This window comes from Frankia sp. CeCAU1 (assembly GCF_977971845.1).
Window position 1 is genome coordinate 11664 of record NZ_CDWWXA010000012.1, and the last position, 49695, is coordinate 61358.

General features: G+C 69.9%; 42 protein-coding genes and 3 pseudogenes. 29 read left to right on the forward strand and 16 right to left on the reverse strand.

Features of this window, described 5'->3' with window-relative positions; genetic code table 11:
* Positions 1–342 (reverse strand): annotated as a pseudogene (locus tag AC08OO_RS04160) (hypothetical protein); the annotation flags it as partial.
* Between the two features lie 260 nt (positions 343–602).
* On the opposite strand from AC08OO_RS04160, the gene AC08OO_RS04165 reads away from it, so the two are divergent.
* Positions 603–830 carry a hypothetical protein gene (locus AC08OO_RS04165; protein WP_476609825.1) on the forward strand — a complete coding sequence of 76 codons (228 nt, stop codon included), beginning with the start codon at positions 603–605 and terminating at the stop codon, positions 828–830.
* Positions 831–958: 128 nt separating this feature from the next.
* Here the strand turns inward: AC08OO_RS04165 and AC08OO_RS04170 are convergent, their stop codons facing one another.
* The gene (locus tag AC08OO_RS04170; RefSeq protein ID WP_476593150.1) at positions 959–1396 is read right to left on the reverse strand and encodes a hypothetical protein; all 438 of its coding nucleotides are present in this window, start codon (positions 1394–1396) and stop codon (positions 959–961) included.
* 745 nt (positions 1397–2141) lie between these two features.
* Between AC08OO_RS04170 and nifV the strand changes: the two genes are divergently transcribed.
* The 17 genes from nifV to AC08OO_RS04255 all read left to right on the forward strand — a co-directional run bounded on the left by nifV (position 2142) and on the right by AC08OO_RS04255 (position 20330).
* Positions 2142–3344, forward strand: coding sequence for a homocitrate synthase (gene nifV / locus AC08OO_RS04175; RefSeq protein WP_476609838.1), 1203 nt, complete (start codon positions 2142–2144; stop codon positions 3342–3344).
* Between the two features lie 201 nt (positions 3345–3545).
* The gene (gene nifH / locus AC08OO_RS04180) at positions 3546–4409 is read left to right on the forward strand and encodes a nitrogenase iron protein (protein WP_011438842.1); all 864 of its coding nucleotides are present in this window, start codon (positions 3546–3548) and stop codon (positions 4407–4409) included.
* Between the two features lie 43 nt (positions 4410–4452).
* On the forward strand, positions 4453–5913 hold the full coding sequence (gene nifD, locus AC08OO_RS04185) for a nitrogenase molybdenum-iron protein alpha chain (protein WP_476607086.1): 1461 nt from the start codon (positions 4453–4455) through the stop codon (positions 5911–5913).
* Between the two features lie 67 nt (positions 5914–5980).
* Positions 5981–7537: a nitrogenase molybdenum-iron protein subunit beta gene (gene nifK / locus AC08OO_RS04190; protein WP_476607087.1), complete on the forward strand. Its 1557-nt coding sequence runs from the start codon at positions 5981–5983 to the stop codon at positions 7535–7537.
* Between the two features lie 208 nt (positions 7538–7745).
* Positions 7746–9116: a nitrogenase iron-molybdenum cofactor biosynthesis protein NifE gene (nifE, locus tag AC08OO_RS04195; RefSeq protein WP_476609824.1), complete on the forward strand. Its 1371-nt coding sequence runs from the start codon at positions 7746–7748 to the stop codon at positions 9114–9116.
* Entirely contained in the window at positions 9116–10780 is a 1665-nt protein-coding gene (locus AC08OO_RS04200) for a nitrogenase component 1 (RefSeq protein ID WP_476609823.1), read from the forward strand. Before nifE ends, AC08OO_RS04200 begins: the two co-directional genes overlap by 1 nt.
* Positions 10774–11208, forward strand: a complete 435-nt coding sequence (gene nifX / locus AC08OO_RS04205; RefSeq protein ID WP_011438837.1) for a nitrogen fixation protein NifX — start codon at positions 10774–10776, stop codon at positions 11206–11208. The genes AC08OO_RS04200 and nifX overlap by 7 nt, the downstream gene beginning before the upstream one ends.
* On the forward strand, positions 11205–11648 hold the full coding sequence (locus tag AC08OO_RS04210; RefSeq protein WP_476609822.1) for a NifX-associated nitrogen fixation protein: 444 nt from the start codon (positions 11205–11207) through the stop codon (positions 11646–11648). The genes nifX and AC08OO_RS04210 overlap by 4 nt, the downstream gene beginning before the upstream one ends.
* A complete protein-coding gene (locus AC08OO_RS04215) occupies positions 11638–11889 on the forward strand; it encodes a CCE_0567 family metalloprotein (protein ID WP_476607090.1) in 252 nt (83 codons plus the stop codon). Before AC08OO_RS04210 ends, AC08OO_RS04215 begins: the two co-directional genes overlap by 11 nt.
* Positions 11886–12341, forward strand: coding sequence for a nitrogenase-stabilizing/protective protein NifW (gene nifW / locus AC08OO_RS04220; RefSeq protein WP_011438834.1), 456 nt, complete (start codon positions 11886–11888; stop codon positions 12339–12341). The genes AC08OO_RS04215 and nifW overlap by 4 nt, the downstream gene beginning before the upstream one ends.
* Positions 12338–12694 (forward strand): nitrogen fixation protein NifZ, encoded by a 357-nt coding sequence (locus tag AC08OO_RS04225; RefSeq protein WP_476609821.1) that lies wholly within the window; start codon positions 12338–12340, stop codon positions 12692–12694. Before nifW ends, AC08OO_RS04225 begins: the two co-directional genes overlap by 4 nt.
* A complete protein-coding gene (gene nifB, locus AC08OO_RS04230; RefSeq protein WP_476609820.1) occupies positions 12691–14274 on the forward strand; it encodes a nitrogenase cofactor biosynthesis protein NifB in 1584 nt (527 codons plus the stop codon). The genes AC08OO_RS04225 and nifB overlap by 4 nt, the downstream gene beginning before the upstream one ends.
* Positions 14271–14891, forward strand: coding sequence for an iron-sulfur cluster assembly accessory protein (locus tag AC08OO_RS04235; protein WP_476607093.1), 621 nt, complete (start codon positions 14271–14273; stop codon positions 14889–14891). The genes nifB and AC08OO_RS04235 overlap by 4 nt, the downstream gene beginning before the upstream one ends.
* Before the next feature lie 47 nt (positions 14892–14938).
* On the forward strand, positions 14939–15775 hold the full coding sequence (locus AC08OO_RS04240) for a HesA/MoeB/ThiF family protein (RefSeq protein WP_476609819.1): 837 nt from the start codon (positions 14939–14941) through the stop codon (positions 15773–15775).
* Complete coding sequence (locus AC08OO_RS04245) at positions 15772–17142, forward strand: cysteine desulfurase family protein (RefSeq protein ID WP_476607095.1); 1371 nt, start codon at positions 15772–15774, stop codon at positions 17140–17142. Before AC08OO_RS04240 ends, AC08OO_RS04245 begins: the two co-directional genes overlap by 4 nt.
* A gap of 114 nt (positions 17143–17256) precedes the next feature.
* The gene (locus tag AC08OO_RS04250; protein ID WP_476609817.1) at positions 17257–19260 is read left to right on the forward strand and encodes a 2-oxoacid:acceptor oxidoreductase subunit alpha; all 2004 of its coding nucleotides are present in this window, start codon (positions 17257–17259) and stop codon (positions 19258–19260) included.
* Positions 19257–20330, forward strand: a complete 1074-nt coding sequence (locus AC08OO_RS04255; protein ID WP_476609816.1) for a 2-oxoacid:ferredoxin oxidoreductase subunit beta — start codon at positions 19257–19259, stop codon at positions 20328–20330. Before AC08OO_RS04250 ends, AC08OO_RS04255 begins: the two co-directional genes overlap by 4 nt.
* Positions 20331–20841: 511 nt before the next feature.
* On the opposite strand, the gene fdxA is transcribed toward AC08OO_RS04255, so the two are convergent.
* Together fdxA and AC08OO_RS04265 are read right to left on the reverse strand one after the other, a co-directional pair.
* On the reverse strand, positions 20842–21177 hold the full coding sequence (gene fdxA, locus AC08OO_RS04260; protein WP_476609815.1) for a ferredoxin: 336 nt from the start codon (positions 21175–21177) through the stop codon (positions 20842–20844).
* A gap of 320 nt (positions 21178–21497) precedes the next feature.
* Positions 21498–21947: a carboxymuconolactone decarboxylase family protein gene (locus tag AC08OO_RS04265; RefSeq protein ID WP_011438825.1), complete on the reverse strand. Its 450-nt coding sequence runs from the start codon at positions 21945–21947 to the stop codon at positions 21498–21500.
* 456 nt (positions 21948–22403) lie between these two features.
* Between AC08OO_RS04265 and AC08OO_RS04270 the strand changes: the two genes are divergently transcribed.
* Positions 22404–22850: a response regulator gene (locus AC08OO_RS04270; protein WP_011438824.1), complete on the forward strand. Its 447-nt coding sequence runs from the start codon at positions 22404–22406 to the stop codon at positions 22848–22850.
* A gap of 175 nt (positions 22851–23025) precedes the next feature.
* Here AC08OO_RS04270 and AC08OO_RS04275 read toward each other — a convergent pair whose 3' ends face one another.
* Complete coding sequence (locus AC08OO_RS04275) at positions 23026–23229, reverse strand: cold-shock protein (RefSeq protein ID WP_011438823.1); 204 nt, start codon at positions 23227–23229, stop codon at positions 23026–23028.
* Positions 23230–23778: 549 nt separating this feature from the next.
* Here AC08OO_RS04275 and AC08OO_RS04280 point away from each other — a divergent pair.
* Both AC08OO_RS04280 and AC08OO_RS04285 read left to right on the forward strand, forming a co-directional pair.
* Positions 23779–24518 (forward strand): annotated as a pseudogene (locus AC08OO_RS04280) (transposase family protein).
* Between the two features lie 378 nt (positions 24519–24896).
* Positions 24897–25613 carry an OsmC family protein gene (locus AC08OO_RS04285; protein WP_476609814.1) on the forward strand — a complete coding sequence of 239 codons (717 nt, stop codon included), beginning with the start codon at positions 24897–24899 and terminating at the stop codon, positions 25611–25613.
* A 9-nt stretch (positions 25614–25622) separates the two neighbouring features.
* On the opposite strand, the gene AC08OO_RS04290 is transcribed toward AC08OO_RS04285, so the two are convergent.
* The 5 genes and pseudogenes from AC08OO_RS04290 to AC08OO_RS04310 form a co-directional block, all read right to left on the reverse strand.
* Entirely contained in the window at positions 25623–27107 is a 1485-nt protein-coding gene (locus AC08OO_RS04290; RefSeq protein ID WP_476609813.1) for a cytochrome P450, read from the reverse strand.
* Between the two features lie 93 nt (positions 27108–27200).
* Complete coding sequence (locus tag AC08OO_RS04295; protein WP_023840008.1) at positions 27201–27749, reverse strand: hypothetical protein; 549 nt, start codon at positions 27747–27749, stop codon at positions 27201–27203.
* 36 nt (positions 27750–27785) lie between these two features.
* Positions 27786–28358 carry a hypothetical protein gene (locus AC08OO_RS04300; RefSeq protein ID WP_023840009.1) on the reverse strand — a complete coding sequence of 191 codons (573 nt, stop codon included), beginning with the start codon at positions 28356–28358 and terminating at the stop codon, positions 27786–27788.
* Positions 28359–28624: 266 nt separating this feature from the next.
* A complete protein-coding gene (locus AC08OO_RS04305) occupies positions 28625–28771 on the reverse strand; it encodes an ATP-binding protein (RefSeq protein ID WP_023840010.1) in 147 nt (48 codons plus the stop codon).
* 77 nt (positions 28772–28848) lie between these two features.
* A pseudogene (locus tag AC08OO_RS04310) lies at positions 28849–29133 on the reverse strand (HAMP domain-containing protein); the annotation flags it as partial.
* Positions 29134–29439: 306 nt separating this feature from the next.
* On the opposite strand from AC08OO_RS04310, the gene AC08OO_RS04315 reads away from it, so the two are divergent.
* From AC08OO_RS04315 to AC08OO_RS04330, 4 genes are all read left to right on the forward strand, one after another.
* Positions 29440–30408, forward strand: coding sequence for an extracellular catalytic domain type 1 short-chain-length polyhydroxyalkanoate depolymerase (locus AC08OO_RS04315; protein WP_476609812.1), 969 nt, complete (start codon positions 29440–29442; stop codon positions 30406–30408).
* A gap of 260 nt (positions 30409–30668) precedes the next feature.
* Positions 30669–31505, forward strand: coding sequence for an undecaprenyl-diphosphate phosphatase (locus AC08OO_RS04320; protein WP_476609811.1), 837 nt, complete (start codon positions 30669–30671; stop codon positions 31503–31505).
* 148 nt (positions 31506–31653) lie between these two features.
* On the forward strand, positions 31654–32655 hold the full coding sequence (add, locus tag AC08OO_RS04325; protein ID WP_476609810.1) for an adenosine deaminase: 1002 nt from the start codon (positions 31654–31656) through the stop codon (positions 32653–32655).
* A gap of 61 nt (positions 32656–32716) precedes the next feature.
* Entirely contained in the window at positions 32717–33844 is a 1128-nt protein-coding gene (locus AC08OO_RS04330; protein ID WP_476609809.1) for a glycerate kinase, read from the forward strand.
* A gap of 64 nt (positions 33845–33908) precedes the next feature.
* Here the strand turns inward: AC08OO_RS04330 and AC08OO_RS04335 are convergent, their stop codons facing one another.
* Entirely contained in the window at positions 33909–34709 is an 801-nt protein-coding gene (locus tag AC08OO_RS04335; protein WP_011438810.1) for a peptidoglycan recognition protein family protein, read from the reverse strand.
* A 669-nt stretch (positions 34710–35378) separates the two neighbouring features.
* Between AC08OO_RS04335 and AC08OO_RS04340 the strand changes: the two genes are divergently transcribed.
* The gene (locus AC08OO_RS04340; RefSeq protein ID WP_476609808.1) at positions 35379–35816 is read left to right on the forward strand and encodes a hypothetical protein; all 438 of its coding nucleotides are present in this window, start codon (positions 35379–35381) and stop codon (positions 35814–35816) included.
* Between the two features lie 100 nt (positions 35817–35916).
* Here the strand turns inward: AC08OO_RS04340 and ahcY are convergent, their stop codons facing one another.
* The 4 genes from ahcY to AC08OO_RS04360 all read right to left on the reverse strand — a co-directional run bounded on the left by ahcY (position 35917) and on the right by AC08OO_RS04360 (position 41885).
* Complete coding sequence (ahcY, locus tag AC08OO_RS04345; RefSeq protein ID WP_476609807.1) at positions 35917–37353, reverse strand: adenosylhomocysteinase; 1437 nt, start codon at positions 37351–37353, stop codon at positions 35917–35919.
* A gap of 34 nt (positions 37354–37387) precedes the next feature.
* A complete protein-coding gene (locus AC08OO_RS04350; RefSeq protein ID WP_476609806.1) occupies positions 37388–40057 on the reverse strand; it encodes an efflux RND transporter permease subunit in 2670 nt (889 codons plus the stop codon).
* A gap of 256 nt (positions 40058–40313) precedes the next feature.
* Entirely contained in the window at positions 40314–40520 is a 207-nt protein-coding gene (locus AC08OO_RS04355; RefSeq protein ID WP_035729341.1) for a DUF1918 domain-containing protein, read from the reverse strand.
* Positions 40521–40664: 144 nt separating this feature from the next.
* On the reverse strand, positions 40665–41885 hold the full coding sequence (locus tag AC08OO_RS04360) for an acetyl-CoA C-acetyltransferase (RefSeq protein WP_476608397.1): 1221 nt from the start codon (positions 41883–41885) through the stop codon (positions 40665–40667).
* Between the two features lie 196 nt (positions 41886–42081).
* On the opposite strand from AC08OO_RS04360, the gene AC08OO_RS04365 reads away from it, so the two are divergent.
* On the forward strand, positions 42082–44046 hold the full coding sequence (locus AC08OO_RS04365) for a C2 family cysteine protease (RefSeq protein WP_476609805.1): 1965 nt from the start codon (positions 42082–42084) through the stop codon (positions 44044–44046).
* Positions 44047–44067: 21 nt separating this feature from the next.
* Here AC08OO_RS04365 and AC08OO_RS04370 read toward each other — a convergent pair whose 3' ends face one another.
* Positions 44068–44976 (reverse strand): universal stress protein, encoded by a 909-nt coding sequence (locus AC08OO_RS04370; RefSeq protein WP_476609804.1) that lies wholly within the window; start codon positions 44974–44976, stop codon positions 44068–44070.
* Between the two features lie 1143 nt (positions 44977–46119).
* On the opposite strand from AC08OO_RS04370, the gene AC08OO_RS04375 reads away from it, so the two are divergent.
* On the forward strand, positions 46120–47571 hold the full coding sequence (locus AC08OO_RS04375; protein WP_476609803.1) for a hypothetical protein: 1452 nt from the start codon (positions 46120–46122) through the stop codon (positions 47569–47571).
* 142 nt (positions 47572–47713) lie between these two features.
* Positions 47714–49465, forward strand: coding sequence for an FAD-dependent oxidoreductase (locus AC08OO_RS04380; protein WP_476618254.1), 1752 nt, complete (start codon positions 47714–47716; stop codon positions 49463–49465).
* Positions 49466–49695: the final 230 nt, after the last annotated feature.

Genomic DNA, 49695 nt, shown 5'->3' on the forward strand with positions numbered 1-49695 from the left:
GGGGCCCGCGTCGAAGCCTGTGACGCGGTCTGGGCCGAATCCTGCGGCTCCTAGCGGGTGCTCGGATACGCCCGACGCGGTTCGGGGGGCGACGCGGTTCGGGGGGGCGGCGTCGGCGGCGAACCACTCAAGCTGCTCGCGCTGCCAGTCCACCGGCAGTGAGTCGACGCCGATACCGGTGAGCTGCTGGCCGTACAGTTCGGTGAACCGCTGGATCTTGTCGAATACCTGCTCAGGACTGCCGACGAGTGCCGAGCCGTGCTCCATGAACTCCTCGATCTCCCAGAAGTCGAATCCCGCCCTCCTGCCTCCGTCGACGGGGCCGGCCGGAACAGCCGGCACCGCGGCCTGACTCCACCCCTGACGCCACGGATACGGGACGCCGGACCGGGCGGGCCACCGAGGGCATCCACGTCTGTTCCGGGCGCTCAATGCAAGTGCAGCGGCGTCCGGCGAATGCGGGTGCCCAACAACAATGCGGGGCGCCGGGTAAATACGGGGGCAGGCCGACAGCGCAGATGCGTTCCGGCAAATGCAAGTGCGCTCCGCGAATGCGGGGGCCGTCCCGGCGATGCGGGATTCGATCGACGGTGCATTGTCTCATGGCGTTCAATGCCGAGCTCAACGGCGAGTTCAATGCCGAAGACGGCGGGCGGCGTTGGAAAACGCCGCCCGCCGTCCCGGTCCGTGCCGCCAGCCACGACGGTCCGCCACGATATGGCCACTTCCACTGGGCGATGGCGTGGGCGGAGCGGGACAGCGCCGTCGCCACGATGACGCTTTGTCGCCGTCGTTCCCACGCCGTGATTCGCAGCCATGATCAAACATAGGCGTGACGAACACGAAGCCGCCGGATTTCCCCCGGTTGACCTGGCGGTCCACCGCCTCCGGCAGCCACGACCAGACATCTCCGTCGCCGACTGTCAGGCCGGCGACGGAGATGACGGCCGCTGGTCGCTTAGTGCAGCGGGCGCATGCAGTCCCGGCAGCGGTCGTTCAGAATCGAGAGGAGCTCGACAGCTTTGAGTGAGGCGTCGCGCACCTTCGCGATGTCCTGCGAGGAGTTCAGCCTGATCAGCGCGGATTCAGCTCCGTCGGAGGCGCCCTCCCGGACCGCCTCGACGATCTCTGCCGCCGGTGTGCCGAACTGGAAGAGCAGAACCTCTTTGTCCTGGTAGGACGGTAGTTCCGTGGGCAGGTGCCCGAGACCGATGCCGGCGAGGTTCCGGCTCAGGATCTGCCGCACGTTGGTACCCAATCGGCCATAGCCGCCGATCTCCCGCAGTGTCCCCATGTTGATCCGGAAGACACCGTTGTTGCCTACTACGGTCGCACGCAGGTCCTCCCACGTTCCCGGCGGGTCGGACGGCACGCCGACCATCTGCGTGTCCGTCATCTCTACCATCCCGACTGGCAACCCAAGTACTCCACGTATGCGCGAACCGACACGCCCAGCTCCTTCCGCTCTCCATAGGAAAGCACTGCGTGCTGCCAGGTCGGCGTCGCCCGGCGTCGCCCGGCGGAAAATAACTGTTATCCATAAGATAACCGACTCCTCGGGCGAGGTCCACTCACGACGGACCTTGTCGGTTTCGGAAAAGTTAATCCTGGTGGTCGGGATCGCGCGGCGGTCGGGAAGCTGCCAACATGAATGTGAGTCATCTTGTTCATCCGCCGTGACCAGCATCGATAGCGCCGACATCTCTACGTAACACGGCAGGTACCTCGCTGAAACTCTTGTTCGAATGTTCCGATAACATCTCATCTGCACGGGGCGTTTGCTACTGTCATCTACACCGCTCCGACGGAGCTGGGGGATCCCCGTAATCGGGCGATCTTCCTGGCGTACCGTGTGCTCCGGACCACTTCGGTGGCGCGCCCGGGGCTATGTGGGCGGCGCCACGAGGGAAAGTTTCCAGGAAAATTTTAATTAAAGATTTTTCCTTGCGAATATCCTTCGAGGTATCTTTCGGGAGAAGCTTCCAGTCATCCCGACGGAATACCTGTTAACGCCGAAGTTACCGGGGCTTGCAGGGCTGAAATAAACGGCTCCTAGTGTTCTTCGTGTCGCCACCGGACAAACGAAGAACCACTGTTCGGGGGCGATCCCATGGCCTTCTGTTCTCGATCGACGGCTGGTGATGACAGTGCCCGGTCCCCGTTTTCCCAGCTCATCCGCGCCTACGGTCGAGCCGGCCGCGCCGGTCAGGTTTTGCGACACCACCCTGCGCGACGGCGAGCAGGCGCCTGGAGTGGCATTCACCGCAGCCGAGAAACTTGCCATCGCCGCTGCTCTGGACGCCATCGGCGTACACCAGATCGAGGCCGGAATACCTGCCATGGGACCCGCCGAACGGGATGTCCTGCGGGAGATCCTCGCGACGCAACCTCAGGCCGGCGTGGTGGCGTGGTGCCGGGCCGACCGCCGCGACATCGATGCCGCGGTGTCCTGCGGAATTGTCACCGCGCACCTCACCATTCCCGTCTCCGACCTGCATCTGAAGAGCAAGCTGGGCCGGGACCGGGGATGGGCGCGGCGCCGCATCCGCGACTGCGTCTTCGACGCGGCCGACCGCGGGCTGCGATTCAGCGTCGGCCTGGAGGACGCCTCCCGCGCGGACGACAACTTCGTCATCGAGCTGGCCGGCGAGCTGCGCGAGTGGGGCGCCACCCGGATCCGCTGGGCCGACACGGTCGGTCTGCTGGACCCGGTCAGCGCCTACACCCGGCTCGGCCGGCTGGTCCAGGCGGTCCCGGGGGAGTGGGAGATCCACGCCCACGACGACTTCGGTCTGGCGACCGCAAACACCCTCGCCGCGGTTCAGGCCGGATTCACCTGGGTTAGCACCACGGTGCTGGGTCTGGGGGAGCGGGCCGGCAACGCCCCGCTCGAGGAGGTGGCGATGGCCCTGCGGCACCTGTTGAAGGTGCCGGTGGACCTGGACACCACCTCGTTCCGCAGGCTCGCGCGGATGGTGGCCCGGGCCGCCTGCCGCCCGCTGCCGGTAGGCAAGGCGGTGGTCGGTGAGTCGGTGTTCGCGCACGAGTCGGGGATCCACGTCCACGGCGTGCTGCGACACCCGTCGACCTACGAGCCGTTCGACCCCGCCGAAGTCGGCGGGCAACGGCGGCTCGCGTTCGGGAAGCACAGTGGCCGGGCCTCGGTGCGTTACGTGCTGGCCCAGTACGGCATCACCGCCGACGACAGCGAGATCGAGCCGCTGCTTGAGCGGGTCCGGACCACGGCGACCCAGACGAAGCGCGGCCTGCACGGCCGTGACTTCCAGGAGCTTCTCGGGCGGGCCGAAGTGCCGGCCCCCCGAGTGGAGGCCCCGCCGTCCTAGGCCGGGCCCGGCAGGGACCGGACCCGGCTGACAGACGCAACGGGTTAGATCAACAACTAACGGTTGTGCCGATGTCCCGGCCAAACCCGGCCGGCGGCACGACTCCAGCCCAGGGGCTCTCGCGGCCCGACCTGCCCGATCGGCGTGGTCGTGGCACCGGTGCCCCCTGCGCTGGGCAACCGTTCCGAGGAGGAACACCGCATGCGCCAGATCGCATTCTATGGCAAGGGTGGTATCGGCAAGTCCACCACCCAGCAGAACACCATGGCGGCGATGGCCGAGATGGGCAAGAAGGTCATGATCGTCGGCTGCGACCCCAAGGCCGACTCGACCCGGCTCATCCTGCATTCCAAGGCCCAGACCTCCGTCATCCAGCTGGCTGCCGAGAAGGGCTCGGTCGAGGACCTGGAGCTCGACGAGGTCCTGGTCGAGGGCCAGTGGGGCATCAAGTGCGTCGAGTCCGGTGGCCCGGAGCCCGGTGTGGGCTGCGCCGGCCGCGGTGTCATCACTTCCATCAGCTACCTGGAGGAGGCCGGCGCCTACGAGGACCTCGACTTCGTCACCTACGACGTCCTCGGTGACGTCGTCTGCGGCGGGTTCGCGATGCCGATCCGCCAGGGCAAGGCGCAGGAGATCTACATCGTCACCTCCGGCGAGATGATGGCGATGTACGCGGCGAACAACATCGCCCGAGGCATCCTCAAGTACGCGCACTCCGGTGGTGTCCGGCTCGGCGGGCTCATCTGCAACAGCCGCAACACCGACCGCGAGGACGAGCTGATCATTGAGCTCGCCCGCCGACTCAACACCCAGATGATCCACTTCATCCCGCGCAACAACGTCGTGCAGCACGCCGAGCTGCGCCGGATGACGGTCATCGAGTACGACCCGAAGAACGAGCAGGCCGACCAGTACCGGCAGCTCGCCAAGAAGATCGTCGACAACGACATGAAGACCATCCCGACGCCGATCACCATGGACGAGCTCGAGGAGCTCCTCATCGAGTTCGGGATCATGGAGCAGGAGGACGAGAGCATCATCGGCAAGGCTGCCGCTGTCGCCTGACCCTGTCACCTGCTCCGACTCCGTCGAGGATGAGGTCCCGACCATGACGACGACGCCGGCACCTATCAAGGCCGAGACCGAGGCGATGATCGCCGAGGTGCTGTCTAACTACCCTGCGAAGACGGCCAAGTTCCGGGCCAAGCACCTCAAGGCCAACGACCCCGATGGGTCGAAGGAGTGCGAGGTCAAGTCCAACATCAAATCCCGCCCGGGGGTCATGACGATCCGCGGCTGCGCCTACGCCGGTTCCAAGGGTGTGGTGTGGGGCCCGGTCAAGGACATCGTCAACATCAGCCACGGCCCGGTCGGCTGTGGCCAGTACTCCTGGGCCACCCGGCGCAACTACGCCCGCGGCCCCTGGGGCGTGAACAACTTCGCCGCGATGCAGTTCACGACCGACTTCCAGGAGAAGGACATCGTCTTCGGCGGTGACCCGAAGCTGGAGACGGTCTGCGACGAGATCGTCGAGCTGTTCCCGCTGGCCAAGGGGATCTCGATCCAGTCCGAGTGCCCGATCGGTCTGATCGGCGATGACATCGAGGCGGTTTCCCGCAAGGCCTCGAAGAAGCTCGAGCTGCCGGTCGTCCCGGTGCGCTGCGAGGGGTTCCGCGGGGTCAGCCAGTCCCTCGGCCACCACATCGCCAACGACGCGGTCCGCGACCACGTGCTGGGCACCGGCGGGAACACCTTCAAGCAGACGCCGTATGACGTCGCGCTCATCGGCGACTACAACATCGGCGGCGACGCCTGGGCCTCCCGGAAGATCCTGGAGGAGATGGGCCTGCGGGTCATCGCCCAGTGGTCCGGTGACGGCACGATCAACGAGATGGCCTCGACGCACCTGTCGAAGCTGAACTTGATCCACTGCTACCGGTCGATGAACTACATCTGCACGACCATGGAGGAGCGCTACGGCACTCCGTGGACCGAGTTCAACTTCTTCGGTCCTACCAAGATCGTCGATTCGATGCGGAAGATCGCGGCTTTCTTCGACGACGAGATCAAGCAGAAGACCGAGGCGGCGATCGCCCGCTACCAGGTCCGGTTCGACGAGATCACGAACGCCTTCCGGCCGCGCCTGGAAGGCAAGCGGGTCATGCTCGCGGTCGGCGGACTGCGGCCCCGGCACACCATCGGTGCCTACGAGGACCTCGGCATGGAGGTCGTCGGCACCGGCTACGAGTTCGCGCACAAGGACGACTACACCCGTACTTACCCCGCTCTCGCGGAGGGCGTGGTCCTCTACGACGACCCGACGGCCTTCGAGCTGGAGGAGTTCGCCAAGCGGCTCAAGCCGGACCTGATGGGCGCGGGCGTCAAGGAGAAGTACGTCTTCCACAAGATGGGTGTCCCCTTCCGCCAGATGCACTCCTGGGACTACTCCGGGCCATACCACGGCGTGGACGGCTTCGCGGTCTTCGCCCGTGACATGGACATCGCGATCAACAGCCCGACCTGGGACCTCATGGAGACCCCCTGGTCGAAGGCCGGAGAGGTGTTCTGACCGGCCGGTCCGGCCCCCGCCGGCGGTAGCCGGCAGTCATCAGCCACGGTAGAAGGGAGGATGTCCGGTGACGACGACTCCGGAAACAAACAGTTCCGTCCCGCTGCGGGTCCTCGACCACAGCGAGCTGTTCAAGGACGAGGTCTACCAGAAGCAGTTCGAGGGCAAGCGCGAGTTCGAGAACGGCAGCGACGCCGCCGAGGTCGCCCGGGTCCTGGAGTGGACCCGCGGCTGGGAGTACCGGGAGAAGAACTTCGCCCGGGAGGCGCTGACCGTCAACCCGGCCAAGGCGTGCCAGCCGCTCGGCGCGGTCCTGGCGGGCCTCGGCTTCGAGGGCACCATGCCCCTGGTGCACGGCTCGCAGGGCTGCGTCGCCTACTTCCGCAGCCACTTCGCCCGGCACTTCAAGGAGCCCGTCCCGGCGGCATCCTCGTCGATGACCGAAGACGCCGCCGTCTTCGGCGGGCTGAACAACCTGGTCGAGGCGCTCGAGAACGCGACCACCCTGTACAAGCCCAAGATGGTCGCGGTCAGCACCACCTGCATGGCCGAGGTGATCGGGGAGGACCTGTTCGCCTACATCGGCGCGGCGCGGGACAAGGGCGCGATCTCCGCCGACTACCCGGTGCCGTACGCGCACACGCCGAGCTTCGTGGGCTCGCACCTCACCGGCTACGACAGCATGCTCAAGGGCATCCTGGAGCTCCTGAGCAAGACGGCGGACGCCGACAAGGTCGAGTCCCCCGGGAAGCCCCGGCTGAACATCGTGCCCGGCTTCGAGACCTACGTCGGCAACCACCGCGAGTACCGCCGCATCCTGGAGCTGATGGGTGTCGACCCCCTGATCCTGGGCGACCACAGCAGCTCCCTGGACTCGCCGGCGACGGGTGAGTACGAGCTCTACCCAGGTGGTACCCCGCTCGCCGAGGCCGCCACGGCTCGGTTCAGCCGCGCTACCGTGATGCTTCAGGAGACCACCACCCGCAAGACGACGGAGTTCGTCCGGGACGGGTGGAAGCAGGAGACGGTGGTGCTCGAGACCCCCATCGGGGTGAAGAACACCGACCGCTTCCTGACTGAGGTGGCCCGCCTGGCGGAGGTCGAGATCCCGGCCGAGCTCACCGCCGAGCGTGGCCGCCTGGTGGACGCGCTCACCGACTCGCATGCCTATCTGCACGGCAAGCGGGTCGCCATCGCGGGTGACCCTGACCTCGTCATCGCGATGACCGGCTTCGCCCTCGAACTCGGGATGATCCCGGTCCACCTGCTGAGCACGAACGCCGACAACTCCTTCGCGCCCAGGCTGGAGAAGGTCCTCTCGACCAGCAAGTTCGGCGAGGCTGCGACCGTCTGGCCGGGCAAGGACCTCTGGCACCTGCGGTCGCTGGTCTTCACCGAGCCGGTCGACCTGCTCATTGGGAGCTCGTACCTGAAGTACATCTCCCGGGAGGCGAACGTGCCGCTGGTCCGGGTCGGTTTCCCGATCTTCGACCGGCACCACCTGCACCGCTTCCCGATCGTCGGCTACACCGGCGGTCTGCACCTGCTCACCCAGCTCGTCAACACGGTGCTCGACGAGTTGGACCGCACCAGCCCCGACCACAGCTTCGACGTCGTCCGCTGAGCGTCCGACCGGGCACAGCTGTGGCCGGTCCGGCTCCCGGCCGGACCTGAACGTGGTCGGCCGGCCGCACCCACCGCGCTCCCTGCGACCGGCCGACCACCCCGCCGTGGGGTCGATCGATCACCTCCCGGATCGATCGACCCCTCGCCCCCGTCCCACCTCTTTCAAGAACCGTGCCCGTAGAACCGCGTCCTTCCGAGGATGGCCCATGGCAGCCACAGAACGCGTCGCGCTGTTCACCGAACCGGCCTGTAACCACAACAACGCCAAGAGCACCAAGGCCCGCAAGGCAGGTTGTCCCAAACCCAAGCCCGGGGGCACTTCCGGAGGCTGCGCCTTCGACGGAGCCATGATCACCCTCGTCCCGATCGCCGACTGCGCTCACGTGGTCCACGGCCCGATCGGCTGCGCGGGCAACTCGTGGGACGGCCGAGGCAGCCTGTCGTCCGGGCCGGTGCTCTACCGGCACGGCTTCACCACCGACATGGCCGAGAACGACGTGGTGCTCGGGGGGGAACAGCGCCTGTTCGACACCATCCTGGAGGTCGTCGAGCGGCACTCGCCGCCAGCGGTCTTCGTCTATTCGACCTGCGTCACCGCGATGATCGGAGACGATCTCGACGCGGTGTGCGCGGCTGCCGCCGCCGAGTCCGGGGTGCCGGTGATCCCGATCCACTCGCCCGGGTTCGTCGGCAGCAAGAACCTCGGCAACCGGCTCGCCGGCCAAGCCCTGCTCGACCACGTGATCGGCACCGTTGAGCCGGAGCTCACCACCGACCTGGACGTCAACCTGATCGGTGAGTACAACATCGCCGGGGAGTTGTGGGACGTCCTGCCGCTGCTGTCCCGGCTGGGCCTTCGGGTGCAGGCGTGCATCAGCGGTGATGCCCGCTACCGTGACGTCGCCGCGGCCCATCGGGCCAGGGCGACGATGGTGGTCTGCTCGCGCGCGCTGCTCGGACTCGCCCGTGGCCTGCAGGAACGCTACGGGATCCCGTGGTTCGAGGGCAGCTTCTACGGCATCCGGGCGATGGGCGACACCCTGCGCGGCTTCGCCCGCCTGCTCGAGGACGACGAGCTCTCCCGCCGCACGGAGGAGCTCATCGCTGTCGAGGAGGCGGCCGTCGCCGTCGCACTTGAGCCGTACCGGCGCAGGCTCGCCGGGCGTAAGGCGGTGCTCTACACCGGCGGGGTCAAGAGTTGGTCGATCGTGTCCGCGCTGCAGGACCTCGGCATCGAGGTGGTTGGCAGCGGCATCACCAAGAGCTCCGACGGCGACGTGGACAAGATCCGCGAGCTGCTCGGCGACGCAAAGATGATCAAAGAGGGCAGTCCGCGCGAGCTGCTGCGGGTCGCCGAGCAGACCGGGGCGGACATCCTCGTCGCCGGCGGCCGCAACCAGTACACCGCGCTGAAGGGCCGGCTGCCGTTCCTCGATATCAACCAGGAGCGGCACATCCCTTACGCCGGCTACACCGGGATGGTCGAGCTCGCCCGGCGCCTCGACCTGGCGATCGCGAGCCCGGTCTGGGAGCAGGTCAGCCGGCCCGCTCCCTGGGACCTGGTCGGAGCCCGCTGATGGCCGAGGTCGTGACCGGAGAGCGGCAGGCGACGATCGACCCGCTCAAGCACAGCCAGCCGCTCGGGGGTGCGCTGGTCTTCCTGGGCCTCGCCGGCTCGCTGCCGATCATGCATGGTGCGCAGGGGTGCGCGTCATTCGCCAAGGCCCTGCTCACCCGGCATTTCAACGAGCCGATCCCGCTGCAGACCACCGCGATCACCGAGGTGACCGCGGTCCTCGGCAGCGGTGAGGCGATGGTGGAGACGCTCGATGCCATTCGGAAGAAGCAGCGGCCGGAGATCATCGGCCTGCTCACCACGGGGGTCACCGAGGTCAGCGGCGAGGACGTCGGCGGCCAGCTGCGCAGGTACCTCTCGGCCTGGAACGAGACCGACTCGAGCGGGCCGGAGGCGGGCGCGAACGACTCCGCCCCCGGCGGGGCCCCGCTGATCGTCGGGGTCTCCACCCCGGACTTCATCGGTGGGCTGTCCGACGGCTGGTCGGCCGCGTTGGAGGCGCTGGTCCGAGCGGTGGTGCCGGCAGAGCATTCCAAAACGAAGCCTTCCGAAGCGAGCCATTTTACCGGGCGCACCGCCTTCATCGCGGCCAGCGCTCCCGTAACGCATCTCACTACCCCCGGGCCCGCCGAGGCTGCCGGGCCCGCCGAGGCTGCCGGGCCCGCCAGGTCCCTGGGGTCCGCCGCCCGGCGGGTGGCGGCGGCGGACGGTGGTGCTCTGGACCCGCGCCAGCTCGCCGTCCTGGTCGGCCCGTCCCTGACGGCGGCCGACCTCGACGAGCTCGGTGAGCTGATTCGCGCGTTCGGGCTCGACCCGGTACTCGTCCCCGACCTGTCCGGATCGGTGGACGGGCACCTGGCCCCCGCCTGGCAGCCCACAACGACCGGCGGCACCGGGCTCGCGCGGCTGCGGGCGCTCGGTCGGTCGCGGGCCGTGCTCGTCGCGGGTGCGACCGCGGCGGCGGCCGGTGACCTGCTCGCCGCTCGGACCGGCGCCCGGATCCTCCGCCACCGTCATCTCAGCGGGCTGACGGAGATGGACGCCTTGGTCACCGAGCTGATCGAACTCACCGGAGCGTCCGCGCCGGCCCGGATCCGGCAGGCCCGGGCCCGGCTCGCCGACGGTCTGCTCGACACGCACTTCGTCCTCGGTGGCGCCCGGGTCGCGCTGGCAATGGAGCCGGAGACCCTGGTCGCCGTCGGTTCCCTGCTGCACGACGTCGGGGCCGAGGTCGTGGCGGCGGTGTCCCCGACCGCCGCGCCGGTCCTCGCGGACGCGCCCTGGGACAAGGTCGTCGTCGGCGATCTGGCTGACCTCGCCGAACTGGCTCGGGCGGGTGGTGCGCACCTCGTCCTCGGTTCCAGCCACGCCCGCGAGGTCGCCGACCGGATTGGCGCCGCGCACCTGCCCGTCGGCTTCCCGATCTTCGATCGGCTCGGCGCGGCGCTGGCCGGTACCGCCGGGTACGCCGGAAGCCTGCGCCTGCTCATCGACGCCGCGAATCGTCTGCTCGATCACGAGCACGTGCACCGCCGTCCCGGGCGGAGGTTCTCCGTGTCCGGCGCGGGTGGACAGCCCGCCCACCGGACCGAGATCCCTACCCAGCCCGGCTCCGCGGGTGAATCCGATCAACTCGACAACCTGTTCCAGGAGTCTCCGTGTTGAAGATCGCCTTCGCGACCAGCGACGGCACCGCTGTGGATCAGCATTTCGGGTGGTGCCAACGGTTCGACGTGTACGAGGTCGGCCCCGAGGGGGCCAGGTTCCTGGAGACCCGCGCGCTCGACGCGGCGCCGACGGACGAACAGGACAAGATCGAATCCAGGCTCGCCGCGGTCTCGGACTGCGCGATTCTCAACATCAGTGATATCGGCGGGACGGCCGCGGCGAAGGTGGTGAAGGCCCGGGTTCACCCGGTGAAGGTGGTCAAGGGCACCGCCATCCCCGAGCTGCTCCGCCGCTACACCTCGACGCTGGCCGGCAATCCTCCGCCCTGGCTGCGCAAGGTGCTGCGGTCCCACGAGCCGCAGCCGGCGGCGACCTGGACCCGCGGCGGTGCTACGGCCCTGAAGCCCAAGGGGGACGCGGCATGACCGCGAAGACCGGTTTCCTTGGCGACCTGGTCGACCAGCTGCGCGCCGGGGACACCTACGGCCAACTGGAACGGTTCTCCGACGAGGACCTGCTCCGCCCGTTCATCGTCACGCGGGAGCAGCGCCGCGAGATCGCGGTGAACTGCGACATCGACGCCGCCGTAGAGGGCCGGGTGCGCTCCTTCTACCAGGCGGTCGCGGCGGCCACCGAGAAGGCGACCGGGGCGTTCACCACCACCGTGCTCGACCTCAGCCACGAGGGGTTCGGGCGCGTGATCATTTGCGCCGGGCGGCTCGTCGTCCTCTCCGACGCGCTGCGGGACGTGCAGCGGTTCGGCTTCGGCTCCATGGACGAGCTCTCCGCCCGGGGCGAGTCGATGGTGACCGGCGCGACCAAGCAGATCGAACGATGGAACGAGGTGGCCCGCGATGACTCCTGACGCCCAAGCCGCCGACGCCCAAGCCGCCGACACCCCGGCAGGGGGCGCCCCGGCCGACACCGAGCTGCGGCTGCGCAAGCTTCGCAGCCGGGCCTCCCAGCTCAAGCTCGACCTGCACGACCTCGCCGAGGACCTCCCGATCGGCTGGGAGGGCCTGCTCGACGCCGCCCGCCGCACCTACGACGCCTATGCGGAGATCGCCCTCCTCGAGGGCCTGCTCGAGAAGGAGACATCGCGATGAGTGTGAGCATGGCCGCCGGCCAGCTGGCGGACTTCCGCCGCTGTTCCACCGCCGAGGAGTACTTCATCCTGCTGGACGTCGACTACGACCCGCGAGTCCTGGCCGTCAACCGGCTGCACATCCTCCGGTACTTCGCCAACCAGCTGGTCGAGCTGCACGACACTCGGACCGAGGCCGGGAACCCGGTGGAGCTGCTGCGGGAGTATCGCGACGCGCTCATCCGCTCCTATGAGGCCTTCACCACCGCCTCCGCCCTGGACCACCGCCTGTTCAAGGTGCTGCAGGACCGCGCGCCGCAGTCGTCGTTCGTGCCCGCGTCGTCGATCACCGTCGAGCGGCTGACCCCGACGGTGCCCCAGCCGTCGGCGCCGTCCGACCCGGTGGAGCCGTCCCAGTCCGCCTGGCCGCACCACGCCGCCGCGTCCGCCGACTACCTGGGTGGAACCCGATGAACAGCACCTACGACGTCGGCGACATCGTTGTCGCCGTCAAGGCATTGCGTAACGACGGCACGTATCCGGACCCGGCGATCGCCGTCGGTGAGGTTCTCGTCGAGGCCGGCACCCGTGGCCAGGTCATCAACGTCGGCCTCTACCTGCAGGAACACATCGTGTACGCGGTGGCCTTCGACCACGGCCGCATCGTCGGCGCGCTGGAACGTGAGCTCGTCTCCCCCGAGCGGTGGCAGCAGGCCGCCGCACCCGCCGGTACCGCCGCACCCGCCGCGACGACCACCGCGACCTCCTCGGCGACCGCTCCGGCCAGCGGCACGGCGACCGCCCGGGGGAAGGAAGGGCAGTCGTGAAGGCAACCCCCGTCAGCCTGCCGATGCTGCCCACCGACCCGGCAGGCGAGATCCTCCGGCAGGCCACCGGGCCGGCGCCCGACACCGCCGCCGGCTGCGCGAGCAAGTCCAGCTGTGGCACCAGCGCTCCGGTGTGGGACCCGGAGATCGCGGAGAAGATCGCCAATCATCCCTGTTACAGCGCCGAGGCCCACCAGTACTACGCCCGGATGCACGTGGCGGTCGCCCCAGGTTGCAACATCCAGTGCAACTACTGCAACCGCAAGTTCGACTGCGCCAACGAGAGCCGTCCCGGCGTCACCAGCACCCTGCTGTCCCCCGAGGACGCCCTCGCCAAGGTCAAGCTGGTGGCCAGCGAGATCAAGCAGATGAGCGTGCTGGGGATCGCCGGCCCCGGCGACCCGCTGGCGAACCCGAAGCCGACCTTCCGGACGATGGAACTGGTGGCCCGGGACTGCCCGGACATCAAGCTCTGCCTGTCCACCAACGGGCTGACCCTGCCGGACCACGTCGACCGCATCGCCGAACTGAACGTCGACCACGTCACCATCACGATCAACATGATCGACCCCGAGGTCGGGGAGCGGATCTACCCGTGGATCGCCTTCCGCGGCAAGCGGTACACCGGCCGGGAGGCGTCCCGGATCCTCTCCGAGCGTCAGCGCGAGGGCCTGGCGATGCTCACCGAGCGGAAGATTCTCTGCAAGGTCAACTCGGTGTTGATCCCCGGGATCAACGATGACCACCTCGTCGAGGTCTCCCGGAAGGTCAAGGAGCTCGGCGCCTTCCTGCACAACGTGATGCCGCTGGTGTCGGCGCCCGAGCACGGCACCCACTTCGGCCTGACCGGGCAGCGCGGCCCCACCCCGCAGGAGCTCAAGGCGCTGCAGGACCGCTGCGAGCAGGACGACGGCGCCGAGATGAGCATGATGCGGCACTGCCGGCAGTGCCGCGCCGACGCCGTCGGCCTGCTCGGTGAGGACCGGGGTGAGGAGTTCACTCCCGAGGCGTTCCGTGGCCGTGAGATCGAATACGACCTCGAAGGCCGCCGGCAGACGCATAGCGAGATCGAACGGTGGCGCTCCGAGGCGGCTGCCACCCGGGGAGCGCTGAACATCTCGACCGGCGCGGTCATTCCCTCCGGCCCGGGCGCATCCCCCGATGAGGGCACCCCGGCCGGGGCCCGCCCGGGGAACACCCGCCCGGAGAACGTTGTGCTCGTCGCTGTAGCGACCAAGGGCAGCGGCGTGGTGAACCAGCACTTCGGTCACGCGACCGAGTTCTGGATCTACGAGGGGGGTCCGGGCTGGGCCCGGCTCGTGCAGACCCGCGACGTGGACCGCTACTGCAACGGCCCGTCGGACTGCGACGAGGACGCCTCCAAGCTCGACAAGACGGTCGCGATGCTGTCCGACTGCGCGGCGGTGTTGTGCAGCAAGATCGGCCTCGGACCGCGCGAGGCGCTCGAGAATGCCGGGATCGAACCGGTGGAGCTCTACGACCTGATCGAGAAGGCGGTGGCCGAGGTCGGCTCCCGCCTTGTCGCACATCGTGCCGAAGCGGAGGTTGCCGTCCGATGAGCGCCACCACCCCAACCGTCGAACTGACCGACCGGGCCGTGAAGCAGGTCCGTCACCTGCTCGCCTCGACCCCCGGCACGGGCGGGTTCAGCCTGCGGATCGGCGTCGACCCCGGTGGCTGCGCCGGCTTCACCTACAACCTGGCGCTCGTCCCCGGTGCCGAGGCCGAGGACGTCGTCATCGGCCAGGACGGCTTTGACGTCGTCGTCCACTCGTCGATGGTTCACCTGCTGCGCGGGCTGCGCGTGGACTACACCGAGACGCTGACCTCCTCCGGGTTCACCTTCCAGAACCCGAACGCGACCAGCTCCTGCGGCTGCGGGACGTCCTTCGGTGCCTCGGACTCCACCGAGCGCACCGCCGCGGACGCCCGCCTGCGCGAGCAGGTCGAGGAGATCATGGAGGAGATCCGGCCCTTCCTGCGGGGAGACGGCGGGGACGCCGAGGTCGTCGCGACTCTCGCCGGCAACGGCGAGCCCGGGACGGCGGAGGTGCACCTGCGCCTTACCGGAGCCTGCGGCGGGTGCTCCGGCGCCACCGCGACCCTGACCGGCGTCATTGAGAGCCGGTTGAAGGAGGCCCTGCCCGAGATCGGCCGGGTCGCGCTGGTGTCCTGACAACCCACTACTTGATCACCTGTTCGGCCTAACCCGGGGAGCGCCCGATGGTCACCGCCCGATTCCGTTCCCACCCGCGTCTGCTGGGGTCCATCTGTGCCGGGCCGCCGGCACCGTACCCATCCCGTCGGCAGGCGCCGTCCGTCTTCGACCCGAATCGACGGTACGAGCGGCAGTTGGGTATTCCGGGCTTCGGAGTGTCCGCTCAGCGGCGGCTCAGCGGCGCGACCGTCCTGGTGGCGGGGGTGGGCGGGGTCGGCGGAGCGGCGGCGACCTACCTGGCCGCCGCCGGCATCGGCCGGCTGATCCTGGTCCATCCGGGCGTTCTGGAGGAGCCGGACCTCAACCGGCAGACCCTGATGCGGCCCGACCGGGTGGGCGACGCCCGGGTGGTGTGCGCGGCCGACACCCTGCGCGCACACCACCCGGACGTCGAGATCGTCGCCCTGGACCGGGATCTGACCGATCCCAGCCTGCCCCGTCTGATCGCCGAGGCGGACGTGGTGGTCGACGCTCGGCACAACTTCCCCGAGCGGTATCTGCTCAACCGGCTGTGCCTGGCGACGCAGATCCCCCTGGTCGTCGCCGCGATGAACGCCACCGAGGCGTATCTGCTGGTGGTCCGGCCGGGTTCGCCCTGCCTGCGGTGTGTGTTCCCGGAGGGGGACCCGTCCTGGGAGCCCCTCGGTTTCCCGGTGCTCGGCGCGGTCGCCGGAACGGTGGGCTGCCTGGCTGCGACCGAGGCGCTGAAGATCGCCGGTGGATTCGCCGAGCCGGCGGTCGGCCGGCTGATCCACCTCGACCTGTGGGACACGGACCTGCGTACGCCGCGGACCCGGCGCGATCCCGCCTGCGTGGACTGCGGCTCTGGAGGCGCACCGTGATCTATCTTGACCACAACGCGACGACCCCGGTCGACCCGGAGGTTGTCCGGGCGATGCTGCCGCTGCTGCGGGACCACTTCGCGAATCCGGCCAGCTCGCACCCGGCGGGGCAGGCCGTCGCCCGGCTCGTCGAAGGAGCCCGGCGGGACGTGGCGAACCTCGCCGGCGCCCAGCCGCGTGACGTCATCTTCACCAGCGGGGCGACCGAGGCGGCCAACCTGGCGATCGCCGGGGTCCTGGCCACCGCCCCGCCGTCCTGCCGCCGCGTACTCGTCGGAGCGACCGAGCATCGGGCGGTCCTCGCCGCGGCGGAGGCCGCGGCGCGGGTGCACGGGGCGATCGTGCAGACCATCCGGGTTCATCCCGACGGCACGATCGACCTCAATCATCTGCGCGCGCTGCTGCAACCGGTATGGGGCGGTTCCGCCGTCGCGGGGGGCTCCGCGATCGCGGGGAACGGGGGGGTTCTCGGGGCCTCGGTCTCGAAGGTCGCCCTGGTGGCGGTGATGACGGCGAACAACGAGACCGGGACGCTGAACGACCCGCGGCCCATCGCCGAGCTCGCCCACGGGGCGGGGGCGTTCTACCTCGCCGACATCACCCAGACACTGGGCCGGATGCCGGTCTCGGTCGCGGACGCCGGCATCGACCTCGCCGTCGCGTCCGCGCACAAGCTCTACGGGCCCAAGGGCACCGGCGCGCTGATCGCCGGCCGACACGCCCGGTCGCAGCTGGCACCGCTGATCCACGGCGGTGGGCAGGAACGGGGCCTGCGCGCCGGCACGGTCAACACCGCCGGGGTGGTCGGCTTCGGCGCCGCGGTGCGGATCGCCGCCGCGGTGATGGACGACGAGGCCCCGCGGCAGCGGGCCCAGACCGAGCTGCTGCACGATCTGCTCGTCGAGTGGCTCGGCGTCGATGCCGTCGAGCTCAACGGGCCGAGTGAGCGCGGCGGGGGCCGCGAATGCCGGCTGCCGAACACCATCAACCTGCGGTTCGTCGGTGCCGACGCCGACGCCGTCCAGGCCTGTCTGCCGGACGTGGCGGTGTCCGCGGGCTCCGCCTGTCACGGGGGCGGCGCCGAGCCGTCCCATGTGCTCACCGCGATGGGCCGGTCGACCACGGCGGCCATGGAGAGCCTGCGGTTCAGCGTGGGCCGGTTCACCAGCGTCGACCAGATCCACGCCGCCGCCGCCGCGGTGGCTCGCGCGGTGCTGCGCGTGCGTGCCCTGGAGCAGAACCGATCGAACGATCTTTTCGACGGCCCCACCACCGAGTTCCGGGCGCAGGAGATCCCCACCGACCGGGTGTTCTCGCGGGCCCTGCGCATGCCCGAGGTGCCCGCCCCCCGATCCGCCTATCCCTGACCCGTTCCCCCCACGCTTCCCTGACCCCGCTTCCGTGCTGTCAGCGTTGCCACGCGCGGTTCCGCTCGCCCGGCGCGGGCGTGCGTAGCTGAGAAGTTGAGATGAGGTTTCGCCATGCCAACCGAACAGTTGTCCGAACGACCAGATCCGGGGGTCACGCAACTGGAACACGTGGTGATCCGTTTTGCCGGTGACTCCGGCGACGGGATGCAGCTCACCGGTGACCGGTTCGGCGCCCAGGCCGCCGCGGGCGGCAACGACGTGGCAACGTTGCCGAACTACCCGGCGGAGATCCGGGCGCCAGCCGGAACCGTGGCCGGGGTGTCGAGCTACCAACTCCACATCGCTGACCACGACATCAGGACCCCGGGCGACCGGCCCGACGTTCTGGTCGCCATGAACCCCGCGGCGCTCAGGGCGAACATCGCCGAGCTGCGTCCCGGCGGGGTCCTGATCGTGGACACCGACGCGTTCACGGTGATGGGCCTGGAAAAGGCCGGTTACGAGGCTGATCCCCTGACCAACGGGTCGCTGGACGCCTACCACGTGCACGCGATCAACCTCACCGGTCTCGCCGCCACGGCCGTCGCCGAGTTCAGCCTGAAGCGCAAGGACGCCGCCCGGACGAAGAACATGTTCGCGCTCGGCCTGGTGTCCTGGATGTTCAGCCAGCCCATCGAGGACACGATCGCCTACCTGCAGAAGCGGTTCGCCGCGAAGCCGGACGTGCAGGCCGCGAACATCGCCGCGCTGCGGGCCGGGTGGATCTACGGCGACACCACCGAGGCCTTCGCGCTCTCCTACGAGGTGAAGCCGGCCAAGCTGCCCGCCGGCACCTACCGGCACATGAAGGGCAACAAGGCGATCGCCTACGGCCTGGTCGCAGCCGCGCAGCAGGCCGGGATGCCGCTGTTCCTCGGCGCCTACCCGATCACTCCCGCCTCCGACATCCTGCACGAGCTGAGCGCGCTCGCCTCCTTCGACGTGCGCTCCTTCCAGGCCGAGGACGAGATCGCCGCCATCGGTTCCGCGATCGGCGCGTCCTTCGCCGGGATGCTCGGCGTGACCGTCACCTCCGGTCCCGGGATGGCCCTGAAGACCGAGGCTCTCGGCCTTGCGGTGATCATGGAGCTGCCGCTCGTCGTCGTCAACGTGCAGCGCGGCGGGCCGTCGACCGGTCTGCCGACCAAGACCGAGCAGTCCGACCTGCTCCAGGCCCTGTACGGCCGGCACGGCGAGGCGCCGCTGCCGGTGATCGCGGCGCGTTCGCCCGCGGACGGCTTCGACGCCGCGCTGGAGGCAGCCCGGGTCGCGCTGGCCTACCGCACCCCGGTCATCCTGCTGTCCGACGCCTACGTCGCCAACGGCAGCGAGCCGTGGCGGGTGCCCGAGACGGCGGAGCTGCCCACCATCGGGATCGATCTCGCCACCGGCCCGAACGGGGTGGACGAGGCCGGTAACCCGATCTTCCTGCCGTACGTGCGGGACCCGATCACGTTGGCCCGCCCGCTGGCGATCCCGGGTACCCCGGGGCTCACGCACCGCATCGGCGGTCTGGAGAAGGCCGACCTGACCGGTGCGGTCTCCTACGACCCCGACAACCATGACCTGCTGGTCCGCACCCGACAATCCAAGATCGATAACATCGACGTGCCGCTCCTGGAGGTCGATGATCCCAGCGGGCCCCCCGGATCCGGCGCCGATGTGCTGGTGATCGGATGGGGCTCGACGTGGGGGCCGATCGGTGAAGCCTGCCGCCAGGTGCGGCGCGACGGCATGAAGGTCGCCCAGGCGCACCTGCGCCATCTCGCCCCGTTGCCGGCGAACCTGGCCTCGGTGCTGTCGGAGTACCACACCGTGCTCGTCCCCGAGATGAACCTCGGGCAGCTCGCCGGACTCCTGCGCCAGGAATGCCTGATCGACACCGTCGGCTACAACCAGACCCGCGGCATGCCGTTCCGGGTCGCCGAGCTTACCTCCGTCATCAGCCGGATCATCCAGGGCATCGACGAGGAGCCGTCGGCGGATGCGGCCTCGAAGCCGGTCGGGGACGTGAGCGCCCGGTTGAACGCACACCTTGGTCCGAAGCTCGGCACGGCCGGGGAGGCAGGACGATGATCTCGCTGAATGGTGGATCCGGAGAACCGTCGGGTGACTTGGCGGGACGGCCGGCGCTGACCGCGCAGGACTACATGACCGGCAACGAGGTCCGCTGGTGCCCCGGCTGCGGGGACCACGCCATCCTCTCGACGATGCGGGGTCTGCTGCCGGCCCTCGGCGTCCCGCCCGAGAACATCGTGATCGTGTCCGGCATCGGGTGCTCCTCGCGGTTCCCCTACTACCTCGACACCTACGGCATCCACTCGATCCACGGCCGGGCGCCGTCCTTCGCGACCGGTGTCTCGATCAACCGGCCGGACCTGGCGGTGTGGGTCGTAACCGGTGACGGCGACGCGCTGTCGATCGGCGGTAACCACCTTATTCACGCGCTGCGTCGCAACGTGAATATTAAGATCATGTTGTTCAACAACCAGATCTACGGTTTGACGAAGGGTCAGCATTCGCCGACCTCCAGGATCGGCACGATCAGCCCGTCGAGCCCCCACGGGTCGCTCGACAACCCGTTCGACCCGGTTGCGCTCGCGCTCGGCGCCGGCGCGACGTTCGTCGCCCGCACGATCGACTCGGACCGTCGCCACCTCACCGCCACCCTCACCGCCGCCGCGGCGCATCAGGGAGCGGCGCTGGTGGAGATCCGGCAGGGCTGCCCCACGTTCAACGCGATCCCCCGTCAGCCGAAGCGGTCCGATGCCGATGCCGGCGCCGCCGGGGCGAAGGGCGAGCAGGGGCCGATCCGGCTCTCGCCCGGTATGCCGGTGGTTTTCGGCGTGGACGAGCAGTACGCCGTGATCCGCGACCCGGCCACCGGGGAGCTGGCGGTCGGGCACAGCGGTGACCCCCGCGTCGTGGTGCACGATCCGACGGTGGAGAACTCGACCTATGCCTACGCCCTGGCCCAGCTGGCGCAGGCGGAGTTTCCGGAGCCGCCGATCGGCGTCTACCGGTCGGTCTCGCATCCCGTGTTCGACCAGCTGTTCCAGGAGCGGCTGGCGACCGCCCGGCCCGGCGGCCTGGGCGATCTGCGTGCGTTGCTCCAGGGCGCCGACTCCTGGACGGTGGCCGGGTAGGTCGCAGCCGGGTGACCTACGGCCGGGATGAGACCTACGGCTGAGGCGAACCGGACCGATGGACGGTCGTCGGGTGGATGCTCGGGGGGCGGGGGGATCAGGCCTGTCAGGGCTGGCCTGATCCCCTCAGGGGTCCGTTACGGTGCCCGCCCCGGCCTCGGCCCGGAGTAATTTCGGTTCCGGCCCCACGTGGTTTCCGTCATGTTCTCCGGCCGCCTGGCGATGACGCCTGCACGCCGTTTTCCGGGATTTTTGTCACGCCGCCTTCTCGTCAATCGACATTCCGCGGCGGGTCATCTGGTCGACGGTACGACCGGTCGACATCACCCGTCAGGAAACTCGTCGGGAAACCCGTCGGGAAACCCGCAACTCTGCCTCGGCCTCGGCCCCTGCTTCGCCCCCGAAATGTAGAGGGCCGGTGCCCGGACGGGGTGGGTCCTGAGCACCGGCCGTGGGCCGGCGGTCTCGCTGACGCCGTGGCCGCGTCAGCCTTCGCCGGCGGCTTGTCTCGTCAGCGTCTGTAGGACGCGACGAAAGCGGTGTCCGCCCCGATCGGGCCGATCTTGCCGGCGCCGCCCGGATTACCGATCGGAGCATCCCGACCAGGCAGGATGTCGGTGAAGAACCGGGCCTCGTCCGCGATGAACTCGGCCTCGCTCGCCGGCACGATCCGGGTACTCTTGATCGCGTCGACCGGACAGGCCGACGCGCAGGCTCCGCAGTCGATGCACTCGTCCGGGTTGATGTACAGCTTGCGGCTGCCCTCGTAGATGCAGTCGACCGGGCACTCCTCCACGCAGGCGGTGTCCTTGACGTCAATGCAGGGCGACAGGACGACAAACGTCATCGGAGCCTTCTTCCCCGTTCGCCTGCGGTCACGGGAAAATCGTAACAGGATGCCGCCGGCCGGGGTGGGTGGAACTGTAAAGGACAGGTAAACAACTCGTCCGTAGGGCAACGAATTTCGATGGCCCGAAACGGGGGGCGAGGAAATCTCCAGGGATATTTTTAACCATGAGATTTTCCTTGCCTGTAGCCGGGCCGTCCGGGCCCGTCCGCCGGAGGGCGGTGGCACCCGCGCCGGCGTGTCCTCAGCCGGTCTTGACGACGGTCTGTGGGCACCACCGTCCGTTGGGCCGCCGGCGCGGCGGGTCCTCTGTCGCCGGTTCAGACGTCGGTGTTGCCGGGGGGCTGAACCTGGGCGGTTGATGGAGCGTGTCCCGGCGAGGCCGGGGTTACGTGCCCGAGCGGCGCCGTACCGTCCCCCGCCTCGTGCCGCTCGGCGCGGAAACGCCTGAAGGCGGCGAACGCGCGCGGGCCGTAGACCGACGCCGGTCCGCCGTTCATCAGCAGTGCCACCCCGATGGCCTCGGCCGCCTCCTGGCAGGTCGCACCCTGCCGGACGGCGCCGTGAGCGTGTGCCTCGATGCAACCGTCGCACTGGGTGCTCACGGCGAGCGCCAGTGCGATCAGCTCCTTCGTGCGGCTGTCCAGGGCGCCGTCACGGAGAGCCGCGTCGCCCAGGGTGCCGAGCCCCCGGTATACGTCCGGGATCAGCCGACGCAGTTCGCGGGCATGCGGGCGGATCTCGTCTTGGACCGGGCTGCCGGAGCTCATGACCCCTTGCCTTCCCGCCGGGGACGACCGGGAACCGCCACGCCGGGAACGGCCGAAGCCCGGCCTCGTTCCCGGGCGGTCGGGGTAGCCGGGCGTTCGGGGTAGCCGGGCGGTCGTGGGGTCGTGGGTGCCCGGGCGGTCGCGGCGAGGCCGAAAACGGTGAGCCTCGGCTCGTCCTCGGACTTGTCCCTGTTAGGGGGGCGACAGACCACTTCCATTGGCGTACCGTCAGACATCGCCAAAGTCCGTGCATCGATTCCGGGGTGTCCGGTTACCGTTCCGGGCCGGACGGACTCCGCCCGCGCCTGCTCGCGGCCCCGCTCACGCTCTCGAGGAGCGGCCGTCCCGCGCCGTAGGCGCTGATTGTCCTGTCCGCCCTGGCCCCGCTTTACATCCCCTACCCCCGCTTCTCGTCCGGCTGCCATGCCATGGCGGCCTCTACTTCGAGGTATCCAGATGACGGCGAGTGTCCGTACGGACCCGTTCGACGTACTGCTGGTTGAGGACGACCCGGGGGATGTCCTCATGACCCGCGAAGCGTTCGCGGATGATCGGATCAACGGCAGGCTGCATGTCGTGAACGACGGCATCCAAGCCATGGCGTTCCTTCGCCGGGAGGAGCCCTTCACACAGGCCCCGGCGGCCGACCTGATCCTGCTGGACCTCAACCTGCCGCGCCGGGGCGGCATCGAGGTGCTGGCCGAGGTCAAGGCCGACACCGACCTGCGACGCATCCCCGTCGTGGTGCTCTCCACCTCGGGCGCTGCCGAGGACATCCTGCGCAGCTACAACCTGCACGCCAACGCCTACGTGACGAAGGCGGTCGATTTCGACCGGTTCGTCGACGACGTGCGGTTCATCGACGACTTCTTCATCACCGTGGTTCGGTTGCCCGGGCGCTGATCTGGTCGCTCGTCAGGTGCACATGGCCCATGATCGAGCGGTGCCCGCCGACGGCGTCGGTCAACTACTGCGGTGAGACTACCGGCCTGCCAACACAACATCGGCCAACGCAACATCGGCGCGCGGCTCCCACGGGAGCCGCGCGCCGACGCGTAAGGCTGGGGGTGGTACGGCCTCAGACGGGCTGGACGTTGTCCGCCTGCGGTCCCTTCTGGCCCTGCACGATCTCGAACTGGACGCTCTGGCCCTCATCCAGGGACTTGTAGCCGTCCGCCACGATCGAGGAGTAGTGGACGAACACGTCCGGGCCGCCACCGTCGACGGAGATGAATCCGAAGCCCTTCTCCGCGTTGAACCACTTGACGGTACCCTGCGCCACGATTATTTCTCCTTGCCGCGCTCCCGGTAAGCGTCCTTCGCGTACCGGCCTCGCCCCAGACCCCGGCCGGTGCCGTGGTCCAGTCGTGCCGTTCTCTGCGTAGGTCACGCACGGAAGAACAAGCAACACCTACAGCCTACCCCTCCAGCGACGTGGTGTGCCCGCTTGGCTCTTGTCCCGTCGGACTCGATGCGAAGCAGCTGGCGAAACGTCGGTTATCGGCACCCAGCGAGTGTAGTAGCCGGGGGCCGGCGCTCGCGTAGCCGCTGCATCTCGGCGTCGGCGATGATGACCCGGGACCTGCCATCCGGGTGGCGCCGCGGGTGATCCACCCCGGTAGATCCGGGCGTAGAGGGTAGCGGTCGGCATGCTGGAGGAAAGCAACTGTTGCGCTTCCAGTGGTCATTGAGCCTTTTCCAGCAACGGCCAGCGACGCTGTGTGATGGTCGCTGACGGTGGCGTGTGGGGGGTCGGTGAGACGCGAAAGGCGGGACCTCGGTAGGAAGTCGTCCTCCTACAGATCGACTTCCAAGAGGCCCCGCGTCGTCCATGAGTGTCACATACACCGCCGAGCTGCCCCTTGGCGCGCACACCGTCGCCCGACTGGCCGTACTGCTCGTGGCAGAGCGGAGACGCAGAGGCACCAGGGCGGGCACCCGTCGGCTGTCCTGCTGGGAGCAGTCCGTGTTCGTCCTGCGCTGGTTCTGCGACGGCACCGGGGTCCGACAGCTCTGCCAGGATCACCGGGTCAGCCGGTCGGCGGGCTATCGCTATCTGCACGAGGGCATCGCCGTGCTGACCTGCCAGGCGCGCTGCTCGCGGCGAAGCTCGCGGGCCACGGCCATGTGATCGTCGACGGCACGGTGATCGAGACCGACCGGGTCCGCCTGCCCGGCCCGACCCCGGGGGTGGACGTGTGGTGGTCCGGAAAGGTCCACAACCACGGCGGCAACGTCCAGGTCGTCGCCGGGCCCGACGACGGCTGGCCGCTGTGGGTCTCCGGCGTCCGCCCCGGCCGCGAACACGACTCCACGGCGCTGCGCGCCTCCGGCGCGCTGACGGACCTGGCCGACTGGACCGCCGACGGCCGCGGGATCCTCACCGACCTTGGTTACGAAGGGCTACGAGACCAGGTCACGGTCCCCCACAAGCGGGCGAAGGGCGGGGGTCTGACGCTCGACCAGCAAAAGCACAACAAGGTTCACAACCCGCTGCGCGCCGTCGGCGAACGCGCGAACGCGCTGCTCAAGGTCACCTTCCGGCACACCGAACACCGCCGCACCACCTGACAACCACCATACAGACACGCCGCTGTGACTACACACCGCCACGAACGCTTACTGGGAAAGGCTCATTAGCGCTCTGTGGCGGTCTATGATGGTCACGCGAGCCTTAAGGAGTGGGCCGAGTCGCAGGCCGTGGCGTACGTGACCGCGCGCCGTTGGTACGCGGCCGGTGTGCTCCCGGTTCCGGCGCGCAAGGTCGGTGGGCTGATCCTCGTCGGCGGACATGCGGCAGGGCCGGTCCGCGCCACGCCGTTCAAAGGACCTCATCCCCAGTGCGGTGGGCGTCCATCTGGCCCCGCCGGCCGGGACCGATGGCCCCTGATCAATACCGTTCATCGTCCTAACCTCGGCATGGCAGGTACAAGACGTCAGGGGGGCGTGATGAACGGACCGAGGACGAAGTCAGCCGATGCGCTCGCGCGCGACGTGATCCGGACCGCCCATGGGCAGGACATGATCATCGGACGGCTTCCCCTGGATGGGGAGGGCCAGGGCGCCAGCCAGATCATTCTGAACGTCGGCTGCCAACGGCACGACCGCGGCGAGGAGTGGGCGCACCTGACCGTGCCCGAGGCGCGGCAGCTGGCCGGACGGCTGCTGGCGCAGGCCGCGGCAGCCGAACGCGACCGCGAGGATGCCGTCGGGACAGCAGACTCGGCGCTTGACCGCGGGCGGGACACGGCTGGGTCCGGAGACGGTCACCCGGGCCGGATCGATGTGGCCTACCTTGCGGGTGAGTCGTACGCGATCGGGGTCCGTGGACACGAGATACTGGTTGACCAGCCGCTGCGGCACGGTGGTGACGACATCGCGGCGACGCCGACAGAGTTGTTCGTCGCCTCACTCGCATCCTGCGTCGCCTTCTACGCCGGCCGGTACCTCACCCGCCATGGCGTGTGCCGGGACGGTCTGCGGGTTGCTGCCGAGTTCGACATGGCGACTGACCGACCCGCCCGGGTGGCGGCGGTGCGGCTGCGAATCGCCGTTCCCGCCAGTCTGCCGGAACGGCGCCGGCCCGGCCTCGTAGCGGTGGCCTCGCACTGCACCGTCCACAACTCGCTGCACCAGCCGCCCGACGTCGGCATAGAGATCGCCTGATAAAGGCCGCTACCGGTTCGGGTACCTACCGTGGGCGATCATGGGTAGGCCGTCCTTCGGTCGCAGGGTGACCAGGGGTTGCGGTGTGACGGGCAGGCCGGGTACGGGGGTGAAGGACCAGCGGCGGGCGATAGCGGCCAGGGCGAGCACGCCTTCGGTGATGGCGAAGGTGTTGCCGATGCACTGGCGGAGGCCGGCGCCGAACGGGAAGTAGGCGAAGCGAGGCCGCATCTTCGGCCCGGCGTCGGCCGGCTCATCGGCGGTGTCGGGCCCGGTCCAGCGGATGGGGTCGAAGAGTTCCGGTCGCGGCCACCAGCGCTCGTCGCGGTGCACCACCCATTGGCTGAAGACCAGGGTGGAGCCGGCGGGCAGGCGGTAGCCGGCGACGTCGCGGTCTTCGACGAGGTGGCGGCCCATGGCCCAGACGGGCGGGTACAGCCGCATCGCCTCGCTGATGACCGCGTTGGTGTAGGGCAACTGGGGCAGGTCGTCGATCGTCGGCCGCCGCTCGCCGAGCACCCGGTCGAGTTCGGCCTGCAGAGTCGCCAGTACTTCCGGATCCCGGCCGAGTAGGTGGAACGTCCAGGTCAGTGCGTTAGCGGTGGTCTCGTGGCCGGCGAGCAGGAGGGTGAGCGCCTCGTCGCGGACCTGGGAGTCGTCCATCGACGCGCCGGTGTCGGCGTCGCGGGCGGTCAGCAGCAGGGACAGCAGGTCGTTACCGGTGGCGCCGGTGGCGCGGCGGTCGGCGATCAGATCGTGGACGACGCGGTCGAGCGCGTTCCGGGCGTCTCGTCGGCGCCGGGGCGCCGGGAGCGGTAGCCGTTCGAGGGTAGTGAAGCCGGGAAGTTGGGCTCGGCGGGCTGCGGGCATGTTCTGGTCGAGAGCGGCCCGAATGACGTCGACGACGTGGCTGTCCAGGTCGACGTCGAACAGGGTCCGGGCGACGATCGCCAGGGTCATCTCGGTCATCTCGGTGTGCACGTCGAGGCGCTGCCCGTCCCGCCAGCCGTCGGCGGTCTTGTCCGCGATGGCCGCGAAGGCGTCGGCGTAGCCGGCGATCCGCTGCTTGTGGAACAGCGGCTGCAGCAGCCGGCGCTGCTGGCGGTGGGTGTCCCCGGCGCTGGTCAGCAGGCCCTGGCCCAGCAGCAGTGCCAGCGGCTGCACCACCGTTCGCCGGGAACCGGCGCCGCGGCGTACGGCACCTTTGGCGTAGGCCCGGTGTCCGCTGACCAGGGCGTCAGCGATCGCGTCCGGGTCGGTGACGAGGAAGGCCGACACCGGCCAGCTCGCCAGGCGCACCACCGGCCCATGGGCGCGGGCCAGCTCGTTGAGCCGGGTGAGCGGGTCGGCACGCAGCCGCCGGATCGCCTCGACCGGCCCCTCTCCCGAGCCGGGCACCCTGTCGGAGGTCTTGATGTCGGAGGTCTTGATGTCGGAGGTCTTGGCTGTGGATGGTGGCGCGGCGACGGAGCGGACGTGGGGAGCGCGGCTCATCACGACTTCCTTTCGGGCGGAGATGGGAGCGAGTGGGGTGGACGCAGGGGAAGCGGGCGCGCGGTGCTGAGGGCGCGCGGTGCTAATAGCCGATTAGCTGACGAGCACCACCGCGACGAGAAGGCCGATCTTCACGGCGAGGGCGACGTCGGCGGTCCGGCCGGTGGCGTGCGGCAGGCCGACCGCCGTCAGCAGGGTTACGGCGGCGCGCCGGACCGCCGGCCACAGCAGGACGGCCAGGCTCGCGCCGCACCCCGCGACGGCCAGTCGAAGGCCCACCGGGCCGGCAGCGACGACGCCGGCGATGGTCGACGCCGCGATAAGGGCGAATGCCTTGACAGCCGCGAAGGCCGTGACCGTCCGGCGAGCGCGGAGCAGAAGGGCGGACACGGCCGCGGACACGGCGACCATGACCAGAGCGGTCAGCGGGGTCAGCGGCTCGGGCCCAGTCTCGGCCAGGCGGGTGACATGCAGGTGCGGCAGCGGCTGTTCGAGCCGCAGTGCCGCTGCCGTCAGCACGGTGAGCGCAGCGACGCCGGCTTGCACACCGCGCAGGACCGCCACGGCCGCGACCACCAGGAGCAGACGGCGCAGACGTCTCCGGGCCGGCGTGCCCCCGTGGCCGACGAGCGGCCTGGTCACCGAATGTTCTCCTAAAGTCACTGGTCGCATGTGCGCCTACGCGGAGCAGGCCCACGCGATCGAACCGGCGAGCGTTCGGCCGCCGGTGCTCGTCGCCGAGAAGGAGACGTCGCCACCAGTAGCGGTGACCTGCGCGGTGGCCGGTACGGCGGTGACCGCGTAGTGGGCATCCGGGCCGGTCATCGACACGGTCACCGAAGCCTGGTAGCTCCCTGGCCCGTGGTAACCGGCCACCCGCACGACGTCCGAGACGGCGTAGCCGTGGACCGAGCCGCTCGCCGACGCCACGTAGCGGGCGCCCGCGGTCTGGCAGCTCACCACCGTGTCGACGTGGCCGGAGACCGCCACCGGGGAGGTGATGGCCACGGTCAGGGAGCCCGGCCCGCCGGCACCCTTCCCGACCGCATCCGTGGATGTCGCGGCAGCCGACGTCGCCGCCGACACCGGTGTCGTTGAGGTTGGCTGGTCGGCTGCCTGCTCGGCGGTCGCCGTCGCCGGCGCGGCGGTCACTACCCGGGTGCCAGGCTGGCAGGCCGCGATGGTAAGCAGCGCCGCGCCGGCAACGGTAGCCGTTGCGAGACCTCGACGGACCGGAGCCTGAAGGTTCATGGGAACGGGACACCTGCCTTCGGGAGATCGGAGATGGTCAGGTGGCCCCGACGGGTGACCGTGGGAGCCAGCCGGCTGGGTGCCACGGTTTCCGTGGACCGGCTGTGCCCGTGTCCCCTGCCAGCAAGGCAAGAACATCAGCCTGGAATGAGAACCCTTTCCCGGCAAGATGTGAGGCACATTCGGATCCGCAGTTTTCTTGCTATGACCGGGCAACCCGCGGAGGCGGTGAACGCGGCGTCACTGGTCGAAACGGGCCGGCCCGGTCAGAGGAGGTTGACGGGCCGGACCGCGGCCAATTCCTCCCCTGTACCGGCGGGGAGGACGATGCGGACGGTGGTGCCGGCGCCGGGGGCGCTGTCGAGGGTGGCGGTGCCGCCGTGGGCGGCGGCGATGGCGGCGACGATCGCCATTCCGAGGTCGCTGCCGGTCCGGCCACCGCCGCGGCTGCCGGCCGCCGACGGTCCTCGAAGGCCGCCTGAATCTGGCCGAGCATGGTGTTGAGCGCCGCCGCGAGCTGACCGGTCTCGGTGCGCGGACGCCCCGGCGGGACCCGCCGAGCCAGGTCGCCGCCGGCGATGGCGGCCGCCGTACGGGTGATGTCCCGCAGCGGGCGTAGCCCCCGGCCGAGCAACAGCCAAGCCGCCGTACCGGTCAGCGTGAGTACGGCCGCACCAGCGGCGGCCTCGTCCAGGGTCACATCGGCGAACGTGAGCACCGGCGCCGGCGGCACCCTGGCCGGGTCTCCCGCACTCATCCCCACCTCTTCCCGCATCCCCACCTCTTCCCGCCGCCCTTCAGCCCTCGCCAGCCCGGCCGGCGGGCTCCACCCCCGGCCACTACGAGGTCAGCGGCTCGTCGCACCCCGCATTCCATACAAGAAAGATGTGAATTCCGTACGAAAGCGGGTGGTGAGACGTAGTGGCGTAGGTGGCTGTCGAACTCGTACTCGGCGCGGTCGGCACCACGCCGCCCGCTCCCGGCACGCTATGGCGCGAGCAGATCAAAATCATGGTTGGGCGGGTATGCCAGGCTGTGGGCATTCCCTTGCCCGCTTATGGGCGCCGACCAGAGGGGTTCGATGATCATCCGCTTCCCCCGCACGTCTTGGTTGCTCGCCGTGTTCGTCGCTGGCGCGGTCGCCCTCACCGGCTGCTCGGGGCCGCTTCGGCGCTCCGCGGCAGGCCCGGCAGAGCCCGCCAGCACCGCGACGGCTTCTACGCCGGCCGCTGTCCCGGTCGGATCGTCGGTACGGTCGATCAACGTCGGCGGCGCCACCCGCGCCTACCGGCTGTACCGGCCGCCGACTCTGCCCGCGCGGGCGCCGCTCGTCGTCATGATCCACGGCGGTTTCGGTGGCGCGGAGCAGGCCGAGAACTCCTACGGCTGGGACGCCGAGGCCGACCGCGGCCATTTTCTCGTCGCCTATCCCGAAGGGCAGAACCATGCCTGGTCCGTCGGCGGCGGTTGTTGCGGAAAGCCCGGTGCGACCGGCGTGGATGATGTCGCCTTCATCACTGGCATGGTAGCCGCCATCCAAGCCGCCGTACCGGTCGACACCGCCCGTATCTACGCCACCGGAATCTCCAACGGCGGCATGATGGACTACCGGTTGGCCTGCGACACCACCATTTTCGCCGCGATCGGACCCGATTCGGCGACCCTGCTCGGCACCTGCCCCGCACCGCGGCCAATCTCCGTCATCGCCATTCACGGCACCGCGGACCACACCGTACGCTACTACGGCGGCGAGGGTGACGGGGTCGCAAAAATCAACGGACCGGCCGTCCCGTTCGTGAACGCGATGTGGCGTACCGCCGATCATTGTGCCACCCCGGCCACAACCACTACGGAAAGCGCCACCACCTTTATCGCCACCTGCCCGCAGGGACGGGCCGTGGAACTGGTCACCATTGCCGGCGCGGGCCACCAGTGGCCCGGCGGTGCCCGCCACCCGACGGCCGAGCGAATCCTGCATCCCGACCCGCCGTCAACCGCCCTGAATGCCACCGCGACCATCTGGGCCTTCTTCACCCATCAGGCAAGGTGAACCGCACGCCGGCGGGACTTTCGTTCTCCTCGTCCGCGGCGCTGCTGTGGCGGGCCGGCCCTGACCCGGCTGAATCTGCCCGTCGTGAGGGACCCGTGCCGAGGCGGCCGTCGCCCGGGCGACGGCTCGACGTGCGCTGACCCGGGCGCCGGTCGCCTGACCGGCCGCGTGGCCCGCCCCACCGGGAGCAGATGATCCTCGCCGTCATACACTGCCCTGCGCGATCAGCAGGTGGCGTGTACCGGTGCGAAAGGGTCCATGTGAACGTCCTGGAAGCGGTGTTTCTCGGCGCGGTCGAGGGGCTGACGGAATTTCTGCCGGTGTCCAGCACCGGACACCTGACAATTTTGGAGAAGCTGCTCGGCCACGACATCGACGACCCGGACATCACCGCTTTCACCGCGATCATCCAGGTCGGTGCGGTCTTCGCCACCCTGCTTTACTTCCGGCATGATTTCCGGCGCCTTCTGGCGGCGTGGGGCCGCGGTGTGCGCGATCCCGCCTGGCGGGAGCATCCGGATTACCGGTTCGGCTGGGCCGTCATTCTCGGATCGATTCCCATCGGTCTGGTCGGGGTGGCCTTCAAGGATCAGATCGAGACCACGCTACGCAGCCTGTGGTTCGTCGGCGGTGCGCTGATCCTCTGGAGCGGGGTGATGGGGTACGCGGACCACGTCGGTACCCAGAAACGTCACGAGGAGGACGTGACGTGGAAGGACACCCTGGTGATCGGCATCGTGCAGTGCATGGCGCTGATCCCGGGTATCTCGCGATCCGGGGCGACCATGTCGGCGGGGTTGCTGCGTGGCCTGGACCGGGTGGCGGTGACCCGGCTGTCCTTCTTCCTGTCCATCCCGGCCCTGATGGCGGCCGCGGCGTTGCAGGTCCTCACGAAGTCCGACGACATCGCCGACGGGGTGGGCTGGCCGGCGACGATCATCGCGACCGTGGTCAGCTTTGCCGTCGCCTACGTCGCGATCGCCTGGCTGTTGAAGTTCATTGCCAGACACAGCTACGGCGTCTTCATCGGTTACCGGCTGGCGCTCGGTGCCACCGTGCTCTTCCTCGTGGCCACTGGGATCGTCTCGGCGACCTGAGCCGGCGACCTGAGCCGGCGACCATCTTCGTCCGGCTCCCGCGGGGCGGCTCGACCACGTAAGTTTCAATCCACCGTCTTGCGGGTTCGTGGTTGTCCCCACGGGATGGGGAGACCGCCGGCCGCGCGGCCACGGAGGAAGGACTGTGATGCGGGATCTGCGTTCGCTGCCCAAGGGCCATCTGCATCTGCATTTCGAGCTGGGAATGCGGCCGTCGACGCTGGCCGACCTGGCCGCCGCCGCGGGCGTTCCGACTCCCCGCACCACGGGGTTTACCGAGTTCGGGGGCTTCAGCGAAGTGATCGCCGGCATCCTGCCGGTCTTCCGCCGGCCCGAGGACTTCGAACGCCTCGTCGACGAAATGATCATCGATGCCGCGGATGAGGGCGTCACCTACCTCGAACCCAGCTTCTGGCCGTACGCTCATCTAGGCGTCTTCGGGAGTGCGGAGGCCGCCTGGGAAACGGTGCTGGCCCGATCGGATCAGGTCGGCGCGCGGTACGGGGTGACCGCCCGCTGGATGGCGGCCGTCGACCGGGTCTTCGACTCCCCTGAACAGGCCGTCTCCGTGGCCCGGTTGGCCCTGCGTTACGCCGATCGGGGCATCGTCGGCCTAGGGTTGCACAACGACGAGAACGGGTGGCCGCCGGAGCCGTTCATGGCGGCGTTCCGGATCGCGCGCGACGGCGGGTTGCTCTCGACCCCCCACGCCGGGGAACTCGACGGTCCCGCGTCGGTGCGTGGCGCCATCGAGACTCTGGATGCCGATCGTCTCCAGCACGGTATCCGCGCCATGGAGGATCCCCGACTCGTCGACACCCTCCTCGAACGAGGGACCTGCCTCGATGTCTGCCCGACGTCCAACCTGCTGCTCTCGGTCGTCCCGTCGATGGCCGAACATCCGCTTCCGGCCCTGCTGCGGGCCGGGGTGCGATGCTCGATCAACGCCGACGACCCGCTGCTGTTCGGGCCCAGCTGTCTGGAGGAGTACGAGCTGTGCCGATCGGCACTGGGCCTGACCGACGAGGAACTGGCCGCCTGCGCCCGCAGCTCGGTGGAATCCGGAGCCGCGCCGATCGAGGTGCGGACGGCGGCCCTCGCCGGCATCGATGCGTGGCTCGCCGACGCGGGATGTCTCGACGGCCGGTGACGCTCCGACGGCCGGTGACGCTCCGACGGCCGGTGACGCTCCGACGGCCGGTGACGTTCCGATGACGGGGGTACCGTCCCCCCACCGGCCCGCGCGGGTGGTCCTCGCACCCGACTCGTTCAAGGGATCGGCGACCGCGGCCGAGGTGGTCGCGGCGCTGGGTGCGGGCTGGCGCTCCGAGCGGCCTCGCGATCAGGTCGTGGGAGTACCGATCGCCGACGGTGGCGAGGGCACCCTCGACGTCTTCGCCGTCGGCGTACCCGGGTCGGAGCGGCACCCGGCACGGGTGACTGGTCCGGACGGGCGGGGCCACGACGCCGAATGGCTGTCGCTGCCCGATGGCACCGCGGTGATCGAACTGGCGAGGGCGAGCGGGTTGCCGCTGATGCGGGAACTCGATCCGTTGGGCGCGCAGACCGTGGGCCTCGGCGAGTTGGTCGCCGCCGCGATCGACGCCGGAGTCGACCGCGTTCTCATCACTTTGGGCGGTTCCGCCTCGACCGACGGTGGTACCGGTGCCCTCGCCGCGTTGGGTGCCCGGTTCCTCGACGCGGCCGGCCGGCCGTTGGCCGTCGGCGGCGGCGCCCTCATGTCGCTCGCGCACATCGATCTGACTGGGTTGCGGCCGGCGCCGGCCGGGGGAGCGTACTGTCTCGTCGACGTCGACGCGCCCCTGCTGGGCCCTGCCGGCGCCGCCGCCGTATTCGGGCCGCAGAAGGGTGCCGGACCCGCGGACATCACCCGGCTGGAGGAGGGGCTGCGCCGGCTCGCCCACCTGTTGGGTGGTGCTCCCGACGCCGCGGGAGCCGGGGCTGCCGGCGGCACCGCCTACGGCCTCGCCGCGGCCTGGGGAGCCGAGGTGGTCCCCGGCCTGCCGACGATCATCCAGGCGGCGGGCCTGCCGGCGGCCCTTGCCGGCGCCGACTGGGTGGTGACCGGCGAGGGCAGGTTCGACCGAACCTCGTTGTCCGGCAAGGTGGTCGGCGGAGTCCTCGCGCTGGCGCGGGACGCCGAGGTGCCCGTGCTCCTGGTGGCTGGGCGGGTTGACGCCCCCCGGCCGGAGGGGGTCCGGGCCGAGATCGCCCTCGTCGATCTCGCCGGGGGGCCGGCCATGGCGATGGCCGAGCCGCTCCGGTGGCTGCGGAGGGCCGGCGCCGAGCTGGCCCGCCGGGTCACGACCGCCCGGTGAGCGGGAGTCGCCCGGTGAGCGGGAGTCGCCTGGTGCGGGGGAGCGGCCGGGCCCGGTCTGTGGGTCAGACCCGGCGGTTCATCCCGGTGAGGAGGTAACCGATCTTCCGCCAGGTGTTGGGCCCGCAGACCCCGTCGTCCGGGATGCGGCCGAACCACGGCGCGGCGTAGCGCTGTAGGGAGGCCACCCGGGCAGTGGTCCGTGGCCCGTACACGCCATCCGGCGTTATCCGGTTGGGATCACCGGTGGGGGCCTCATGGCCAAAGATGATGTTCAGGGCGTTCTGGAGCTCCACGACGTCCGGACCACGCGATCCCTCCCGCAGGGTCGGACGGTCGTCGTAACGGTGCCGGGGATCGGCGGCTGCGCCGACTCCGTTATGCCGCGCGGCGGCGAGGATGTCCCGGCGTCGGTTGGCCCGGATGTCCCCCGGGCAATTGTGGCCCCCCCACGCCTGGCCGCCCATCCGGTGGGTACCGATACCGTAACCGGCGGGAGAGTCGGTGATCTCTTCCTGCCATCCGAACTCCCGCATCCCCCACTGAAAGAGCTCGCCGAGCCGGATGATTTGTAGGGGTGTGTAGTCCTCGGTCTCGTACCCTTCGCATTCGCAGGAGATCCAGTATGGATTTCCTGCCGCCTGGGCCCAGGCCCTCCGGTCGAAAGGAACGTACTGCTCGAAGTCGCCGCTCCTCGACAGCCACAGGTGTGAGCTGACCTGGCTGGCGGGGTTGTCGAACCAGCCGAACAGGGAGCCGCCGCCCACCTGGACGTGCGGGATGAGGCCTCGGGTGGGTTGGATCATTACTCCGGTCGTGTTCCGCACCGGACGGAAGCGTGCCGGCGGGTACAAGGTCGGTGCCATCGCTACCGGCTCTCCTTCCCACGCGTGTCGCCGCGACAGATCCTCGTCTGGGAAATCACGATTCCGGGCCGCTTCCTGTTCATCGGGTCATCAGGTCGGTTGACCGCTACAGTCATAGTTTCCAGCCGGAGTACCGGCATGGCCATAGTGCCGGGCTGCTGCGGAGAGGTCCGCATCGGGGCGGTATGCCCGGACATATGGTGAGTGGAAATCCTCCCGCTGGATCCGTGACAGGGGCCCGACCCGGTTCGGTGGTGCGCCCCAGGCACGGACAGCCGACGCCGCCGCGAGCCGCCATCCCTTCGACGCCTCGTCAACCCTCGGTATCGAGGGGAATACTGACTGTTTTTTTGCGGATGTTTGCGGGAACCGCGGACCGGGCGGCGGAGCCCGTGTTTCGATGCCGCCTATATCGTTCTACCGCCTGTATCCTTCTACCGCATGATCGACCCGCAGCCGGGCTCGAGAAGGAGGCATTCAATGCGGTATGCCGTATCTTCCCCGCGACGAGTCGGACGGCCGTTCTCCTCCGGAGCGCCGGGAGCACCGGAAGCGGCTGCGTCCGGAGGGTGTCGTCCCGCGTGGCGCGGTTTCCGGCGGGCGGGCCGGCGCGGCGGCGCGACCCGGACCACCCTGGCCATTCTGACCACCGCCGGGGCGACCCTCGCGGTGAGCAGCATCCTGGCTCTGGTGAACGCGGGCGCCGCGCAGGCCGGTGGAGCGACCTGGGCGAGCTGCCCGGGCGGGCAGGCGACGGAGGTCGGTGTGCCGGCGGCGGCCGGAGAGCCGAACAGACCCGCGACGTATCTCGACGCCGGTTTCTACGTCCATGTCGCCTCGTTGTGGCCGCCGGCCACGGCATCGCTGTGCCGGACCGGTCCCGGCCGGGGTGAGGAGGCCGGCGAGCCGATCTTCAGGTTCGGGCATCTGAGCTGCCCCGGCGGCGACGCGACCTTCGGTGTGCGCAGGCCCGCGGTACCGGACCGGGCGAGCGCCGACGTCCCGCCGGCGACCTGGGGGACCTACCTGCCGGCCGGCTGGTACAGCCTGGACGACCTGAGCGACCCGTCGTGGACGTCGGTTTGCTGGTCGTCCAGGAGACGCTGACCGATCCCGGCCGGCGAAGCGCCGATTCAGATCGAAGCGCCGAATCCGGTCGACCGGATTAATCGGATTAACCGGAATCGGCGCGAGAGGACCGGGCCGATCAGTAGCGGTAGTGGTCGGCCTTGTACGGACCCTCGACGGGCACGCCGATGTAGTCCGCCTGCTGCTTGGTCAGCTGGGTGAGCTTCACGCCCAGCGCGTCCAGGTGCAGCCGGGCGACCTTCTCGTCGAGGTGCTTGGGCAGCACGTATACCCCGACGGGGTAGTTTTCGGTCTTCGTGAACAGCTCGATCTGCGCGATCACCTGGTTGGTGAAGCTGTTCGACATCACGAAGCTCGGATGTCCGGTGGCGCAACCGAGGTTCATCAGCCGGCCCTCGGCCAACACGATGATCGAGTGGCCGTCCGGGAACACCCACTCGTCGACCTGCGGCTTGATGTTGATCTTCTCGATGCCGGGGGTCCTGGCCAGGCCGGCCATGTCGATCTCGTTGTCGAAGTGCCCGATGTTCGACACGATCGCCTGGTGCTTCATCGCCGCCATGTGCTCGGCATGGATGATGTTGAGGTTGCCGGTCGTGGTGACGAAGATGTCCGCCGTCGCGACGACGTCCTCCAGGGTGGTGACCTGGAAACCGTCCATCGCGGCCTGCAGGGCGCAGATCGGGTCGATCTCGGTGACGATCACCCGGGCTCCCTGGCCGCGCAGCGCGTCCGCACAGCCCTTGCCGACGTCACCGTAGCCGCACACCACGGCGACCTTGCCGCCGATGAGCACGTCGGTGGCGCGGTTGAGACCGTCGATGACGGAGTGGCGGCAGCCGTACTTGTTGTCGAACTTCGACTTCGTCACCGAGTCGTTGACGTTGATCGCCGGAAATGCCAGCGTGCCGGCCTTCGCCATCTCATAGAGACGGTGCACGCCGGTCGTGGTCTCCTCGGTGACGCCCTTGATGTTCTTCGCGGTCTCGGTCCACCGACCCGGCTTCTGCGCGATGGTGCGGCGCAGGGTCTCCAGGACGATCGCGTACTCCTCGCCGTCCGCGGCGTCCGTCGCGGGGACCGCGCCGGCCGCCTCGAACTGGGCGCCCTTGTGGACGAGCAGGGTCGCGTCGCCGCCGTCGTCGAGGATCATGTTCGGGGTGCCGCCGTCCGGCCAGGCCAGCGCCTGGTCCGTGCACCACCAGTACTCCTCGAGGGTCTCGCCCTTCCAGGCGAAGACCGGCACGCCCCGCGGGTCGTCCTTGCTTCCGTTCGGCCCGACGACGACGGCGGCGGCCGCGTGGTCCTGGGTGGAGAAGATGTTGCAGGAGACCCAACGGACGTCGGCGCCGAGCGCTACCAAGGTCTCGATCAGCACCGCGGTCTGAATTGTCATGTGCAGGGAGCCCATGATGCGGGCGCCCCTGAGGGGCTGGCTGGCCGCGTATTCCGCCCGGGTGGCCATGAGGCCGGGCATCTCGTGCTCGGCAAGCCGGATCTCCTTGCGGCCGAACTCGGCCAGTGCGAGATCCGCGACCTTGAACTCGAAACTCATGCCCTCTCCTTCGATGCTCGGGCGGCTGCCGAGCCTATACGGCGGATGTCTCGTCCCGGTTTCCACCCGCCATCGGCCGCGGCCGTGATGCGCCGGCCTTGGAACGGGTTTCTTGAGCGTCCCACATGTCGCCGTGTTGACGAAGACCCGGTCCGGTTCTGTCGACCGCCGGGCCCGGGTCGTCCTGGCGCGGCTGGTGCACCCAGCCGCGTTCGTCCGCCCAGACCAACAGGGGTGGGAGGACGACCAGCGCGGACAGCAGGGCGACGGCGACGTTGAGGGCGACCAGCAGACCGAAGTCACGCAGCAGCGGTAGGGAGCTGAAGGCCAGGACGGCGACCCCGATCACGGCGGCGAGCGCGGAGACCACGAAGGCGCGTCCGGTGCGGGCCGCGGTCTGGTCGGCGGCCTCCTTCGGCGTCAGGCCGCGTCGACGCTCTTCCAGGTGGCGAAGCACGAGCAGGGTGGTGAACTCGCTGCCCAGCGCGATGACGAGCGGGCCGCCGACCGCGGTGAGCGGGCTGAGATCGACACCGGCCAGCCAGGCGATCATGGAGCTGAGCCCGACCGCGATCAGCACTGGCACCAGCGACAGGACCGCCCGGACGATGCTGCGGTGCCAGACCAGCAGCATGAGCAGGACGCCGACCAGCGCGAAGTAGGTCAGCTGGGTCCGGTTCTTCGTGAAGTTCTCCAGCAGCCCGGTGCCGACCACGACGAGGCCCGACGGGGTGGCGCGTACCCCTTGCGGCGGATGGACCGTGTCCCGGATGTCGTCGACGATTGCGGCCTGCCGTTCCAACGAGCCCGATCCGGTACGGAAGACGAGGTTGAGCGCGTTGTGGGCCAGGTTCACCGTGGCGCGCTGGAGGTCGGGCGGTGCCGCGGCGTAGCCGAGCCGGACGTCCTGACCCGTCGGCAGGACGACCGTCGTGTTCGGCACCTCCATCATGAAGCTGATGGTCGTGACAAGGCTCGACGCGGTAAGCAGGTCGGCCGGGTCCCTCGCGAGCCGGGTGTTCGCGAACTCGGCGAGGAAGGCGACGGTGGCGTCGTCGAAGACGTTCGGTGACTGGACGTAGATGCCCAGCTCGCTGGCGGATCCGGTGCTCGCGCGCAGCGTGTTGATGTTCTTGATGACCTGACCCTGCTGGTCGACCCATTTCTCCGGATCGGTCTGGATCTTCAGTGTACCGTCGGTGACGATCCCGACGGCGAAGACCGCGACGGACACGGCGACGAGCGGGACCGCGGTGATCCGTGGCAGGGACCCCAGGGTGATCACCGTCCGACCCAGCGGGCCGTGGGTGTAGTCCTTCGGGGGGGTTGGCCGGCGACGTTCCCGCAGGCCCAACGAGGCGGTGAGGAACAGGATCGTGGCGATGACGATCACCGGCAGGCCCAGGGCGAGCAGCGTGCCGAAGTCCCGGATCATCGGGACGTCGCTGAACTCCAGCGCGAGGAAGGACAGCACCGCGGCGGCGGTGGCGACACTCAGCGCGGGCAGCAGCCCGGCCAGGGCCGCGGTGACGGGATGGCCGGCCCGGGCCAGTTGGGCCTCCTCCTCCACCCGGCTGTGGAGCTGGACGGCGAAGTCGATGCCGACGCCGAGCAGCACCGGCAGACCGGAGATGGTCACCACCGACAGCGGGACACCCGCGTAGCCGGCGAGGCCGAACGCCCAGATGAGGCCGACGGCGACGACGCCGAGCGGGAGCAGCCGCCAGTGCACCGCGAAGGCGACGAGCAGCAGGCCGGCCATCAGCGCCAGGGAGATGCCCCCGAGGGTGACGAACCCGCCGCGCAGGTAGTCGTTGAGGTCGCGCAGCAGCGCGGGCGCCCCGGTCGACATCGTTGTCGCATTGTCGAACATGCGTTCGGACACGGCCTTCTCGGCCAGGGTCGCGGCCTGGCCCTCGGTCGTGAGGGAGGCGTTGCCCCGCAGTCGGGTGACCATCTGGCTGGTGGATTCGGTCGGGAAGAACGGCTTGATCGACTTACGGATGGCACCCGTGTTGTCGCGGAGCAGGAAGGAGACCCAGGCCGGGTTGTCGTAGACCCGCTCGGCCACCGGGATCGCCTGCATCCGCCGCAGCGTCGTGACGGAGTCGGCGAGGCGCCGCTGGGCGGAGACCGGATCCGGATCGCGGCGCTGGGCACCGAGCAGGATCTTCCCGGCGGGGCTGTTGACGGGATTGCCGTCCGGGCTCGTGACCAGGTTGTTCGTGAACTCCAGCGCCGCGAGCGGGGTGATAACCGATTCGATCCGGTCATCGGCGTCGAGGCTGGCCTGCAACTCCCGGAACTGGCTGATGTTGCGCTTGGTGAACAGGTCCTCGAGTCGTTCGCCCTTGTCCAGAGTGAACAGCGTGACCATCGCCTGGCCGCCGAAGAGGGACTGGTAGGCGACGTTGTCCCGGGCGACCTGGGAGTCGGGGTTCAGATAGTTGTCCTGGCCGGTGGTGAATTCCAGCCGGGTGGTTCCGAACCCCAGGGCGGCGGTGACGAGCAGCGCCACGACGGCGACGATGCCCGAGCGCCGACTGACCGTACCGACCGTACGGGCGAGTGCCGCCGATGGCCCGGACCGGCGGTCCGGGCCCGACCCGTGGTCCGGTTCCGAGGGGCGGCCTGGCTCCGACCGGTGTTCGGGCCGGCCGGGATGATCGGCTGGATCGTCGGTGGAGGGGGAAGGCGTCGACATCGGTCACGCTCCGGAGTTATCCGCGTTGCCTCCGGATCGACGCGTGTTACCTGTCGGTCCGACGGCTGTGTCCCTGCTGTATAGCGCAGCAGGTCACACCGCCTGAAGGCCCCGGGGCAGCCGATTTCGCCGGAAAATGTTTCAGGCGATCAACACGCCCCCGGGCCTGGCTCCCCGGGCTCGGCTACCGTCGCCATCCTCTCCGGGGTCGGACGTGCCCGGGGTCGGACGTGCCCGGGGTCGGACGTGCCCGGGGTCAGACGCCCGCGGACTCCCGTGACGGTCGGAGTTCGACGAGCGAGTCGTAGCTCGGGAAGAAGAGCCCCTCGTGCCCGTCATCCCAACGCACGACGAACGGCGGGCCTCCGTCCTCGCCGCGTACCTCGACCACGGTCCCGTGTCGTTCCGGGCTGCCCACCGTGCGGCCGTGGACGACGAACCTCTCTCCGACGGATGCGAACATCATGATGGTCGACCTCCCTGCCGGGCGATCCGGTCTGCTCTGCCTGGATGCTCCGGTGACCGATCGCATGCGCGTGCTCTTTCTGCCTAGCACGGAGCGTCGGTCACGGCAGACCCGGAGCCCGAAAGGTCGCGAACTCCCGGTTCAGGAGAGCCGCTCGACGACCAGCGCCATGCCCTGCCCGCCGCCGACGCACATCGTCTCCAACCCGATGGTCGTGTCGGTGGTGCGTAGTCCGTTCAGCAGGGTGGTGAGTAGCCGGGCGCCGGTCATCCCGAACGGGTGACCGAGCGCGATCGCGCCACCGTGCACATTCAGCTTCGCGACGTCGAGCCCGAGTGCCCGGTAGGTCGGGATGACCTGCGCCGCGAACGCCTCGTTCAGCTCTACCAGGTCGACGTCGTCGATCGTCATCCCCGCCCGGGCCAGGGCCCGCCGGGACGCCTCCACCGGGGCCAGGCCCATGATCTCCGGTGACAGTGCGCTGACGCCGGTGGAGACGATCCGGGCCAGCGGGGTGATGCCGAGCTCGCGGGCCCTGGTGTCGCTCATGACGATGACCGCGGCGGCTCCGTCGTTGAGCGGGCAGGCGTTGCCGGCCGTGACGGTACCGTCCGGGCGGAACACCGGCCTGAGAGCGGCCAGCGCCCGCATCGTGGTTCCCGGCCGGGGACTGTCGTCGCTGTCGATCACCTCGCCGTCGGGCAGCGGCACCGGAATGATCTCCCGCTTGAAGAAGCCGTCCGCGACGGCCCGCTCCGTCAGGTTCTGCGAGCGGCAGGCGTACTCGTCCTGTTCGAGGCGGCTCACACCCGCGAGCTGGGCCACGTTCTCGGCGGTCTGCCCCATGGCGATGTAGACGTCGGGCAGCTCGCCGGCCGCCCGGGGATTCGTCCAGGGCGCGGACCCCGCCCGGGCGCGGGCCGCCGTACGGTCCTGGGCCTCGCAGTAGCGCGGGTTCTGGGTGTCCGGCAGGCTGTCGCTGTTGCCCCTGACGAAGCCGCTGACGACCTCCACCCCGGCGGCGATGAACGCGTCACCCTCTCCCGCGCGGACGGCGTGCGCAGCCATCCGCAGAGCCTGCAGGGAGGATGCGCAGTACCGGGAGACCGTCGTGCCGGGAACGGTGTCGAACCCGAGGCTGACGGCGACGACGCGGCTGATGTTGTGTCCCTGTTCGCCTCCGGGTAGCCCGCAGCCGAGGATGAGATCGTCGATGTCGGCCGGATTGAGGGCCGGAACCTGGTCCAGGGCTGCCCGGACGATGATGGCCGCGAGGTCGTCGGCCCGCATCCCCCGCAGCGACCCCTTGAACGCCCGCCCGATCGGTGATCGGGTTGCGGCGACGACAACGGCCTCGGTCACATGCCCTCCCAGTTCTCGGTGTTCTCGGTGTTCTCGGCGGCAGGGTCGCGGAGGCCGTGGTCCCTGCGGCCAAATGATCAAAACCCTAACGCGGACGAGCGCCCGCGGTCGCGGGTGGCCGAGCCGACGCGGCGAGGGGGACCCGTCGGGTTACGCTTTGATCATCCCGTCGCCAGCGAGCCGGATGGCGTGCCCGATGCGAGCAGACCTTGGTACACCCCGTGATGTCGCGGCCCTCGCCGCGGCCGCGGGCGAGCTGCGCGAGTGCGCCGCACGGCTGCGCCGACTCGTCCCGGAGGTGGCCGGGGTGCTGGCCGGTGCGCGTGCCGCCGACACCCCGCGGGCATGGCGGTCACCGTGGCGGATCCGGTGCGCCGCCCGGCTGGACGACTGGCAGCGGGCGCTCGACGTCGGCGCCGGGGTGCTGCGCGATCGGGCCGGGCTGCTCGACTGGCTCGCCGAGCGGTACGACGAGCGTGCCCACGCCCTGCGCCTCGGTCTCGGCGCGGCTGCCGTGGTATCCGCCGACGAGCTCGCCCGGCTGCGCCGGTTCGACGCGTCCGGCGGCGTCGGGAACGACCCACGGGTGTGGATGCTGGCGCACGGACTGGCCACCGCTGGCGTCGAGGGCGATGCCGGGGGGAGGGAGGATCTGCCCGGGGCTATCGGAGGCTCCGGCGATACCGGCGATACCGGCGACGGCAGGCCCGCCGTGAAGGTTCCGATTGACGAAACCGTTCTGTTCGATCCGGTCCTGCTGGGCGTCCTGTCCGACCGCCTGCGGGCGGCGGGCGACCGGTCGGCCGCCCTGGCCCGAGCCGTCGCCGCGGACGGGGGACGGTTGAGCCGGCTGCCCGGTCCGTTCGGCGGCGTGGACTGGTCCGATCCGCACTGCCTGTTCGGGGAGCGCAAACCGTCCGGTCCGGCTGGCCTGCTCGGTCTGGCTGGCTTGTCCGGACAGGACGACCCCGTCGGGTTCGGACTGCACGCGGTCGCTGTCGGAGCGCCGGCCATGGCGCGCGGCATCGACCGGCGGATGGCGCGTTTCGCCGCGGCCGAGCTGGTCGCCCGCATCGGCACGGATCCGGCGACGGTGACCGTCAATGATCTGACGGCGATCAGCGTTCGGCTGGCCGGCCTGTCCGCGGTGATGCGCCAGGCGGTCATCTCCCGGCTGCGCGGCCGGCCTCTGGCGGTCCTTGCCGCGGTGGCCGCCCGGGCGATCGAAAATCCGAGCCCCGGTATCCTTGGTTACCTGCCGGCGCTGGCCGACCTCACCGACGCCCTGATCGCCGGGGCCTCCTCGGCCATGATCGGAGACGTCCTGCTGGCCTTCCCATGGCTCGAACCCGGCTACCCTGTCGTCCGCGGACGCTCCGGCGAGGTCGTGGCGGTCGACCGCACCGGCGACCCGACGGTGCGTGACGGGATCAGCCCGAGCGATGTGGGGCAGGGCGGCGTCGCCGACTGCTACCTCGTCGCGGCGCTGATCGGCATCGCCCGCCAGGATCCCGGACTACTCGCGGAGCGGCTGCGAGCCAACCCCAACGGCACTGTCACGATCATCATGCACCCCCGCGGACCGGCCGGCGCAGGCGTGGGCGTCACCGTCACGGCCGCCCTGCCCGCTCGTCGGGTCCAGCCGCCGTACGGGCGATCGGAGGATCGATCGGAGGACGAGGCACCCGGGCCGCGGGCGCCGGGTACCTCCCGGTCGCGTGCGGCTGGGTACGAGGAGGTCGCGATGGACGGCGACGACGCGGCGGGACGGCCGGAGCTGTGGCCGGCGCTGTACGAGAAGGCCTACGCCCGGCTGCACGGCGGCTATCCCGCCATCGAATTCGGAAATGCGGCGACGGCCCTGCGGACGCTCACCGGGCGATCGGCGCACGTGTTCGCCGCCCACGAGGCGACCGTTCCCGCCCTCGGGGAGCTCCTCGCCGACGGCGAGGTGGTGATCGTGACCACCCGGCGTCGAACCCGATCCGGCGGACTCGTCGCGGCGCACGCCTACACCCTGCTCGCCGTGGACGTGGCGCGCCGGCGGGTGCTGCTGCGTAATCCGTGGGATCCGGCGCCCGGGCAGAACAACGAGCGGTGGTACGCCTGGGACGGGATCCTCCCGGACACGCATGCGGTCGTGCACGGCCCGACCCGTTGACGGTCGGTGGCTGCCGCCCCGCTACCGCTGCCGAATGATCGCCACCGGGGTGGGGCAGTGAAGCATGCACTGGTGGCTGACCGATCCCAGCAGCAGCTCGGCGAAGCCGCCGTGACCGCGGGCGCCGACGACGACGAGATCGCACTCGCGACCCTTGGCGATCAAGGCCTGGGTGGCCGAGGCGGGCACCACCACGGCCCGTAGGCCCAGTCCGGCCGGCAGTTGGCCGCGGTCGCGGACGCCCGCGATGGACTCGTCGAGCACGGCCCGGGCCTGGTCCTCCAGGGCCTGGGTGATCTCCCCCGGTGCCTCGGCGAACGGCAACGGGATCGCCGAGAGCCAGGCGTGCACGGCGATCAGCGGAACCCCGCGCAGTGCGGCCTCCCCGGCGGCCCAGGCGAGGGCCGACAGGGCGTTGGGGGAGCCGTCCACACCCACGGCGATCGGTCGGGACGGTCGGGACGGTGCACCATCCGGGGTCGTGCCTTCGGCGGCGGTCGCACCCGAGCCGGCGGTCGCGGCCTCGACGTCACCGCGGGCGATCACGACCGGAACCGTGGCGTGTACGGCGACGGAGGCACTGACCGACCCGATCCGCAGCCGGTGCAGCAGCCCCTGCCCCCGGGCGCCGACCACGATCATGCGGGCGTCGCGGCCGACCGTCAGCAGGGCCTCCGCGCCCGGCAGGTCCACGGCCTGCTCCGTTACGGAGACGATCGATCCCGGTGGCGTGACCGCCGTCACGGTTTCGTGCAGCGTCCGCTCGGCAGCCTGCGCCAGGCCGGCCCGCATCCCGGACTGGGCCGGACCACGGGCGAAGCCGATCACGGCTTGGATGCCGCACCCCTGCCACTCCGCCTCGGTGAACGCCCAGCGCAGCGCCGTGTGGGAGCCCTCGGAACCATCGACCCCGACCACGATGTCGGCCATCGTCCGCCTCCTTCGAAGCCCGGTCCGGGATACCCGGCTGGTCGGCGGGGAACCCCGTTCGCCCGCAGGGGAGGCCAACGCGGGGGGCCAACGCGGAGTGGAGCCGCCCGCCGATCAACAGCTTCCGGTGTTGTTTCCGTGTGTTCTGGCCAGGTGAACCCTACGTTGGACCATCCTTCCCACCCGTCGACGTGATCCATGGTGAGAAGTGGTGAATGGTTGGGTCACCTGTCCTCGGTAACCCCGTCGTCGGAGCGGAAGCCACTGGGCGCCAGCCGCTCCCCTGCCGTGATCGATCGATAAGACGACGAGGTGCGACAATGGAGGTCCACGATCTCTGTTGTCGGCGACGGTGGTTGGCGTCCGTTGTGTGGCGGCGGGTCGATCGGGCGAGGTGGCTGTTCCCGCCCGGCCTCGCCGGGCAAGGACGAAGAATGCCGTGACCGGGCGGTCCGGTTTCTCCCGGTGTTCCGGTTCCCATCGATTTTTCTTGTGCGCCGAGTCCCGTCGTAGTTCCGGATACCGGCGGGCCGGTTCAACCGGTGAGCGCGCCCGGACTTTCCTCCGCACGTGCCGTGGGCAGGGTGTACTCGGGCGCGGTCACTGCGGCGGTCACTGCGGCGGCCATCCCTTCGGCCATCCCTCCGGCCATCCCTCCGGCGAGGTGGCGGGGGGATCCTCCACGCCGCCAAGTCCTCCTCCCCGGGGATGCCGTCCCGCCGGGTGACGCGGTAATAAGGATTTGAAGATGACGGATTAAAAATCGCTTTCTGGTGTCACCCGATGAGGTTGAAGGCGGGGAGAAGAACTGCTCGGGAGGTCTTTCCGGATGGCCCGGTGTGGCCTTTTCGTGGCCGCTGGCCCCATCTTTTGCTTTGCGTCAGTCGCGCGATGTTTGATGCGTCTGTCGCACCACGAGTCCCCAACGAGGGTGATGAAGTCATGTCCTCTTCATGTGAATGTGGTGGCCCTCCCCAGGAGCCTCCCCTCCAGGCACGGAGTACCGTGCCTGGACAGACGTTGACCGGTCCCCGACCCACCGAACCCGTTCAGGTCGGCATGATCCCCGGGCAACCCGCCCCGGTCCGCTCGGGCGGGCGCAGTCCGTCAGCTTCGAGTGACCCCGCCGAGGAAGGGAGGCACGTGGCGTCGGCCGTGACCCAGCTTGCCCTCCCCGGTGCTCTGGTTCTGGTCCGTGCGCAGGAGCCGGGCACGCTGGTGTCCGATCGCGGGGGATGGCAGCGGGCGGTGCTGCGGGCGGCCCTGCCATCGGCGGCGAAGCTGGTCGCGTTGACGCTGGCGAGCCACGTCGCCGAGGTTCCGTCGGCGGCGCCCGCCGGTGCCGCGGTGAGCGCCCCCGGCCTGGTCACCCTGGTCGCGGAGACCGGTTACAGCCGGACCCACGTGCAGCGCCAGATCACCAGGTTGCGCAACCAGGGCTGGTTGGCGACGGTGGCCCGGCCCGCGGCCGGCAGGACGACGCGGTTAGCCCTGAGCATCCCCGAGGCCGCCGTACGGGCAGGCGAGGTCCGCCTGGTCGCGGCCGACGTCGCATCCTCTCCGGCGTCCGCGTCTCCGGCGTCTCCGGCGTCTCCGGCGTCCGCGTCTCCGGCGTCTCCGGAGGCCGGCTCGGCAACCGCAGCCTCGGCCGCGCCCGCCCGCCGGCGCCGCGGCGGTCGCCGTGGCCGGATCGGCCTGCGGACGGTGTCTGCGGTCGGCCGTCGTCCCCGGGCGATGGCGTCCGTGGCGGGCGATGGCTCGCCTGGTGCCGCCAGCCCGGCGGTCAACCTCGCCCCCTCGAGGGGCGCCGACCGCCCGGACACCGCCGGTTCGGATGATCCGGACACCGCCCGTTCAGACCAGCCGGAGCCGGGTGACGTCCGAGCGGAGGGCGACCCCCAACCGGCCCCGGCCGTGGGCACCGTCGATCCCGCCACCCGCGGGGCCGTGACGGACGAGCCACACGTCCCGACGGACGAGACCGCTGGGGCAGCGGACGCGTCGACTCCCGAACCGGAGCGGGGCGCCCCGACAGTCCCGTTGCCCCCTCCGCCGCCCGAGCCGATGACCCTGGCCGCCAGCCAGGTGATCACGGTCCTCGCGAACGCGATGCGGCGCCCGACGTCCGACTACCTGGCTATCTACCAGAAACTGCGGGTGATCCTGGAGGAGGACAGCTGGGAACCGGTCGAACTGGCCCTGCATCTAGTGCACATCATCACGACCGGTGTCCTGGTCGGGGATGGCGACGAGATCGACAATCTGTCCTGGCGACTCGATCGCCTGCCCAGGGCGTCCGCCGACTGCAACTGCCGCGCCTGCCTGGAGAACCGGGGGATCAGGACCGGACCGACGCCGGGTTCCACCGTCCCGAGCCAGGGGCGCGGGCGCTACACCCGCACCGCGAAGGAGAAGGGACCCACGCCCGGACGCCCAGGATGGGAGGCCTACGGGTCCCGAGCCGCCCGCCCGGAATCCGAGGCGCCGCCCGTGTCGATCCCGCGGCCACCGCTGGAGGCTATCGAGGAGGCCGCTCGCGCGGGACGTGCGCATGCCCAGATGGCGAGCCAGTCGGCGGCTGACGGCGCGGCCTGAGCCGGTCGACCTGTGGTCCGGGTCGCCCGCCGCGGCCCGCCGTGGCGGGCCGCGGATGGTGACGGTCAGTGGCGGATGGTGTTGCATAGTCCCAGCGACAGCCCATCATGGGAAGTCATGGTGACTTCGGTGGACGACACCCGTGGCTGATTCCGGGTCGGACGGCGGCTATGACGCCGACGTGATCGTGATCGGGAGCGGGTTCGGCGGCAGCGTCAGCGCGCTACGGCTCGCGGAGAAGGGCCATCGTGTCCTCGTGCTGGAGGCCGGTCGCCGGTTCACCCCGGACACGCTGCCGAAGAACAGCTGGCACGTTCGCCGGTATCTGTGGATGCCGCGGTTGGGCTGCCACGGTATCCAGAAGATCACCTGGTTGGGTCGGGTCGTGGTGCTGTCCGGAACGGCGGTCGGTGGCGGCTCGGTCGTCTACGCGAACACGCTGTACCGCCCGCTCGACGCCTTCTATACCGACCCGCAGTGGCGGGACATCACCGACTGGCGCCGTGAGCTGGAGCCGTTCTTCGACCAGGCCGAACGCATGCTCGGGGTGAATCCCAACCCGACGACGACGTACTCCGACGAGGTGTTCCGCAGGGTCGCCGAGGAGATGCGGGTCGGGTCCACCTTCGCGGCGGCGCCGGTCGGTGTCTTCTTCGGCCGCGACGGCCGCCGGGAACCCGGCGTGCGTGTCCCCGACCCGTACTTCGGCGGCGCCGGCCCGGCTCGGACGGGATGCGTAGAGTGCGGGGAGTGCATGAGCGGCTGCCGTCGAGGGGCCAAGAACACCCTCGACTGTAACTACCTGTACCTGGCCGAGCGGGCCGGTGTGCGGGTAGTCCCGGACACCACGGTCACGGCTGTCCGGCCACGCTCGACCGGCGGGTATGAGCTCGACATGGTCCGGACGGGGGGTCTCGTCCGGCGTCGGCGACGTACCCTCACCGCGGAGCAGGTCGTGTTCGCCGCCGGCACCCTGGGCACCCAGCGGCTGCTGCTGGCGATGAAACAGAGCGGTGACCTGCCGGCGTTGTCCGGCCGGCTCGGTCATCTCACCCGGACGAACTCCGAGGCGATCCTGGGCGCATCCAGGCTGCGCCCTGATCGGCGGATCGCCCGGGGAGTCGCGATCACCTCGTCCTTCCACCCCGACGAGCACACCCACATCGAACCCGTGCGCTACGGCCGGGGGAGCAACCTGATGGCACTGATCAGCGCGTCGATGACCGACGGCGGCGGGCGGGTGCCGCGCTGGCTGAAATACCTGCGTCAGGTCGTGCTCCACCCACATCAGGCGCTGGCGTCGTCACTGCCCTGGCGATGGTCCGAGCGGACCATCATTGCGCTGGTCATGCAGTCGTGGGACAACTCGTTGATCGTCTCCCTGCGCCGTGGACCGTTCGGTCTCGGCTGGCTGACGAGTCGGCAGGGACACGGTGAGCCGAACCCCTCCTGGATCCCGGAGGGCAACGACGCCGCCCGCCGGATCGCGGCCAGGATGGGCGGCTACCCCGGCGGGTCGATCGGCGAGATCGCCAACATCCCGCTGACCGCGCACATCCTCGGCGGGGCCCCCATCGGCACGGATCCCACCACCGGAGTAATCGATCCCTACCACCGGGTCTTCGGATACGAGGGGCTGCACGTCGTCGACGGCGCCGCGGTCTCGGCGAACCTCGGCGCGAACCCGTCGTTGACCATCACTGCGCAGGCCGAACGGGCGATGTCCTTCTGGCCGAACAAGGGGGAACCCGACCCGCGCCCACCCCTCGGGGCGGCCTACCGGCCGGTTGCGCCGAGAGCACCGGCGCACCCCGCCGTCCCAGCCGGCGCTCCCGGGACCTACCGCGTGGTCGGCCCGGTCGGCCCGGTCGGCCCGGTCGCGGGGACGAGGTGACCGGTTGCCGGATGCTGGCCACGAGCTGCCGGGATGCGGGCGTGTCCGGCAGCCACGCTTTGCCCGGCACGCCGATCGCCGGCACGTGATCTCAGCGCCGCCGGCTGGGCGCACCGCGCGACGGGTCGACGCCGGGCAACTCCTCGAAGTCAGGGGTCGCCGAGTCGGACAGGCCTTCGTCGAAGGCGCCCCGGGTATCCGTGCCGGCGGGGGGTGCGGTGGTGCCGGCG

Bases quoted from the DNA above. Each gene is read 5' to 3' on its own strand.
- AC08OO_RS04165 (WP_476609825.1), top strand. From the start codon at position 603: ATGGCGTTCAATGCCGAGCTCAACGGCGAGTTCAATGCCGAAGACGGC.
- AC08OO_RS04330 (WP_476609809.1), top strand. From the start codon at position 32,717: ATGACGGGGGTACCGTCCCCCCACCGGCCCGCGCGGGTGGTCCTCGCA.
- AC08OO_RS04200 (WP_476609823.1), top strand. From the start codon at position 9,116: ATGGCCGAGGTCGTGACCGGAGAGCGGCAGGCGACGATCGACCCGCTC.
- fdxA (WP_476609815.1), bottom strand. From the start codon at position 21,177: ATGACGTTTGTCGTCCTGTCGCCCTGCATTGACGTCAAGGACACCGCC.
- AC08OO_RS04285 (WP_476609814.1), top strand. From the start codon at position 24,897: ATGAACGGACCGAGGACGAAGTCAGCCGATGCGCTCGCGCGCGACGTG.
- AC08OO_RS04235 (WP_476607093.1), top strand. From the start codon at position 14,271: ATGAGCGCCACCACCCCAACCGTCGAACTGACCGACCGGGCCGTGAAG.
- ahcY (WP_476609807.1), bottom strand. From the start codon at position 37,353: ATGAGTTTCGAGTTCAAGGTCGCGGATCTCGCACTGGCCGAGTTCGGC.
- nifE (WP_476609824.1), top strand. From the start codon at position 7,746: ATGGCAGCCACAGAACGCGTCGCGCTGTTCACCGAACCGGCCTGTAAC.
- AC08OO_RS04370 (WP_476609804.1), bottom strand. From the start codon at position 44,976: ATGGCCGACATCGTGGTCGGGGTCGATGGTTCCGAGGGCTCCCACACG.
- AC08OO_RS04255 (WP_476609816.1), top strand. From the start codon at position 19,257: ATGATCTCGCTGAATGGTGGATCCGGAGAACCGTCGGGTGACTTGGCG.
- AC08OO_RS04290 (WP_476609813.1), bottom strand. From the start codon at position 27,107: ATGAGCCGCGCTCCCCACGTCCGCTCCGTCGCCGCGCCACCATCCACA.
- nifH (WP_011438842.1), top strand. From the start codon at position 3,546: ATGCGCCAGATCGCATTCTATGGCAAGGGTGGTATCGGCAAGTCCACC.
- AC08OO_RS04265 (WP_011438825.1), bottom strand. From the start codon at position 21,947: ATGAGCTCCGGCAGCCCGGTCCAAGACGAGATCCGCCCGCATGCCCGC.
- nifD (WP_476607086.1), top strand. From the start codon at position 4,453: ATGACGACGACGCCGGCACCTATCAAGGCCGAGACCGAGGCGATGATC.
- AC08OO_RS04350 (WP_476609806.1), bottom strand. From the start codon at position 40,057: ATGTCGACGCCTTCCCCCTCCACCGACGATCCAGCCGATCATCCCGGC.
- AC08OO_RS04305 (WP_023840010.1), bottom strand. From the start codon at position 28,771: ATGGCGATCGTCGCCGCCATCGCCGCCGCCCACGGCGGCACCGCCACC.
- nifW (WP_011438834.1), top strand. From the start codon at position 11,886: ATGAGTGTGAGCATGGCCGCCGGCCAGCTGGCGGACTTCCGCCGCTGT.
- AC08OO_RS04365 (WP_476609805.1), top strand. From the start codon at position 42,082: ATGCGAGCAGACCTTGGTACACCCCGTGATGTCGCGGCCCTCGCCGCG.
- AC08OO_RS04300 (WP_023840009.1), bottom strand. From the start codon at position 28,358: ATGAACCTTCAGGCTCCGGTCCGTCGAGGTCTCGCAACGGCTACCGTT.
- AC08OO_RS04240 (WP_476609819.1), top strand. From the start codon at position 14,939: ATGGTCACCGCCCGATTCCGTTCCCACCCGCGTCTGCTGGGGTCCATC.
- AC08OO_RS04250 (WP_476609817.1), top strand. From the start codon at position 17,257: ATGCCAACCGAACAGTTGTCCGAACGACCAGATCCGGGGGTCACGCAA.
- AC08OO_RS04315 (WP_476609812.1), top strand. From the start codon at position 29,440: ATGATCATCCGCTTCCCCCGCACGTCTTGGTTGCTCGCCGTGTTCGTC.
- AC08OO_RS04270 (WP_011438824.1), top strand. From the start codon at position 22,404: ATGACGGCGAGTGTCCGTACGGACCCGTTCGACGTACTGCTGGTTGAG.
- AC08OO_RS04355 (WP_035729341.1), bottom strand. From the start codon at position 40,520: ATGTTCGCATCCGTCGGAGAGAGGTTCGTCGTCCACGGCCGCACGGTG.
- AC08OO_RS04225 (WP_476609821.1), top strand. From the start codon at position 12,338: ATGAACAGCACCTACGACGTCGGCGACATCGTTGTCGCCGTCAAGGCA.
- nifV (WP_476609838.1), top strand. From the start codon at position 2,142: ATGACAGTGCCCGGTCCCCGTTTTCCCAGCTCATCCGCGCCTACGGTC.
- AC08OO_RS04335 (WP_011438810.1), bottom strand. From the start codon at position 34,709: ATGGCACCGACCTTGTACCCGCCGGCACGCTTCCGTCCGGTGCGGAAC.
- AC08OO_RS04215 (WP_476607090.1), top strand. From the start codon at position 11,638: ATGACTCCTGACGCCCAAGCCGCCGACGCCCAAGCCGCCGACACCCCG.
- AC08OO_RS04210 (WP_476609822.1), top strand. From the start codon at position 11,205: ATGACCGCGAAGACCGGTTTCCTTGGCGACCTGGTCGACCAGCTGCGC.
- AC08OO_RS04170 (WP_476593150.1), bottom strand. From the start codon at position 1,396: ATGACGGACACGCAGATGGTCGGCGTGCCGTCCGACCCGCCGGGAACG.
- add (WP_476609810.1), top strand. From the start codon at position 31,654: ATGCGGGATCTGCGTTCGCTGCCCAAGGGCCATCTGCATCTGCATTTC.